Consider the following 57,307-nt stretch of genomic DNA (forward strand, 5'->3'; position numbering starts at 1 on the left):
CCACCACGAGCAGCGATTCCGCAGGCTCGGTCTGCGGAAGAATATCGCAGACGTAACGCGTATTCGCACTCTTGCCGCGCGTCGAACGCTTCATCTGCGCGGACTCGATCAGGCGCACGGGCAGCGTGCCTTTCGCGGGCGCGCTCGCGACGCCCACTTCGGCGTCGCGCGTCGCGCGCACGACGGCTTTCACGCCCGGCGGCACGTAGAGCGCGACCGGCGCGGCGTCCTCGAACACGCTGTCGCGCGAGCCGAGGCTCGAATAGCGCTGTCCATCGGCTTCGATATCCACGGCGCCCGAGAGCACGACGATGCAGCTCTCGCGGTCGACCTCGTGCACGTAGACGAGTTCATCCTTGCCGAGCCGGTACGCGGCGAACCCGACATAGCGCCAGCCCGCGCTGGCGGGCGTGACGCGCGCGATCGTCTGGCCTTCGCGCGCGGCCTTCACGAGCAGGCTCATGCTGCCTCCTTCGTTCGAGAAAGTGTTTCGGTATCCGAATCGACCAGCGAACGCAGCGTGCGATAACCCTTCTGCGCATACGCATACGACGGCGCGATCACGGGGTCCTGTTCGGCCTCCACGACGAGCCAGCCGCGATAGCCATGCTGCTTGAGCTTCGCGATGATCGACGCGAAATCCACGGCGCCGTCGCCCGGCACCGAGAACGCGCCCGCGAGCACCGCATCGAGAAAACTCCAGTTGCGATTGCGCGCGAGCTTCACGACGGCGGGGCGCACGTCCTTGCAATGCACGTGGCACACGCGCGCGATATGCTTGTCGAGTTCCGCGACCGGGTCGCCGCCCGCGAAGGTAATGTGGCCCGCGTCGAACAGCAGGCCCACGGCATCGCTCGTGCGCGCCATCAGCTTGTCGACGTCGGCGGGCGTTTCCACGTACGCGCCCATGTGATGGTGATACGCAAGCCGCACGCCGCGCGAAAGCGTATGTCGAGCGAAGGCGTCGACGCGCTCCGCGTATGCGTCCCACTGCTGCTCGCTGAAAAAACGCGGTCGCTGATAGAGCGGTCGCGGCGCGCCCTGAATCGAGTCGGCGACCTCGCCATAGACCATCACCGTCGCGCCGTTCTGCGCGAGCAGATCGAGATGGCGATCCACGGCGGCGATTTCCTCCTGCACGCTGCGCTTCGCGAGCATGCCCGAGTACCAGCCCGAGACCAGCGACAAATCGTATTGCGCGAGCAGTGTCTTGAGCGCCTGCGGCTCGCGCGGAAACTTGTTGCCGAGTTCGAAACCCTCGTAGCCGATCTCGCGGCCTTCGGTCAGCGCCGTGGAAAGCGGCGTCTCGCCGCCGAGCGAAGGCAGGTCGTCGTTCATCCACGACAGCGGATTGATGCCGATGCGTACTTCAAATGCGCTCATGTGCGTTCCTCGATCTGTGGAGCGTCGGGTGCTTCATGCTTCGTTTTTGGGGGCGTCGCCGTCTGACGCGTGCGAGGCGTGTGCGTGGCGTTCCGCGATCTGCTGCACGTAGCGCTCGCGCGCCTCGCGCACCGCCGCGCGCGGCGACACTTCCGGCACCGCCACTTCCCACCACCAGCCGCCTTCCTCGGTGGTGCGCGCCGGATCGGTGTCGATGCACACGAGATACGTGCGCGTCGCCGCGCGCGCGCGTTGCATCGCGGCGTCCAGTTCGGCCACGTTCGCGACGTGCTCGGCCTCTGCGCCGAGCGCGCGCGCATGCGCGGCGAAGTCGATCTGCGGCGCGCCGAGCGGACCTTGCGCGCAATCGTCGAACAGGTTGTTGAAGGGCGCGCCGCCACACGCCTGTTGCAGACGATTGATGCAGCCATAACCGCGATTGTCGAGCACGACGATGATGAGCTTCGCGCCCAGCATCACCGAGGTGGCGATCTCGCTGTTCATCATCAGATAGCTGCCGTCGCCGACCATCACGATCACTTCGCGCTCGGGTCGCGCGAGCTTCGCGCCGAGGCCGCCCGCGATCTCGTAGCCCATGCACGAATAGCCGTATTCGACGTGATACGCGCCGGGGCGTCCCGCGCGCCAGAGCTTGTGCAGTTCGGCCGGCAGCGTGCCCGCCGCACACACGACGATGTCGTCGGTATCCGAGCGAGGAGACGAGCGCTGCACGGCGCCGATCACATCGGCGTCGTAGGGCAAGGTGTCGGGTTCCTGCTGCGCGTGCGTGAGTGCCGTCACGCTCGCGCGCCACGCATCGGCGAGACGCGTGGCTTGCGCGGTCCACGCGGCGTCGGCGCGCCAGCCGTCGAGATGTGCATTCAGTTGCGCGTCGAGCGCGGCGATTGCAAGCTTCGCGTCGGCTTGCACGGCGATCGCGTCGAGCTTGAGCGTGTCGAAACCGTTCGCGTTGATACTGACGATGCTCGCGTGCGCGAACAGCGTGTTCGAGCCCGTCGTGAAGTCCTGCAGGCGTGTGCCGACGGCGAGGATGCAATCGGCGTCGCGCGCGAGCGCATTGGCGGCGGGCGAGCCGGTCACGCCAATCGCGCCCGCGTTGAGCGGATCGTCCCACGCGAGCGCGCCTTTGCCCGCCTGGGTTTCGGCGACGGGAATGCCGCGTGCGGCGGCGAACGCTCGCAGCGCTTCCGACGCGCGCGCATAAAGCACGCCGCCGCCCGCGACGATCAGCGGCTGGCGCGCGCGGCACAACTGCGCGAGCGCCGCGTCGATTTCGCTCGCGATGGGCGCGGGCGCATGGAAGTTCACGAGACGCGGCGTGAAGAAGCTGGCCGGGTAATCCCACGCGGTGGCCTGCACGTCCTGCGGCAGCGCGAGCGTGACGGGGCCGCACTGCGCGGCGTCGGTCAGCACGCGCAGCGCGCGCGGCAACGCGCTCAGCAATTGCGCCGGATGCACGATGCGATCGAAGTAACGCGAGACCGGCTTCAGCGCGTCGTTCGCGGAGAGCCCGCCGTCCTGCTGATCCTCGATCTGTTGCAGCACCGGATCGGGCTCGCGCGACACGAAGATATCGCCGGGCAGCAGCAGCAGCGGCAGACGGTTCACGTGCGCGAGCGCCGCGGCGGTGACGAGGTTGGTCGCGCCGGGGCCGATCGAGGTCGTCACCGCCATCATGCGGCGGCGGAAATGCGCCTTGGCATAGGCAATCGCGCTGTGCGCCATCGCCTGCTCGTTGTGCGCGCGCAGCGTCGGCAATTCGTGGCGATATTGATAGAGCGCTTCGCCAAGGCCCGCGACGTTGCCGTGGCCGAAGATCGCGAACACGCCGCCGAACAGCGGTTCGGTGCGGCCCGAACCGTCCTCGCAGGCCACCCGTTGCGCCGCGAGCCAGCGCACCACGGCTTGCGCGGCGGTCAGGCGCACGGTGGCGCCTGGCGGATGCTGCGCAACGCTCGTCGAGCTTTCCTGCGCCGCGTGCGAGATCGGAGCGATGCGTTGATTCATGCTGCTTTCTCCTCGCGCGCGGCTTGATGAGTCTGCGCGGTCTGCGTGGTCAGCGCTTCGGCACGCGCCTCGCGCCACGCGGCGATCAGCGTTTCGAACGCCGTGCGCACGCGTGCGATCACCGTCTTGTCGTCGATATCGCCCTTGAGCCACGCGTAGCTCGGCTCGTAGAAGATCGTGCGGCCGACCGTGAAGCCGCGGCAGGTCTGCGAGGCCGCCGCCGCCTTGAAGCCGCTCATCAATTGATCCATCGGCGCGGAGAGCCCGAGCAGCACCACGCCGCGGCAATGCGGATCGCGCTCGGCGATCAGCGCGTCGACCTCGCGCCATTGCGCCGCGTCCAGCGGTTCGAGCTTCCACCACTCGGGATAGAGGCCGATGTTGTAGAGCCGCTTGAGCGCGCGCGCGATCGTGCCGGGCGGATTCGGCTTGCCGTCGAGTTTGGGCGGAATCACTTCGAGCAGCAGTTCGTGGCCGCTCGCCTGCACGGCGTCGTAGAGCGCGCGCAATTGCGCTTCCTGTTCGAGACGCTGCTCGATCGGTTCGTCGGGATGGAATTGCACGAGGCACTTCACGGTATGGCCGATGGGCCAGCTCGCGAGCGTGGTGCCGATCGAGCGGCCATGGTCGAACACGAGCGGCACGGAACCCGGCAACTCGACCGGGCGGCCGATCCACCAGTCGCGGCCCGTGGCGGCGTTGAGCGCGTCCTGACCGTAGCGGTCGTCGATCAGCACGCCGATCTTGCCCTGCAGGCCGAGCGCGCTTTCGGTTTGCGCGACCGCTTCCACATAGAGATTCTTCAGATGCGCGATGCGCGATTCGTCCGCGCCCGTTTGCTGCGCGAGATCGAAGAACTGATTGCGATGATCGAAGGCGAAGCCGAGCACTTCGTCATGACGTTTGCGTGCGGGCGTGACGCGATGCAGGCGCGCGAGCGTCGCGTCGCGGTCGGGGCGGCGCATGCGCACGGGGTCGGCTTGCGCTTCGCTCAGGAAGTAGTCGAGCTCGGCGGGCGTGGGCATGGCGGGCGCGCAGCCGTGACGCGAGACGACCAGCGCGCCGCACGCATTCGCGGCGCGCGCGCAGTCTTCGAGCGGCGCGTCGCGCAGCCAGCCCGAGAGAAAGCCCGAGGCGAACGCGTCGCCCGCGCCGAGCACGTTGAGCACCTCGACTTCCACGCCGCGCTGCATCGGCACGTCGTCGAGCGAATCGGGCACCGCGCCTTCGACGATCTGGCAGCCGAGCGGCCCACGCTTGACCAGCAGCGTCGCGGACGTGACCTCGCGCACGCGCTTGAGCGCATCGACGAGCGCTTCCTTGCCGCCCGCGATACGGAACTCCTCCTCGGTGCCGATCACGAGATCGAAGTTCGGCAGAATGCGCTGCAGATGCTCGCTCACCCCCGCGCTGGCGACGAAGCGCGTCTCGCCGTCGGCCTTGCCCGTGAGACCCCAGAGCACCGGACGATAATCGATGTCGAGCACCGTGCGCACGTTGTTGCGGCGCGCGTAGTCGAGCGCGGCGAGGCTCGTGCGGTTCACCTGTTCGGTGGAGAAGTGCGTGCCGGTGATCAGCAGCGCTTTCGCGGAGGCGATGAACGCTTCGTCGAAGTCGGCGGGATCGACGGCCATGTCGGCGCAGTTCTCGCGGTAGAAGATCAGCGGGAACGTGTCGCGGTCCTTGATGCCCAGCAGCACGAGCGCGGTGAGGCGTTCGGGATCGACGCGAATGTGGCTCGTATCGCAGCCTTCCTTCGCGAGCGTTTCGGTGAGAAAGCGGCCCATGTGGTCGTCGCCGACGCGCGTGAGCATCGCCGACTGCAGGCCGAGGCGCGCGCAGCCGAACGCGATGTTCGCGGACGAGCCGCCCAGATACTTGGCGAACGTGGACACGTCTTCGAGCCGCGCGCCGACCTGCTGCGCGTAGAGATCGACGCCCAGCCGGCCCAGACACACGATGTCGCGGCTGCGGCCCGGCGCAAAACGGCTCGGCGTGGTGCGGGTCGGGTTGGTGGGGATGATAGCCATGAGCATTCCTGATGAGTTCGGTGCGGGACGCGGGCCTGCTCAGATGGTGGCGCCGTCGAGTTCGGCGATCATCTTCTGCATTTCGGCGCCGCCGGCCATCATGTCGAGCACTTCGTTCTTGCTGATCGTGTCTTTCGTGTAGGTGCCGAGCGAGCGGCCGCGATTGAGCAGCGTGAACGAGTCGCCGATGGGGTAGGCGTGATGCACGTTGTGCGTGATGAAGATCACCGAGATGCCTTTCGCGCGCGCCGCGTGAATCAGCTTGAGCACGTTGAAGCTCTGCTTCACGCCGAGTGCGGCGGTCGGTTCGTCGAGAATCAGCACGCGGGCGCCGAAGTGAATGGCGCGCGCGATCGCGAGACACTGGCGTTCGCCGCCCGACATCGTGCCGATGGCCTGATGCGGATCGCGCACGTGGATGCCCATTTCCGAGAGCCGGTCGCGGGCGATCTGCGCGCTCGAATCGAGATCCATCACGTTGATGAAACCGAACAGCTTTTTCTGCGGCTCGCGGCCCATGAAGAAGTTGCGCGCAACGGAAAGCAGCGGCACCAGCGCGAGATCCTGATACACGGTGGCGATGCCGAGGTCGAGCGCGTCTTTCGGCGACTCGAAGCGCACGGGCTTGCCGTCGACAAAGTATTGACCGTCGGTGGGCGCGTGCACGCCGGCGAGCGTCTTGATGAGCGTGGACTTGCCCGCGCCGTTGTCGCCGAGCAGGCAGTGCACTTCGCCGCGCTTCAGGCGCAACGTGACGCCGTTGAGCGCGATGACCTTGCCGAAGTACTTGCTGACGTTTTCGAGCGCGAGAATCGTGTCGCTGCCGGGCGCGGCGGCCTGCGCCGCTTGCGCGCTTTGTGCACCCGGTTGTGCGAAATCTTGTGATTCGGACATGGTGAGCCTCCCGTTACGATTGCGCGACGCGGCGGCGCACGTAGTGATTGAAGAGCACGGCGATCAGCAGCATCATGCCGAGGAACACGCGGAACCAGTCCGAATCGATGTTCGTGTAGGTAATGCCGATCTGCACCACACCGAAGATCAACGCGCCGAACGCCGCGCCGATCACCGAGCCGTAACCGCCCGTGAGCAGCGTGCCGCCGATGACCGCGGCGATGATCGCTTCGAATTCCTTTTGCAGACCGCGGTCGGCGGCGGCCGAACCGATATCGCACACCTGCAGCACCGCGAACAGGCACGAGCAGAACGCGGTCAGCATGAACAGCGAAATCTTGACGCGCTTGACCGGCACGCCCACGTTCTTCGCGGCGTTCGAGTCGCCGCCCACGGCGAGAATCCAGTTGCCGTAACGCGTCTTGGCCAGCACGAATGCGCCGACGATCACGAGCGCGAACCACCAGAGAATGACCTTCGGCACGCCGGGCACGAGCGGCTGGCCGCTGTCGAGCATCTTGCCGATGCCGATATGCGCGAGCGCCACGAACAGGCCTTTGAACGCGGTGCCGTGAAAGAGCAGGTTGGTCACGTAGTCGGCTTTCGCGACGTCGCCCACGCCCGAGACGATGGTGCGATCGGCGAACATGATCGAGAGCGCGAGCGTGAGGCCGCGCAGGATGAACAGGAACGCGAGCGTGACGATGAACGAGGGCAGCCGCGTGCGCATCACGAGGTAGCCGTTGAGCGCGCCGAGCGCGGTGCAGCCCACGAACGCGAAGACGATCGACAGCGCGATGGGCCAGTGGAAATACATGGTGGGAATTGCCACCATCATGCCCGCGAAGCCGATCATCGAGCCGATCGAAAGATCGAACTCGCCCGCGATCATCAGCAGGCACGCGCCAACGGAAAGGATGCCTAAATATGCGGCGACCTGCGACCAGTTCATCACGCCGTCGAGGTCGAACATGCCGGAGCCGCCCGCGCCGATCGCGAACACGGCGAATACGAGCACGGTGCCGGAAATCGCGGCGAATTCGGGGCGGCCGAGCAGATGGCCGAACCACGATTCGCGGCGCACGCGTTCATCGCCATGCGAGGCGCTCGCCTGAGCGGGCTGGGGCGCCCGCGGATCTTGCGCGTCGTCCGGTGCATGCGAGGGAAAGTGTTTGCCGGCTACACCCATGATGTCTCCTGTGTCCCGGACCTATGTGCCGTGATGGCGTGACTGGCCCGGTGAATGACGCGCGGCGAGGCTGGCGAGAGGCGAGTCGGTGTCGCGTGTAGCGAACCGCCGCCGCGCGTGGCTGACGAAATGACGTGACGGATCAGCGGTACTGACCCGCGTACTTCACCACCTTGTCCAGATTCTCTTTGGTGATGAAACCCGGACCCGAGCGGATGTTCTTCGGGCCATAGGACGGTTGCAGTCCGTAGGTTTCGAGGCGCTGCTTGAACTTCGGATTCGCTTCGAGGATCTGGCGGATCTTCGCCGGATCGGTCGTGTGGTCCTTCTTCACGATCGCCAGCACGGCCACGGGAATGTAGCCCTGCAGATACGGCTGCTGGTCGATGGCGAACTGGATCGTGCCCGCGCGGATCGCCTTGGCGATGTCGTCCGAGAAGTCGAAGGTGCAGAAGTAGATCTTGTTCGCGAGGCCCATCTGCTGCACCGCCTTGAGCGTGGCGGCGGCCGGCACCGGGCCGAGCGTGAGGATCGCGCCCGTGTTCGGATGGTTGCGCAGATACGCGCTGACCTTCGACTGGATTTCCGTCGGGTCCTGGCCCGAGTCGATCGTCGAGGTCTTGTAGTCGACGCCGATGGCCTCCGCGAAGCCGCGGCAGCGGTCGAACGACACGGTGTTGGTGGCGATGTGGTTCACGCACAGGAACGACTTCACGCCTGCGGCCTTGGCCTTTTCGCCGGCGGCGTGGCCCGCCACGTATTCGGGCTGGCCCACGTGCATGATCGCGCCCAGTTGCGCGCTTTGTTCCTCGGTGCCGGAATTGATCGTCACGAGCGGAATCTTCTTGGCCGTGACCTTGCCGATGGAGCTTTTGAGCACGTCGAAGTCGGCGATGGTGGTGATGACGCCGTCGTAATTGCGCGCGGCCGCCTGTTCGATCAGGCGCGCCATGTCGGCGATGTCGCCGTTGGGCGGATTGCGGTAGTCGGTCTCGACGTTGAAGTCTTCGTCGGCCTGCTTGATGGCGTTCTTGATCACGTTCCACCACGAGTCCGAATCCGGCGCGTGGCTGATCAGCACGAAGTGCGCGTCGGCGGCCTGCGCCGTCTGCGCACCCAATCCGCTCAAGCCGCCCAGTCCCGCTGCCAGCGCGAGCGCCGCGGCCAACCGTCTGAGCATGGTCTTGCCCTTGCGTTGCGTCATTGTCTCCACCTTTCTCGGTCTGTCGTTCGTTTTTGAGGTGAGCGCGGTGCGCGTTCGCCGTGCACGTCGGCATGCGTGCTTCACGTTGCTCATGGACAAGATTAGGCGATCGTTCGAGCCGTTGCAACAGAAATTTCATTGCAAATAAAAATGGAAAATCTGTTCCATTCATGAGCGCGCGTGCCTATAATCGGCTCCGTCGGCTTGCCCTCAAACGCCCGCCCAGCAAGGGTTTTGCGGCACTGCGGCAAGCCAGGGGAAAAAACGATCATGGCCGACGAGACAAGCGACGCCGTAGCGGGCGTCGACGAATTGATGCAGCGCATCGCACACGACTACGAAGCGCTGCCGCGACAGTTGAAGAACGTCGCGACTTACATCGAACAGAACCGCGCGAGCGTGATGATGGACCGCACGAGCGACATCGCCGCGAGCTGCGGCGTGCATCCCTCGGCGGTGGTGCGCTTCGCGCAGCGCTTCGGCTTTTCGGGTTTCTCCGATCTGCAGGCGGTGTTTCGTCAGGCGTACGCGGGCCAGGGCGGCTCGCCCACGAGCTATCAGCAGCGCATTCGCCAGCTGATCGACGAGAAGGACGGCAAGGCCGATCCGGCGCTCGGCGGCACGGTGGCGCGCGAGTTTATCGGCGCGTGCCGCAGCGGGCTGGACGAACTCGAAGCGGGTCTCGACGACGCGCAGTTCGACGCCGCCGTGCGCATGCTCGAACACGCCGACAACATCTACGTGATCGGCGTGCGCCGTTCGTTCGCGGTGGCGAGCTATATCGTCTACGCGCTGCAGCACACGCGCAAACGCGTGCACCTCGTTTCGGGGCTCGGCGGCATGTATCACGAGCAGATCCGCAGCGTGAAGAAGGGCGACGTGGTGATCGCCATCAGCTTCGCGCCGTACGGCAAGGAAACGCAGTACTGCCTGCGCGTGGCGCAGCAGCATCAGGCGAAGACGCTCGTGATCACCGACAGCCAGCTGTCGCCACTCGCGCGTCACGCGGACGCGCAACTCTATGTGAAGGAGGGGAGCGCGTTCGCGTTCCGCTCGCTGACCAGCACGTTTTGTCTGTGCCAGGCGCTGTTCGTGGCGCTTGCGTACCGGCTCGAACTCAACGTAGAAGAATCGACCGACACCGGAGGATACGATGACTAGTGGAGCAGCAGGCCAGGCGCTGGACGTAGCGGTTTTCGGCGCGGGACGCATCGGCCGCATTCACGCGGCGAATCTCGCGCGCCAGCCCGGCGTGCGCCTGAAGTACGTGATCGACGTGAACCGCGAGGCGGCGCAGGCGCTCGCGGCACAGCACGGCGCGCAGGTGGCCGGGATCGACGAAGCGTTCGGCGATGCGTCGATCGGCGCGACGGTGATCTGCTCGTCGACCGATACGCACTCGGAGCTGATCATGCGGTCGGCGGCGGCGGGCAAGCATATCTTTTGCGAAAAGCCCGTCGATCTCGCGATTGGCCGCGCGCGCGAATGCGCCGACGCCGTGGCGCGCGCGGGCGTGGTCGCGATGATCGGCTTTCAGCGCCGCTACGATCCGACTTTCGCCGCGCTCAAGCAGCGCCTCGACGCGGGCGAAATCGGCACGCCGGAAATGCTGGTGGTGACGAGCCGCGATCCGGGCGCGCCGCCCGTGGAGTACATCAAGCATTCGGGCGGCATCTTCAAGGACATGCTGATTCACGACTTCGACATCTTCCGCTGGATTCTCGACGACGAAGCCGACACCGTGCACGCCACGGGCAGTTGCCTCTCCGATCCGGCCATCGCGGAAGCGGGCGATATCGACGCGACGGCCGTGACGATCCGCACGAAGCGCGGCCGCCTTTGCCAGATCAATACGGCGCGGCGCGCGGCCTACGGCTACGACCAGCGCTTCGAGGTGCTCGGCAGCGCGGGCATGCTGCAGGCCGGCAACATGAAGCCGACCGAAGTGGTGGCGTGGTCGAAGACTTCGGTCGCGCAGGACGTGCCCGAAGCGTTTTTCCTCGAGCGTTATCGCGCCGCGTATGCGAGCGAAATGGCGCACTTCCACGAAGCGGTCACGCAGGGCAAACCGGTGCGCACGACGGTCGCCGACGGCCTCAAGGCGCTGGAACTCGCGGAAGCGGCGGCGCTGTCGTGGCGCGAAGGACGCGTGGTGAAAGTGGGCGCTTGACGCGTTCACGAAGCATCGATGCAGTGTGAGGGGCGTCGCGATTGGTTCGCGGCGTCGCCCAAATAGCTAGGATGACGAAATAGTATTCTGGAGGCGGACTATGCAGGCAAACGAACGTGCCCGGCCGTTGCGCGTGGGCGTGGTGGGACTGGGGCGGCTCGGGCGGCGGCATGCGCTCAATCTCGCGTACCGTGTGCCGGGCGCGGTGCTGGCGGCGGCGTGCAGTCCGCTCGACGACGACCTCGCATGGGCGCGCGACACGCTGCCCGCGACGCGGCTCTACGGCGACTACGCGCAACTGCTCGCCGATAGCGAAATCGACGCGGTCTGGCTGGTCACGCCGTCGTCGCTGCATGCGCAGCAGATCGTCGACGCATTGCGCGCGGGCAAGCACGTATTCTGCGAAAAGCCGCTCTCGCTCGACGTCGCGGAATGCGAGCGCGTGGTCGACGAGGCGCGCCGCCATGCGGGCCAGCAGGTCATGATCGGCTTCATGCGCCGTTTCGACCCGAGCTATCACGATGCCTTCGAGAAGGTGCGCGCGGGCAAGATCGGCAAACCGTTTCTCGTGCGCTCGCAGAACTGCGATCTCAATGATCCCGATGGTTTTTTCGTGCGTTTCGCGCCCACCTCGGGCGGCATCTTTCTCGACTGCACGGTGCACGATATCGACGTCGCGCGCTGGCTGCTCGGCAAGCCGCGCGCCACGCGCGTCTATGCGGCGGGCGCGATCGCGCTGCACGACGGCCTGCGCGATTTCGGCGACGTCGACAACGGCGTCGCGATCTGCGAATTCGAAGGCGGCAAGCTCGCGATGTTCTACGCCTCGCGCACGATGGCGCACGGCAACGACACGTCGAGCGAGGTGATCGGCACGGCGGGCGCGCTGGCGATCGGTCGTGTGCCGCGCAGCAACCGCGTCGAGATCTACGACGCGCTCGGCATGCGCAGCGAATGCACGCCGACGTTCTTCGAGCGTTTCGAGGAAGCGTTTCTGATCGAGGCGCAGGCGTTCGTGGCGTCGGTGCGCGCGCGACTCAACGGCGCCACGGCCGATGCTGGCGAGGGTGCGTCGCTGGAGGACGCGCTGGAGGCGACGCGCATCGGCTGTGCGCTGCGCGAATCGCTGCATACGGGGCAGGCGGTGACGCTCTGACTCGCGCGGGGTGCATCCGCCGTGCGTTCATGGGCGAGCGGGGCAGGGCGCTGCTGCGGTAAAATCGCCGCTATCTGACGTCACGTCAAGCAGAGCACCAGCGCCGCGAGCAGCCTCGGCGGCGCGCCACAGAAGGAAGCACCCCGATGCAGATTCAGGTTCACAAGGAAGTGGATGCACGCGGGCTGAACTGCCCGCTGCCGATCCTGCGCGCCAAGAAGGCGCTCGCCGACATGGAAAGCGGCCAGATTCTCAAGGTGCTCGCGACCGATCCCGGCTCGCAGCGCGATTTCGCCGCGTTCGCGAAGCAGACCGGCAACGAGATCGTGGAGAGCACGCAGCAGGACAAGACGTTCGTGTTCCTGATGCGCCGGCGATAAACTCGCGCGCCGCCGCTCACGCGCATAAAAAAAGCCCGCAATCGCGAGATTGCGGGCTTTTTTCTGTCTGGCGGAAAGCGGATCAGCCTTCCATCAGCCTTCGAGCACCGGGTTGCGCGTGCGCAGGTATTCGGCGAAGTCGTCGCCCACTTCGGGGTGACGCAGCGCGAATTCCACGGTCGCCTTCAGGTAGCCGAGCTTGCTGCCGCAGTCGAAACGCGTGCCGTGATACTTGTACGCCAGCACCTGCTCGTCGGCGAGCAGCGACTGGATGGCGTCGGTCAGTTGCAGTTCGCCGCCCGCGCCCGGCTTGATCGAGCGGAGGTGGTCGAAAATGCGCGGCTTGAGCACGTAGCGGCCCACGACGCCGAGGTTCGACGGCGCGACTTCGGGCGCCGGCTTTTCGACGATGCCCGACAGCTTGACGATCGAGTCTTCCCACTCCTTGCCGTCGACGATGCCGTACGAGCGCGTTTCCGAGGGCGGGATTTCTTCCACGCCCAGCACCGAGCTATGGTAGTGGTCGAACACTTCGACCATCTGCTGCATGACGGGCGGCGTGCCGTACAGCAGGTCGTCCGCGAGAATCACGGCGAACGGGTTGTCGCCCACGAGCTTTTCCGCGCACAGCACGGCGTGACCGAGACCGAGCGCTTCCGGCTGGCGCACGTAGAAGCAGTCGACGTTGTTCGGCTTGATGTTGCGAACCAGTTCGAGCAGCTTTTCCTTGCCGCGCGCTTCGAGTTCGGCTTCGATCTCATACGACTTGTCGAAATGGTCCTCGATCGCGCGCTTGCTGCGCCCGGTCACGAAGATCATTTCGGTGATGCCCGCCGCGACGGCTTCCTCGACCGCGTACTGGATCAGCGGCTTGTCGACGACCGGCAGCATTTCCTTCGGGCTGGCCTTCGTTGCCGGAAGGAAGCGCGTGCCGAGGCCCGCCACCGGGAATACCGCTTTCGTTACTTTTAGCATGTCTATGGTCCTGGTCGTGGTGGGATGACGCCGCCCGCGCGCCGCCATCCGTCACCTTAGCCGAATCAGGCAGGCAGGCGCGCGAGTTGCGCGGTCAGCTTGCCGAGCGTGGCCTGGAATTCTGCCAGTCGTTTCTGCTCCTGTTCAACCACGGCAGGCGGAGCTTTTGCGACAAAACTTTCATTACCGAGCTTCGCGTTGCACTTCGTCACTTCATTGGACAGTCGTGCGATTTCCTTCGAGAGCCGCTCGCGTTCCGCGGCGACGTCGATTTCCACCTTCAGCACGAGCTTGTCCGTTCCTACGATAGCAACCGGCGCGCCCGCCGAAGCGGCGTCGAGCGCGGCCTCGTCGGCGATGATCTGGACCTCCGAAAGCTTCGCGAGCGCCTGCGCGTAAGGCGCAAACGTGGCGAGGCGTTCGGCGTTGCCGGTGGCCAGCAGCGGCACCTTGACCGCGGGCGAGAGGCTCATCTCGCCGCGCAGGTTACGGCAGGCGTCGATCACGGCCTTCAGGTCGGCGGCCCATTGCTCCGCGGCTTCGTCGACCTTCTTCGAATCCGCGAGCGGGTAGCGCTGCATCATGATCGATGCCTCGCCTTCCTTCGCGTCCTTCGGGTACGCGTCGGTCAGCGGCGCAACCTTCTGCCACAGCGCTTCGGTAATGAACGGAATCACCGGATGCGCGAGGCGCAGCACGGTTTCCAGCACGCGCAGCAGCGTGCGGCGCGTGGCGCGCTGCTGCTCGGGCGTACCGGTCTGGATCTGCACTTTCGCCAGTTCCAGATACCAGTCACAGTATTCATCCCAAACGAACTTGTAAATGGCATTGGCCACATTGTCGAAGCGATAGTCGGCGAAACCCTTCGCGACTTCGGCTTCGGTGCGCTGGAGCTGCGAGACGATCCAGCGGTCGGCCTGCGAGAAGTCCGTGTAGCCGCCCGGGCCGCAATCGCCCGGCTGGCAGTCGCCCGGCTTCGAGAAGCCGCAGTCGTGCCCTTCGCAGTTCATCAGCACGAAACGCGTGGCGTTCCAGAGCTTGTTGCAGAAGTTGCGGTAGCCCTCGCAGCGCGCCAGGTCGAAGTTGACGTTGCGGCCGAGCGTGGCCATGGATGCCATCGTGAAGCGCAGCGCGTCGGTGCCGTAGGCGGCGATGCCGTCCGGGAATTCCTTGCGCGTCTTCTTTTCGATGGTGGCGGCCTGCTTCGGGTTCATCAGGCCCGTGGTGCGTTTGGCGACCAGCGTTTCCAGGTCGATGCCGTCGACGATGTCGATCGGGTCGAGCGTGTTGCCCTTGCTCTTCGACATCTTCTGGCCTTCGGCGTCGCGCACGAGACCGTGCACGTAGACCGTCTCGAACGGCACCTGACCGGTGAAGTGCGTGGTCATCATGACCATGCGCGCCACCCAGAAGAAAATGATGTCGAAGCCCGTGACCAGCACCGAAGAGGGCAGGAAAGCCTTCAGTTCGGGCGTTTCTTCAGGCCAGCCGAGCGACGAGAACGGCACCAGCGCCGACGAGAACCACGTGTCGAGCACGTCTTCGTCGCGCTTGAGCGCGCCGGTGTAACCCTTGGCGTCGGCCTGCGCGCGGGCGTCTTCTTCGGTCTTCGCGACGAAGATTTCGCCGTTTTCGCCGTACCACGCCGGGATTTGATGGCCCCACCAGAGCTGACGCGAGATGCACCAGTCCTGGATGTTTTCGAGCCACTGGTTGTACGTGGTCGTCCAGTTTTCCGGCACGAACTTGATCTGGCCGTTGCGCACCACGTCGAGCGCGGTTTCGGTGATCGACTTGCCCGGGTTGAAGGTGCCTTCCGGCGCCGGCTTGGTCATTGCCACGAACCACTGGTCGGTGAGCAGCGGTTCGAGCACGACGCCCGTGCGGTCGCCGCGCGGCACCATCAGCTTGTGCGGCTGCACCGATTCGAGCGCGCCGAGCGCTTCGAGGTCGGCGACGACCTGCTTGCGCGCCTCGAAACGGTCGAGGCCGCGGTATTGTTCCGGCGCGTTCTCGTTGATCTTCGCTTCGAGCGTGAGGATCTCGATCATCGGCAGGCCGTGACGCTGGCCGACCTGATAGTCGTTGAAGTCGTGCGCCGGCGTGACCTTCACGACGCCCGTGCCGAATTCGCGGTCGACGTAGTCGTCGGCGATCACGGGGATTTCGCGGTCGGTCAGCGGCAGCTTGACCATCTTGCCGATCAGGTGCGCATAGCGCTCGTCTTCCGGATGCACCATCACGGCCGTGTCGCCGAGCATGGTTTCCGGACGCGTGGTGGCGACGGTGAGCGTGGCCGAGCCGTCCGCGAGCGGATAGCGGATGTGCCACAGATGACCGTTTTCCTCTTCGCTCGCCACTTCGAGGTCGGAGACGGCGGTGCCCAGCACCGGGTCCCAGTTCACGAGGCGCTTGCCGCGGTAGATCAGGCCCTGGTCGTAAAGGCGCACGAACACGTCGCGCACGGCGGCCGACATCTTGTCGTCCATCGTGAAGTACTCGCGCGACCAGTCGATCGACGCGCCGAGGCGGCGCACCTGGCCGGTGATGGTCGAGCCCGACTGCTGCTTCCATTCCCACACGCGTTCGACGAACTTCTCGCGGCCGAGGTCATGGCGCGAAACTTTCTGCGCGTCGAGCTGGCGCTCGACCACGATCTGCGTGGCGATGCCCGCGTGGTCGGTGCCGGGAACCCACAGCGTGTTTTCGCCGAGCATGCGGTGAAAGCGCGTGAGGCCGTCCATGATCGTCTGGTTGAACGCGTGCCCCATGTGCAGCGTGCCGGTGACGTTGGGCGGCGGCAACTGGATCGAGAAGTTCTTGCGGCCGGGCTCGAAGGTTGCGGCCGCGTAGCCTCGACGCTCCCACTCAGGGCCCCATTGGGCCTCGATGGTCTGGGGCTCGAAGCTTTTCGCTAGCGTGCTGTCGCTCATGGGTGGAATCTGCCGAAAAAGAGATGCGGAAACGGTCAATTATAAGGGGAAGTGCCGCGCGCGCCCCGTCCTGTCGAGAGCTTGCATGGCGCGCACGCGGCGGCGGCGCGGTTGAGCGGGTATTGCGAACACGTTGCGAACACGTTGCGCACATGTTGCGCGCCGCGAAGGACGCCGCGAAGGGCGGCATGACGGACGCGCCTTGACGATTCACCCGGGCACGCCGTTCAGGCCCGGATTCCGACCCGGATGGACGCACCGGTCCACGGACGGCAGCGCAGGCGGGCGGGATTTATAATGTCGTCCGGCTTTCCCGTTGCGCCGCCCCGCGCGCGCCTCACTCCTCGCTATTCCATGCCCGAACTGCTCGCGAATCTGAACCCCGAACAACACGCTGCCGTCACGCTGCCAAACGAACCGGCGCTCATTCTGGCCGGGGCGGGCAGCGGCAAGACGCGCGTGCTCATCACGCGCATCGCGTGGCTGATCCAGCAGGGTCTCGCCTCGCCGATGACCATTCTCGCCGTGACCTTCACGAACAAGGCCGCGCGCGAAATGATGAGCCGTCTGCAGGCCATGATGCCGATCGACACGCGCGGCATGTGGATCGGCACCTTTCACGGTCTCTGCAATCGCATGCTGCGCGCGCATTATCGCGACGCGGGCCTGCCGCAGACCTTCCAGATCCTCGATACGGCAGACCAGCTGTCGGCCATCAAGCGTCTGATGAAGGGCCTGAACATCGACGACGAGAAGTACCCGGCGAAGAACCTCCAGTACTTCATCAACAACGCGAAGGAGCAGGGTCTGCGTCCGAAGGACGTCGACGTCACCGACGACTTCAACCGCAAGTTCGTCGAGCTGTACGAGGCCTACGACCAGCAGTGCCAGCGCGAAGGCGTGGTCGATTTCGCCGAGCTGCTGCTGCGCTGCTACGAACTGCTGTCGTATAACGCGCCGCTGCGCGCGCATTACCAGAGCCGTTTCCGCGACATTCTCGTCGACGAGTTCCAGGACACCAACAAGCTCCAGTACGCGTGGCTCAAGCTGCTCGCGGGCCCGGGCAACGCGATCTTCGCGGTCGGCGACGACGACCAGTCGATCTACGCATTCCGTGGCGCGAACGTCGGCAACATGCGCGACTTCGAAGAGGAATTCCGCGTCAAGCATCTGATCAAGCTGGAGCAGAACTACCGCTCGCACGGCCATATTCTCGATGCGGCGAACCATCTGATCGCGCATAACTCGCGGCGTCTGGGCAAGAATCTGCGCACCGACGCGGGGCACGGCGAGCCGGTGCGCGTCTACGAGGCGGCCACCGATTCGCAGGAAGCAGGCTGGATCGTCGAAGAGATTCGCGCGCTCATCAACCAGGGGCTTGCGCGTCACGAAATCGCGATTCTGTATCGCAGCAACGCGCAGTCGCGCACGATCGAGCACACGCTCGTGAACGCCGGCGTGCCGTACAAGGTGTATGGCGGGCTGCGCTTCTTCGAGCGTCAGGAAGTGAAGCACGCGCTCGCGTATCTGCGCCTGATCGACAATCCGAACGACGACACCGCCTTCGCGCGCGTCGTGAACTTCCCGACGCGCGGCATCGGCGCGCGCTCGATCGAGCAACTGGCCGACGCGGCGCGTCTGTACAACTGCTCGATGGCCGCGGCGATTCCCTACGTCACGGGCAAGGCGGGCACGAGCCTCGGCGCGTTCGCCAATCTGGTCGCGAAGATGCGCGCCGAAACGGCGCAGATGAGCCTGCCGGAAACCGTCGAATACACGGTGCGCATGAGCGGTCTCGCCGAGTTCTATCAGAACGAGCGCGAAGGCCAGGACCGGCTGGAGAACTTGCAGGAACTCGTGACGGCGGCCACGGCCTTCGTCAGCGAAGAGGGCTACGGCATGGACACGCCGGCGCGCTCGATTCCGCTGCGTCCGGGCGCGAGCAAGGCGCCGGAACTGGTCTCGCAGGACGGCGAAATCGAAGTGCTCGACGCGGCCACGATCACCGATCCCGCGCAGAATCCCGACGTCATGACGCCGCTCGCGGGCTTCCTCTCGCACGCGTCGCTCGAAGCGGGCGACAACCAGGCGCAGGCGGGCCAGGATGCCGTTCAGCTGATGACGGTGCACGCGGCGAAGGGCCTGGAATTCACGGCGGTGTTCATCACCGGTCTCGAAGAGGGCCTGTTCCCGCACGAGAACAGCGCGATGGAAGCCGACGGTCTGGAAGAAGAGCGCCGCCTGATGTACGTGGCGATCACGCGCGCGAAGGAGCGGCTGTATATCTCGTTCGCGCAGAGCCGTCTGCTGCACGGCCAGACGCGCTACAACGTGCGCTCGCGCTTCTTCGACGAGCTGCCGCAGGAGTCGCTCAAGTGGCTCACGCCGAAGGTCGAGGCGGGCGCGCGTTGGGGCGGCCGCTCGGATAACGCGGGCTGGGGCCGCGACTGGTTCTCGCGCGGCGGAAATGGGAGCGGCGGCAATGGTGGCGGCTCGCGCGATCGCGACGCCTACGTGGCCGACAAGACGCCGCTGCCGTCCTACGCGAACGAACAGCGCGCCGCCGAGTCGGGTTTCCGCGTCGGTCAGGCCGTGTTCCACACCAAGTTCGGCGAGGGTGCGATCATCGCGCTCGAAGGCAGCGGCACCGATGCCAAGGCGCAAGTCCGCTTCAAGCGCCACGGCGAGAAGTGGCTCGCGCTGGCGGTGGCCAAGCTCCAGGCCGTCGACTGACGCACACGCCAAAGCGTAAAAAACGGGCGTGCCACGGCGCACGCCCATCACGCCTTTTCCGGAAGATTCCGACGATGAACACCACTTCCCGTCCGCTCGGCGTGCTCGCCGCGCTGCCCCAGGAACTCGGCGACCTGATCGCCGCCATGCAGGCCGAATCGGGCGTCGTCACGCGCACCTTCGGCAAGCGCGATTACCACCTCGGCACCGTGCACGGCGCGCCGTGCGTCGTCACGCTGGCGCGCGTCGGCAAGGTGGCGGCGGCGGCCACGACGAGCGCGCTGATCCACGCGTTCGATGTCGATGCGATCGTGTTTACCGGCGTGGCGGGCGGCGTGGGCGAGAACGTGCACGTGGGCGACGTGGTGGTCGGCGAAACGCTGCTCCAGCACGACATGAACGCCGAGCCGCTGTTTCCGCGTCACGAGATTCCGCTGCTCGCGCGCTCGCGTTTCGACGCCGACCGCGCGCTCGCCGATGCGCTGGCCGCCGCGTGCGAGCGCTTCATCGCGGAAGAGGGCGACGCGCTGTCGGCGCAGTTCGGCGCCGCGCTGCCGCGCCTCGCGAACGCGCGGCCGGGCGTGCATCGCGGCCTCGTGATCAGCGGCGATCAGTTCGTGGCGAGCGCCGCCGCCGTGGGCGCGTTGCGCGCGCTGCTGCCCGACGCGCTGGCGGTGGAAATGGAAGGCGCCGCGATCGCCCAGGTCTGCCACGAATACGACGTGCCGTGCGCGATCGTGCGCACCATCTCCGACACCGCCGACGAACACGCGAGCACGTCGTTTTCGTCGTTTCTCGCCGATATCGCCGGCACCTACTCGACCGGCATTCTCAAGCGTTTTCTCGCGGCCTACACCCCGGTCGCGCGCTGATTTTCAGCGACCTTGGCGTTCGCCTGCGGCGTTGACCGCCTCGCGAATCTGCTGGAGCGCCGACGCATCTTCGATCGTCGGCAGATCGCCGGGCTCGCGGCCTTCCGCGAGCGCCGCGATCGCGCGGCGCAGCAGCTTGCCCGAGCGCGTCTTCGGCAGCATCGAGACGAAATGCACGCGCGCGGGCCGGCCGATCGCGCCGAGCTGGCGGTCCACCGTCGTCGCGATGGCCGTGGCGAGCTTGTCCGCAGCTTTCGGGTCGGCCGCCGCCGCGGCGTCGCGCAACACCACGAAGGCGAGCGCGGCCTGGCCCTTCACCGCATCGTTGACGCCGACCACGGCTACTTCAGCCACCGCGGCGTGCGACGAGATCGCTTCTTCGATCTCGCGCGTGCCGAGCCGATGCCCGGCCACGTTGATGACGTCGTCGGTGCGCCCGAGGATCGTCACGTAGCCGTTTTCATCCTGCATGCCCCAGTCGAAGGTCGAATACACCTGCTGGCCGGGCACGCTTTCCCAGTACGTTTTCACGAAGCGCGCGTCGTCGCCCCAGACCGTCTGCATGCAGCCGGGCGGCAGCGGATAACCGAGGGTGATGACGCCTTTTTGGCCGCTCGCGCAGGGCTCGCCGGTGTGCTCGTCGCGCAGCACGAGGTCGTAGCCATAGCAGGGCACGCCCGGCGAACCGAGCTTCTGCGGCAGCGCTTCCACGCCGCCCTGGTTCGCCAGCATCGGCCAGCCGGTTTCGGTCTGCCAGTAGTTGTCGACGACCGGTTTGCCGAGCGCGTCCGAAATCCAGGTGGCGGTCGGTTCGTCGAGCGGTTCGCCCGCGAGAAAGAGCGTGCGCAGGCTCGACAGATCGGCGGCGTGCAGCAGCGCCGGGTCCTGCTTCTTGAGCACGCGGATCGCCGTGGGCGCGGTGAACATCAGGTTGATCTTGTGCTGTTCGACGAGCCGCCACCAGATGCCGCCGTCGGGGCGGATCGGCGTGCCTTCGTACATCACCGTGGTCATGCCCGCGAGCAAGGGCGCGTAGATGATGTAGCTGTGGCCTACGACCCAGCCGATGTCCGAGGCGGTGAACATCGTATCGCCCGGGCGGCCCTCGAAGATGTAGTCCATCGACGCCGCGAGCGCGACCGCGTAGCCGCCCACGTCGCGCTGCACGCCCTTCGGTTTGCCCGTGGTGCCGGAGGTGTAGAGGATGTACGAGGGCTCGTTCGATTCGAGCCATTCACACGGTATGCGGGCGTCGTAAAACTGCTCGCGCAACGGCTCGTAGTGGACCAGATAGGGCGCGTCGAGGCGTTCGGGTGCGAGCTGGCGGTCGATCAGCAACACGTGCGGCGGCGCGTGTGCCGCGCGCGACATCGCTTCGTCGACGAGCGGCGCGTAGTCGATCACCTTGCCGCCGCGCGCGCCGGCGTCGGCGCTCACGAGCAGCATGGGCTTCGCGTCGTCGATGCGGGCGGCGAGACTCGGCGCCGCGAAGCCGCCGAACACGACCGAATGGATCGCGCCCAGCCGCGCGCAGGCCAGCATGGCGAACACGGCCTCGGGAATCATCGGCAGATAGATCAGCACGCGGTCGCCGCGCTTGACGCCCAGCGAGCGCATCACGGCGGCCATGCGGTTCACTTCGGCGTGCAGGTCGGCGTAGGTGTAGCGCCGCTCGATGCCGGTTTCCGTCGAGACGTAGACCAGCGCGTTCTGCTGCGCGCGCGAGGCGAGATGGCGATCGACGGCGTTGAAGCACAGGTTCGTGCGCCCGCCTGTGAACCAGCGCGCGAAGGGCGGATTCGAGCGGTCTAGCACGGCGTCGAAGGGCGTTTCCCAGTGGACGCGCGCGGCTTCGCGGCGCCAGAAGGCGTCGGGCTGTTCGATCGACTCGCGGTGAAAATCGCGGTAACGGCGCATGAGGTGTTTCCTCCCGTGCGATGGGGCGCGGACTGCCGGAACTGGCCCTGGAGTGTCGAGCATAGTGCAGTGCAATGCGAGCGGGCAACGCGGGTTGACCCGTGGGCGCGGCGCGGATCCGGCGGGCGTGGCGGCGATGTGGCGGCGATGTGGCGAAAGCGGCCCGCGCGTTCGCCCGCGTCAGGCGATTTCGTCGGCGCAGCCGGCGCGCTCCGCGCGATGTTCGGTGCGATGTTCGGCGGCCTCGGTCGCCGCGAGCGGCTGGGGGCGCGCATGCCAGCGCCGCAGCCAGCGGCAGGCGGCCGCGACGGCCGGATCGAGCTGGGCGCGCACGGCGTCGTGGAGATCCGCGCCATATTCGGCATGCGCTTGCGGCTGCACGCCGATCAGCACCAGTTCGCGCGGATAGCGGCCCTTGAGCTGCGCGCAGGCGAGCGCATCGGCGAAATCCATCTGGTGCAGATTCACGGCGTGCGTGCGCAGGTGCGCCGTGGCGTCGTCGCCCGCGCGCGCGCACAGCGTGCCGGGCGGCTGGCCAAAATCGGCGGCATTGAACACGATCATGCGCTGCGCCGACTCCACGAGCGGCAGGAGCGCGCGGCCCTGCGTGCCGCCATCGACGCACTCGACATGTGGCGCGCACTGCCACGCCGATCTGAGCCGTTCGAGCGCGCGCACGCCGAAGCCCGCGTCGCCCCATTGCACATTGCCGATTCCGAGCACGACGATGCGCCCCGGCGTGAGCGCGCGCGCCGTCGTTTCCGACAGCGCCGCATGGCCGGACGCAAAGATAAAAGGAAGGTGCTCGGAGAGAAAACCCACGCTGGCAATCCGATCTAGGACGTAAAAATAAGAATAGTCCTAGGTGCAGCCGGTTTTGGGTTTGATGACCGTCAATGACGCGGAGATTTGGACTGTTTCTGAGACAATTTTTTCAAGCCCGAATGGTCGGCCGTCGGCCAATGCCTGGAATCTGGCAAGAACTGTTATGCGAACTTCAGGTGCGCGCGTCCATGCGCACCACGAAAAAGAGCGCCCGAAGGCGCTCTTTTTCGTGTCCCGTGCTCGCGGGCGTCGGCGGACCGGCTGGCCGCGCGACGCTAGCGCGCACGTTCGGCGCTTGCTCAGGCGCCGGGCTTCACGACCACCGTGCAGGTCGTGCCGGCCGCGAGCACCATGCCGTCGGGCACCTTGTCGATGTGGATGCGCACCGGCACGCGCTGCGCAAGGCGCACCCAGTTGAAGGTCGGATTCACGTCGGCGAGCAGTTCGCGGCTTTGCGGATTGTCGCGGTCGTAGATGCCGCGCGAGATGCTTTCCACGTGACCTTCGAGCGTGCCGCCGCTCATCAGTTTGATCTCGGCCTTGTTGCCCACCTTCACGTGCGGCAGCTTGGTTTCCTCGAAGTAGCCGTAGACCCAGAACGAGTGGCTGTCGACCACGGCGAGCTTCGCCTGGCCCGCGATCGCGTAGTCGCCCTTGAACACCTGCAGATTGGTGATGTAGCCGTCGACCGGCGAGATCACGCGCGTGCGTTCGAGGTTGAGCTTGGCGGCGTCGAGGGCGGCGATCGCCTGCTGATACTGCGCCTGCGCCGAATTCGCGGTGTGCGAGGCGTTTTCGCGGTTTTCCTGCGAGACCACGAGGCTGTCCATGTCGGCGCGGCGGCGGGCGTCGTCGAGCTTCATGGTCAGCTCGGCCTTGCGCGCGGCCACGGCGGCCTCGGCCTGCTCGACGGCGATCTGATAGTGCGACGGGTCGATCTGCATCAGCAGGTCGCCCTTGTGCACGAACTGGTTGTCCTTCACGGGCAGCTCGACCACCGCGCCTGAGACGTCGGGCGCGATGTTCACCACTTCGGCGCGCACGCGGCCGTCGCGCGTCCAGGGTTCGTCCATGTAGTGGACCCACAGCGCGCGGCCCACGAGGATGGCGATGACGAAGATGATCGCCGTCGCGATAAAGCCAATGATATTTCTGATAGTCATGATTCTACGTAGCCGGTTCAACGATAGACGGCGAGTCCGAGCACGCAGCACACGACTACGAGCAGACTCACGCGAAACAGGGACGGGTGCCACACGAGACGGTAGAGGCCGGTGCGGGCCAGCACGGAATCGAGCACCCAGGTGATCGCCGCGCCCAGGATGAAGAGCAGGACGATCGCCGGAATGTAGGCGTCGAGAAACGCAACGTCACGAGGCATGATGGGCTCCTTGCGCATTGCCGGAAGTGGGGGCCGCGCCGTTCTGGCTGAACGGCGCGAGCGGCGATTGCGGATCGATCAGCGCGGTGCGGATGAAATGCAGATGGCTGAGGATGCGCTGCACCGGATGGCGTTCCTCGCGCGGCGCTTCGTCGTTGAGCACGCGTTCGAGCAGATCGCGGCAGGCGGCGATGGCGCCTTCGTTCGCGGCGAGCGCGGCGGCGTAACGCTGCGCGCCCGGCTGGTCGAACAGCGCGCTCAGGTTCTTGAGCGTCGCGTCGACGTGGCCGCGCCAGGCCGTGTCCTTCGCGAAGCGCGGATGCGCGGGCAGCGCGGCCAGATCCTCGCGCAGATCGATCGCGGCGTTGCCGGTTTCGAGCGTCGCGAACATCCAGCGCAGCGTCTCCTGGCGGAACGCCTGATCGTTGCCCGCGAGCGCGCTGAGCTGGAACATCAGGTCGCGCGTGCCGCTTTCGAAGCGGTTGCGCAGACCCGCAAGGCCGGTCAGCCGCGCGCGGCACGCATGCACCACCTGGCCGCGCAGATTCGCGAGCAGACGGTTGCGCAGCCACGGCGTCGACGGCGGCAGCAGCACCGCGAACGCGGCGGCCGAGACGACCATCGAAAGACACAGCGCGAGCGCATCGTTGATATAGCCGGTCGGGTTGTACTGCACCACGTTGTCCGGGCCCGCGAGGAAGCACAGGAAGATGCAGTAGCCCATGCCGTAGCCCGCGTAGGCCGGACGCGTCGTCAGGAACACGCCGAAGGCGAGCGCGGGCGCGAGCGCGACGCACAGCATCGGAAAGCCGTCGATGTGCGGGAACACGCCGAAGGTCAGGATCATGCCGACGAGCGACGCGAGCATCGTGCCGCCCGCCATCTGGCTCGCCATGCGCGCGGGCTGCGGCGAGGCCGAGGCGAGCGCGCAGGTGGCGGCGGCGTTGAGCACGAGGTTCGTGCCGCTCGGCCAGGCCGTGGCGATCCAGAACGCGCCCAGCAGACCCATCACGATCGCGGCGCGCACGCCGTGCACGCCCGCCGCGACGAGGTTGGTCTTGGGCACGTAGCGCGCGATCCACTTTTCGCGTGCGTGAGTGTCGACGGCGAGCGAGGCGTAGGTCGCCGTGTACTCGTTCATCTCGTGCACGAAGCGGTAGAACAGCTCGGTGGCCGTGTCGAAGTCGAGCAGATCGGACGGCGCGTGCACCTCGCCGATGGCGCGCGCCGCGGCTTGCGCGGCTTCGAGCTGCGCGCGCGTGTCGCGCACGCGTTTGGGCAGCGTCGCGCGATACGCTTCGAGCTGCGCGGCCACATGCACCGCGTCGGCGGCCTTGAGCACGGGCTCGCCCGCCTTGTCGAACAGCGGCGCGATCTCGCGGAAATACGGTTCGAGCGCCTCGACGGTCGCGAGCTTGCCTTCGTCGCGCAGACGGTTCATCAGCTGATGCAGCGCGTGAAAGCGCGTCGAGGCCGACATGAACTCGGTGTTCATGCGCGCGAGACGTCCGGCGCGCATGCGCGAATCGGGCGATTCGAACACGGCGGTGCTGCGGCTCGCCTCGAAGCCGACGATGTCGGCCACGAAGCGCGCGTTGGTCGCCTCGATCTGCGAACGGTCCACGCGGCCGCCCAGCGACGCCGACACGTAATCGACGAACGACGAGAAGCGGCGGCGCACCGTCGAGCGCAGCAGCTCGCCGGTGTAGCGCGGGAACACCACGGCGCTCACGAAGCCCGAGGCGAGAATGCCGAGCGAGATCTCGGCCACGCGCGTCATCGCCGACATGAAGGCGCCGTCGGGATGCTGCGAGGCCGGAATGCCGATCAGCGCGGCCGTGTAACCCGCGAGCACGAAGCCGTACGAGCGGAAGTTGCGGTTGCGCGCCGCGCCCGCCGTGCAGATGCCGACCCACAGCGCCGTGCTGGCGATGAAGAGTTCGGGCTGCTGCGCGAACAGGCCGATCAGCGCGAGCATCACGACGAGGCCGACCAGCGTGCCGCAGATCCGGTAGAAGCTCTTGGCGAACACCGCGCCGCTTTGCGGCTGCATGACGATGAAGACCGTCGTCATGGCCGTGCGCGGCGAGGGCAGGTCGAGCTTCATCGCGATGCCGAGCGCGAGCAGCGCCGCGGCGATCGCCTTGAACAGATAGAGCCAGACGAGGCCGTCGGTGTTCGCCCAGTCGGCGAACGCCTTCACGACGCTCTGGCCGTCCCGCGCGGAAGTGGGTGAGGAGGCTTGCATGGACGTGCGCCTCAGTTCGCCGGGCTTGCCGCCGGGTTCGCCGCCGGGGTCGCCGACGTGGCCGCGCCCGCGGTGCTATCCGCGCTGTCGGCATTCTCGCCGCCGGACTTCGGCGCGAGCAGCGCGGCCGGCATCAGCGGGATCGAGCGCGTCTTCTTGCCGTGCGCGGGCAATTGCTCGGCCTGCGTCGGGCCCTTCGCGGAAGGATCGTTCGATGCGTCGACCACGCCGCCGCCCAGCGCCGTCACGAGCGTCGCGTGCGCGCCCAGACGTTCGGCCTGAATGCGCGCCACGCCTTCCTGCGCACGCAGCAGCTGCGATTGCGCGATCAGCACGTTCAGATAGTCGGTCAGACCGCGGCGATAGCCTTCCTGCGAGAGGTCGTAGTTGCGCTGCGCGGCCGCGACCGAGCGATGCGCGTCTTCTTCCTGGGTCGCCAGCGAGCGCATGCGCACGACCTGGTCGGCGATTTCCTTGAGCGCGGTGACGATCGTCTGGTTGTACTGATCGACCGCAAAGTCGTATTCCGCCGACTGCGCGCCGAGTTGCGCGCGCAGGCGTCCGCCGTCGAAAATCGGCAGTGACAACGCGGGACCGGCCGCGTAGCTGCCGCTCATCGACTTGAGGAACTGGAATAGCGGGCCGGCGGCGGCATAGCCGCCCATCGACACCAGCAGGTTCACGTTCGGATAGAAGTCCGCCTTCGCCACGTCGATGCCGCGCGCCTGGGCGGCGACGGTCCAGCGCGCCGCCACGACATCCGGGCGATGGCCGATCAGCTCCGCCGGCAGCGCCGAGGGCAGGCCGGCCGGCGCCGACAGCACGAGCGCCGGACGCGTGATGGATTCGCCCGCGCCCGGACCCTTGCCCGCGAGCGCCGCGAGCTGGTTCTTGCCGAGCGCGATCGATTCTTCCAGCGCGTCGATCTGGCGTTCGTACTCGGGCAGCGGCGTTTCGGCCTGGCTCACTTCGAGCTGGGTGCCGATACCGCCCTTCAGGCGGCGCTGCGCGAGCGCGAGAATTTTCTGCTGTTCGCCGAGCGTCTGCTTCGCGATGTCGAGCAGCGCGTAGTTCATCGACATTTCGATGTAGGCGCGCGTGACGTTCGCTTCGAGTTCGAGCTGTGCGGCGCGCGCGTCGGCGGCCGTGGCGTGCGCCATGTCGAGCGCGCGCTCGGCGTTGTTCTTGTCCTGACCCCAGAGATCGAGGTGATAGGACAGGCCGAGCGAGGCCGTGTTGTTCCACGTATTCGAGTTCGCGAGCGAGCCGGGACCGTAGTAGATATTGTCCGACCAGTGCTGGCGCTGCACCGACATACTGCCGTTGATTTGCGGCAGCAGGCCGGCCTGGGCGACGCCCGCCATCGCGCGCGCTTCGCGAACGCGTGCCTGCGCGCCCGAGAGCGTCGGATTGCCCGCGATCGAGGCTTCGATCCAGGCATTGAGCTGCGGGTCGTTATAGGCGCGCCACCAGTCGCTGGCGGGCCATTGCGCGTCGGTATTGGCGGCGCGGATAGCCGTGCCCGCGTCCAGATCGGCCGCTTCCACGTGTTTCGCTTGCGGTGCGATTCCCCCGGTACTGGCGCAGCCCGCGATTATCAACGAGAACGTAAGAACCGTGAGTGCGGCGAGTCCTTTCGGTACCGGTGACTGCACGTTTTACTCCTTAACTTGGCTATAGATCACTGTGCGTCATTATATTTTTTGCTCGATTGGCGAATAACTGGTAAGGATGCAAGGCATTTTTACGGGATGTGAGATAATAGATTTTACGAAACGTGTAACAATTCGTCCGTCAGATAGAGGATTGGTATGGATACGCTTCAAAACATGCGGGTATTCGTGCGGGTGGTCGAAGCCGGCAGCTTCACCGGCGCGGCTCAGCACCTGAATACGACGACGGCGTACGCGTCGCGCGCGGTCTCCGATCTGGAGGCGCATCTGCGCACGCGTCTGCTGAACCGCACGACGCGCCGCATCGCGCTCACCGAGGCTGGCGAGCGTTATCTGCAACGTTGCGAGCAGATCCTGGCGTACGTCGATCAGGCGGAAGCCGAGGCCGGCGACGCGCATGCGCGTCCGTCGGGCAAGCTCAAGGTCCATGCCATGACGAGCTTCGGCCAGCACTATGTGGTGCCGGCGGTGGGGCAGTATCAACAGATGTATCCGGACGTGCAGGTGGAGCTGACGCTCGCGCAGCGCATGCCGGACCTGCTCGACGAGGGCTACGACGTCGCGCTCGTGCTGGCGACCGATCTGCCCGATTCGGGTTTCGTCTCGCAGCGGCTGACGAGCGCGTTCAGCATTGCGTGCGCATCGCCCGCCTATCTGGAGCGGCGCGGCGTGCCGCAAAAGCCCGCCGATCTCGTCAACCATACCTGTCTGCAACTCGTGACGCCGGTGTTTCCGGTGTCGCAATGGCAGTTCAGCGGCCCGAACGGCAACGAGACGATCGATCTGGGCGCGGCGCCCACGTTCCAGGTGAACGTGGCCGAGGCGCTGGCCGTGGCGGTGAGCGAGGGCATGGGCGTGGGGCTGCTGCCGATTTATTCGGCGATCAGCGGTCTGCGCAGCGGCGAACTCGTCTGGATCCTGCCCGAGTACACCTCGCAGGAGATGAACGTCTACGCGATGTATCCGTCGCGCCAGTATCTCGATGCGAAGATCCGCACATGGGTCGAGCTGCTGCGCGAAAAGCTGCCGACGACGCTCGCCGAGGATCAGGCCGAACTGCGTCGTTTCGCGCGCACCTGAGTGAATACCTGAACGCGCAGGGCGCCGGCCCGGCCGTTTTTGGGGCGGACCGTGACACGCTGTTACAGGATCGGGTTCTCGCAACACTTGCTTACGCACGGCCGCGGGGCGGCTTGGTAAGGTAGCGGGACTGAAACGTCAATTCGCCAGAACCCGAGGATTTCCATGGATACGCATCTGATGATCGGCATCGCCGTGATGATGGGCCTGATCGGCATCGCCGCATCGCGCGACCTGCTGCGCATGCGCCGCGCGCAGCTCCAGCCCGTCGCCCTGCGCGTGCAGCGCCCGGTTGATCGTTCGCGGCCGCTGCGCTGATTGTCGCGATCAAGCGCGATTTAGCGCGATCGAGCCCAATTTAGCGCGCGCCAGCTTTCCTTGCCTCACCGAGCCGGCTCCGTTCGCGAGCCGGCTGCCATGAAGCGGCAACGCTTCGTCTGACTTAAATTTCCACGACCTTGTCCCACGCGAAGGCCGGATTCTCCGGCAGGCCCGTGCGCCGGTCGCGATAACCGCGCGGATTGCACACCACGCGCGTGCCGCCGACCGTGTAGTCGAAGCACGTATGCGTGTGGCCGTGCACCCAGAGTGCGGCGGGCGCACCCACCAGCGCGCCGAGATCGCTCACGAATCCCGCCGACACCGGATCGGTCGCATAACGCGCCGCCAGGCTCTGCCGATGCGGCGCGTGGTGCGTCACCACGATCGTCTTGCCCGCAAACGGCTTCGCCAGTTCCGCCTCCAGCCACGCGCGCGAGCGAGCATGCAGCGCGAGCGAATCCGCGGGCGTGAAATCGCGCGCGCCCGCTTGCGGACTGTCCGGCCAGGACACCTGAATCAAACCCTTGAAATCGAGCATCACGCGCAGCGCCGCCGCGATGGCGGCCTCGCGCGCAGCGTCGCTCGCGCCGAACAGCGCGAAGTCGGCCCACAGCGTCGTGCCGAGCACGCGATAGCGGCCCTGCGGATCGACATAGACGCCGTTGTTCAGGAAGTGGACGTTGTCGAGCGTCGCGGCGGCGTCGCGCATCGCCGCTTCGAGCGCGCCGAGTTCGCCGTCGTAATACTCGTGATTGCCCGGCACGTAGATCACCGGCACGTCCGCGTCGAAGGTCTCGGCGGCCCAGCGCAGCCCGAGCCCGTGATTGTGGATGTCGCCCGCGAGCACGACGAGGTCGGCGTCGGCGTGCGGGATCAGGTCCGGCTCGTCGTTTTCCAGATGCAGATCGGACAGCACGCGAACTTTCACATCGGCTCCTTGCGCGTTCAGCGACGGGTTCAGCGACGTCTTCAGCGAATCACTTTGCCCGGATTCATCAGATCGAGCGGATCGAGCGCGTGCTTGATCGCGCGCATCATCGCCATTTCGACTTCGCTCTTGTAGTGCGCGTTTTCGTCGACTTTCAACTGGCCGAGGCCGTGTTCCGCGCTGATCGTGCCGCGATGACGCGCGACGCTGTCGTAGACGATGCGGTTCAGCGTTTTCTCGTTTTCCGCAAGAAAGCGCTTCGGGTCGCCGCCCTCGGGCGCCTGCACGTTGTAGTGCAGATTGCCGTCGCCGAGATGGCCGAACGTGACCATGCGCGCGCCGGGCACCGTGCGGGCGATTTCGGCGTCGGTTTCCTCGATGAAGTGGCCGATGCGCGAAATCGGCACGCCGATATCGTGCTTCACGTTCAGCCCTTCCTGCGCCTGCGCGAGCGGAATGTGCTCGCGGATATTCCAGAACGCCTGCGACTGCGTGAGGTTTTCGGCGACCACGGCGTCGTCGACGAGACCTTGTTCGAGCGCCGCTTCCATCAGCTTCTCGAACAGCGCGCGGCCGTGTTCCTCGCTTTCGTTATCCGAGAGTTCGAGCAGCACGACCTGCGCGTGGCGCGCCTGGAACGGATAGCGCAGTTGCGGGAAGTGACGATTGACGAGCTGCATGCAGAAGTCCGACATCAGCTCGAAGCCGGTCAGCAGCGGGCCCGCGTAGCGCTGCGCGAGCGAGAGAAAGTCGAGCGCGGCGTGGGCCGAGCCGAGCGCCGCGAGCGCGGTGACGCGCGCCGCCGGTTGCGGATGCAGCTTCATGACCGCCGCCGTGATGATGCCGAGCGTGCCTTCCGCGCCGATGAACAGATCGCGCAGATCGTAGCCCGTGTTGTCCTTGCGCAGTCCGCGCAGGCCGTCCCAGAGTTCGCCTTGCGGCGTGACCACTTCGAGACCGAGACACAGCTCGCGCGTGTTGCCGTAGCGCAGCACGCCGGTGCCGCCTGCGTTGGTCGACAGATTGCCGCCGATCGTACAGCTGCCTTCCGCGGCGAGCGAGAGCGGGAACAGACGACCCGCGTCGGCGGCGCGCGCCTGCACTTCGGCGAGGATCACGCCCGCTTCGACGGTGATGGTGTTGTTGTGCGCGTCGATCTCGCGCACGCGATTCAGGCGGCGCAGGCTCAGGACCGCTTGCGCGCCGCTCGTGTCGGGCGTCGCGCCGCCTGCCAGGCCCGTGTTGCCGCCCTGCGGCACGATCGCGACGCGATGGGCGTGCGCGAGTTTCACGATGGCGGCGACTTCATCGGCGTTGGCCGGGCAGAGCACCGCGAACGCCGCGCCCTGATAGCGCTTGCGCCAGTCGGCGAGGTAGGGCGCGGTGTCGTGGGCGTCGGTGAGCACATGCTGCGCGCCGATGGCGGCAGCGCAGGCGTCGAGGAAGGCGGGCTGGGCGGAGGCGTGGGTGTCGGTCATGGTGAGTCGGGTGTCTCGGGCGGGCGCGTCGGCGGTGGCGGCGTGCGGGCGCTGTTGTTCGATGTCGGTTGGGCTTGTTCGGTGCGGATCGGTGCTGTTCGGGGCGGGTGCTTGCTGCGCGTGGCGTGATGTCGGCGCGGCGTGTCGGGACGGCCAAAAGGCTAGTTTGACACGTCGGACGCGCTGCCGGGCGCGGCGCGGGCAGTGTGCTTATCGAGGCTGCTTTGAGACTTTGTTGACGGCGCGCCAGATGTCGTCCCCAGTTGTCGCACCCAACTGTCGTACCCAGACGCGCAGCCTTATTGTGCCCCGCGTTTCGCGCGCCGCGCTGCCCGCTTGTAAGGCGCGACGTAAGCCAGCGCGCAGGCAAAGAAGCCGGTCGACAGCGCCACCTCGACCCAGCCGAGCAGATTGCCCGGCGCGGGATCGGTCATGCCGCGCACGATGCCTTCGGCGAAGTAGAGCAGCACCAGCATCGACGCCCATTGCAGCGTATAAAGCCGTCGCCGCAGCACGCCGGGCAGCGCGCAGGCGAGCGGCAGCGCTTTGAGCACGAGCGCGCTGCCGCCGGGGCGCAGCGGCGCGAGCCGCCATTCCCAGGCAAGGCAGAGCAGCGTGAGCGCGGCCAGCATCGCAAAGGCGCCGAGCGCGGCAAAGCGTCGGCCGGCGACGCGGCCCGGCGCGCCGATTGCTGCGAGATCGCTGGCAAAGGTTGATGTCGATTCCGGTCCGATGTCGCGCATCGGCACATCGTCGCGACGCGAATTGCCCGATGACGGTAAAGTGCGCGGCTCCGTGGCGGACGAGGCGGTGGAAGCAGCCTTGGCCGCATGGTCAGCGTTCGCTGGTTTGTCCGCTTCGTCCGCGCGATTCACGGCCGTTCGCCTTGAGCGAGCGCCAGCGCCGAACGTGCGAGCCGCACGCCCAGCGCGACCGCGAGCGCTTTTTCGTCGGCGCTCAGGCCGTGGTTGCGTCCGTCCGGGCGCGCGTGATGCGAGGCGCCGTAAGGCGTGCCGCCGCCTTCGGTCGAGGCGAGCGCGCTTTCGGTGTAGGGAATGCCCACCAGCAGCATGCCGTGATGCAGCAGCGGCAGCATCATCGAGAGCAGCGTGCTTTCCTGGCCGCCGTGCAGGCTGCCGGTGGAGGTGAACACGCAGCCAGGCTTGCCCGCGAGCGCGCCCGCGAGCCACTGCGGCGTGGTGCCGTCGAGAAAATACTTGAGCGGCGCGGCCATGTTGCCGAAGCGCGTGGGCGAGCCGAGCGCGAGGCCGGCGCATTCCTCGAGGTCGCGCAGCTCCGCGTAGGGCGGGCCGTCGTCGGGAATGTCGGGCGCAGTGGCTTCGCAGACCGTGGACACGGGCGGGACCGTGCGCACGCGCGACTCGGCGCCCGGCACGCTGTCGATGCCCTGGGCGATGGCGCGCGCGAGTTCGCGCGTGGCGCCATGGCGGCTGTAGTAGAGCACAAGAATCGGTTTCATCGGACCTCGTCGGTGGACGGGATATTATAGGGGTTGGGTTCGCCGCCGATGCGGCCCAACGGTTGATGCTTTCTCGTCAGACGCACCTCGTTAGACGCATCGTTTCAGCAGGGCAGGCCAATGGATGTGTTGTCGAAAGTCCGGATCGATCTCGATATCGTGAAGCGTCTCGCGCGCTTCGCGGCGCGGCGTAGTCGCGAGGATCGCATTCCCCAGGTTGCGGGCAGCCTCACGTTCACGACGATGCTCTCGCTCGTGCCGCTCGCCACCGTGGCGTTCGCGCTGTTTACGGCGTTTCCCATCTTCGCGTCGTTCCAGAATTCCCTTCAGGGTTTTCTCGCCGACCACCTGATGCCGGCGCAGATCAATAGTCAGATCTTCAAATACCTGAACCAGTTCGCGTCGAAGGCCAAGGGCCTCACGACCATGGGCATGATCGTGCTATTCGTGACCTCCGTCATGACGATGATGACGGTCGAATCGGCCTTCAATCTGATCTGGCGCGTGCGCAAGGCGCGCCCGTTCGCGCAGCGCGTGCTGGTGTACTGGGCGATTCTCACGCTCGGGCCGATCCTGATTGGCGTGAGTCTGTCGATTTCGTCGTATCTGTTCACGCGCTCGCTCGCGATTGCCACCGAGCAGCATGTCTCGATGGTGTTCGACTGGCTGCTGATCAGCGCCTCGCTGCCGCTGACGGCGCTCGCGTTCACGATGCTCTATGTCTATCTGCCGAATTGCCGCGTGCAGTGGCGCGACGCGTTGGTGGGCGGCGTGGCGGCGGCGATTGCGTTCGAGCTGGCCAAGCGCGGCTTCGGTTATTACGTGCGCCGCATTCCCACTTATACGGCGGTGTACGGCGCGTTCGCGGCGGCGCCGATGTTCCTGCTCTGGATGTATCTGAGCTGGTTCATCACGCTGGTGGGCGCGATGATTACCTCGGCGTTGCCGGAAATCCGCACCGGGCGCTTCAACCGTCCGCGCTTTCCGGGTAGCGATCTGCTCGACGCGCTCGAATTGCTGGCGGGCCTCGCGGAAACGCGCGACGCCGGCCGTCCCGGCATGACCGGCGAGCAACTCGCGCAACTGCTGCGCCGCGACCTCGCGACGGTGACACGGCTTATAGCCGGTCTCGAAGACGACGAACTGATCGCCCGGCTGGAAATGGACGGCGCGAAGCCGCATTACGTGCTGATCGCGAATCCCGCGCGCATTTCCGTGGAGCGGATTTTCGGGCGTTTCGTGATCGACCGCGAGGAACTGGCGTATCAGCTCAAGTCGAGCGATATCGATTCGCATACGCTGCTGGCCGCGCTGGAAAACGACAAGCTGTCGATCTCGCTGGCTTCCTTGCTGGCCGCGCGCCGCGAACTCGCGCGGCTGGCGGAGGCGGGCGACTCCCCCCTGCGCTGCCGCATCCTGCGGGTTGAGGCGGGCAAGCGGCGCGAACGGCCGCTTGCATTGGGCACTGGCCGCGTCGGCTAGAGCGAAATCTTTCCGCGGCAGATATCCGAAAACATGACCCAATCGCCCATCAGGCTATAGATGGGATGGCGGAACGTGGCGGGGCGGTTCTTCTCGAACACGAAATGCCCGACCCACGCGAAGCCGTAACCGCACACGACGGCGGCGGGCAGCCAGAGCCAGTTACCGGTGGCGATGGCCATGGCGACGCAGCCGATCACCCCCAGCGAGCCGACGAAATGCAGGCGCCGCGACATGAGGTTGCTGTGCTCGCTCAGGTAAAACGGATAGAACTGCGCGAAATTCGCGAAGTGTTGCTCGGTGTGGGTGGCGTGGCTCATTGTCTCCTCCGTTGCGCTTCCGGCTTGACCGGCGAGCGCTTGAGGGCCGAGGCGCAAGGTGCGCGCCCGAAAGCCGCCTCGCTGTGCGGCCAGAAACCATTCTGCGGCGAATCGAACGACCGTGCAACCCGGACAAACGGCAGGTGATGCGTGGCGGGTTGGCGCGCGTCCGGCGGCAGCGTTTCACATGCTTGTATGCCCGCTGCTCAGCCGTTTCCGACCCTTGGCGCGGCGAAGCGATAGAGTGCGTCGAGCGTGGCGTCGGGCTGCTCCGTCATCAGCGCGTGTCCGGCGTCGAGCGCGACGGTGTCCACTTCACGCGCCTGAGTCAACGCGTCAGCGATGGCGCGGGCGGCACGCGGCGGCGTCATGGCGTCGCGCTGTCCAACGATCAGCCGCACCGGGCAGCGCACTTCGGCGGCGCTGGTCAGGCCGTTTGCGTACGCGTTGCAGGCAGCGAAGTCGGAGTGAAAAAGCTGCGGCTCGCCGTGCGCGGACACACGCTCCATCAGCCGCTGGTTCATGCCGCGCAGCCATGCGCCCGGGCCGGGGCTCGACGGCTTGGCCGCGAGCGTGGAATGCGACCACGCGTTGACGAGCGCAATGGCTTCGTCCTCGCGCTCGCGGGCCGCTTCCAGCAGCGCGGGCGATACCGCCATCGGGAAGGCCGTGGCGAGCAGCGCGATGCACGCGGCCCGGGCCGGATAACGCGCCGCGAATTCGAGCGTGACGAGCGAACCCATGCTGTGGCCCGCGACGAAAATATCTTGCTTGTCGGCCGGGCACACCGCGTCGAGCAGCGCGGCCAGCCAGTCGGCCAGCGCGCCGATGCTCTTGAGCGCCGGACCCGCGCTGCGCATATGGCCGGGCAGATCGACGGCCAGCACGCTGAAGCTGTGATGCGCGAAATAGCGCGATTGCAGCGCCCAGACGCTGTGATCGTGCTGCGCGCCGTGCACGAAAACGGCGATGGGCCGTTGGGGATCGAACGCCCGCCCGCCCGTGTAGGCGTAAGCCGCTTTGCCCGCGACATCGACGATCATGACACCTCCTTGCGCGCGGCCGCGCCGGTTTTGGCCGGCGCTTTCTGCGAAATCTTGAGCGCTCGCTTGAGGTCGTCGATCAGATCGTCGGGGTCTTCCAGACCGATCGACAGACGGATCGTGCCCGCGCCGATGCCCGCCGCGGCAAGCGCCGCCTCGTCCATGCGGAAATGCGTGGTGGAGGCGGGATGGATCACGAGCGAGCGCGCGTCGCCGACATTCGCGAGGTGCGAGAACAGCGCGAGCGATTCGATGAACCGCTTGCCCGCGTCGCGGCCGCCCGCGAGGTCGAAGCTGAACACCGCGCCCGCGCCGCGCGGCAGCAGCCGCCGGGCGAGCGCGTGGTCGGGATGGTCCGGCAGTTCCGGATAGGCGACCGTCTCCACCGCGTCGTGCGAGTCGAGAAACTCGACCACGCGCCGTGCGTTGGCCACATGCCGTTCCATGCGCAGCGGCAGCGTTTCGATCCCTTGCAGCAACTGCCACGCAGCTTGCGGATGCAGACAGGCGCCGAAGTCGCGCAAGCCTTCGCGGCGCGCGCGCAGCAACAAGGGCGCGACGCTGCTTTCCTCGCTGAACACCATGCCGTGAAAGCCCGCGTAGGGTTCCGTGAATTCGGGAAAGCGCCCCGACGCCTCGAAGTCGAAGGTGCCGCCGTCCACCAGCACGCCGCCGATGGTCGTGCCGTGGCCGCCGAGAAACTTGGTGGCCGAGTGATAGACGAAATCCGCGCCATGATCGAACGGGCGCAGCAGATACGGCGTGGTGAAGGTGGAGTCGACGAGCAGCGGCACGCGATGGTCATGTGCGATCTGCGCGACGGCGGCGATGTCGAGCACATCGAGGCCGGGATTACCAAGCGTTTCGCCAAACAGCAGACGCGTGTTGGGCCGCAACGCCGCGCGCCAGGCGTCGAGATCGCCCGGTTTCACGAAGGTGGTCTCGATGCCGAAGCGGCGCAGCGTGTAGTCGAGCAGGTTGTGCGAGCCGCCATAGAGCGCCGCCGACGCGACAATATGCGCACCCGCGCCCATCAGCGTGGCGATCGCCAGATGCAGCGCCGCCTGGCCACTGGCGGTGCCAATCGCGCCGGCGCCGCCTTCGAGCGCCGCGACGCGTTCCTCGAACACGGCGACCGTGGGATTCGAGATGCGCGAGTACACATGGCCCGCGCGCTCCATGTTGAAGAGCGCGGCGGCGTGGTCGGTATCGCGGAACGAAAACGACGTGGTCTGATAAATCGGCGTGGCGCGCGCGCCGGTGACGGGGTCGGGGGCGGCGCCGGCATGCAGCGCGAGCGTGTCGAAGCGGGGATCGGACATTCTGGCAGCACGGCCGGCGCGAACCGGCGACGGGTGAAAGGTGAGGGCATCGTATCACCGGCCCGGGCGTGCGGGGACGCATCGGAAACCCGCGTCGGCGACTGTGAGAACGCCTGAAAGCGCCGCCAGACGGGCCCTGCGCGCCGCTGCCTCCTGGCCGGACGGCATACGGCGAACAGACGATGGCAAGGCGCGAAAAGCCCGGCCTCATCGGCAAAAATACGTCGGCGAAAAGCATTTCAGGGCCGATTCATAGGGGTTTCGGGCCGATCGGCGCGCCGTCCCGCGACTTTTCTTTTGCCTCCCTTTCCGCTAGGATCGAAAACAGGTAGGTATCTTTTCAGCATCTCCCCCACGATTTGACGGTTTTTCCGTCGACCTTTTTGCCAGGGACCCGAGTCGGACGCGCCCGGGCCCGCACAGGAGACACATCATGCGTGTGAGCGATATTCTCAAGGTCAAGGGCAATACGCTCTACACCGTCACGCCCGACACGTCGCTGCACGAAGCAGTGAACACCATGGCCGAACACGACATCGGCTCGCTCGTCGTCATGGAGTACGGCGATCTGGTCGGCATGCTCACGTTCCGCGAGATCATCATGACGCTGCGTACGAATGGCGGCAGCGTCGGCACCAGCACGATCCGCAAGGTCATGGACGACCATCCCATTACCTGCACGCCTGAAACCGAAGTGGACGAAGTGCGCCGCATGATGCTCGAGCATCACGTGCGTTACCTGCCGGTCATGGAAAGCCGTTCGCTGATGGGCGTGATTTCGTTCTACGACGTGGCGAAGGCGGTGGTCGAGGCCCAAGGCTTCGAAAACAAGCTGCTCAAGGCCTATATTCGCGACTGGCCGGAAGAGGAACGTCAGCCGGCGCGTTGAAACGCGCGAGCCCGTCCGAACCAGCATCAAAAAGCGCGCGTCAAGCGCGCTTTTTCACGTCTGGCGCTCGACTCTGACAGCATAAATCCCACTCAATGAACGAACGTTCCTTGCCTGCGACGGAAACCACCGACCGCGCGGCGACCGCCCACGCTTCGCAGTTCGCGCTGCTGCGCCAGCGCCGTTTCGCACCGTTTTTCTGGACGCAATTCCTCGGCGCGATGAACGACAACGTGTTCAAGATCGGCTTCACGTCGCTCGTCACGTATCAGGCGGCGCGCTTTTCCGGCGTCGATCCGAAGACCGTCGCGTTCCTGATTTCGGCGATTTTCATCGTGCCGTTCGTGCTGTTTTCCGCGACATCGGGCCAGATCGCCGACAAGTACGACAAGGCCGTGCTCACGCGCTGGGTCAAGACTTTCGAGATCGCGGTGATGCTGGTCGGCGCGGCGGGTTTCTGGATGCACAGCGCGCCGCTGCTGTATGTCTGCACGTTTCTGATGGGCGTGCATTCGACCGTGTTCGGGCCGGTCAAGTACGCGTATCTGCCGCAGAATCTGGGCGACGACGAACTCGTTGGCGGCAATGGGCTCGTCGAAATGGGCACGTTCGTGGCGATTCTGATCGGTACGATCATGGGCGGAATTGCCGCGGGCATCGGCGCGAGCGATGCGCCTCGCGCCGCCGTCACGGTTACGCAAGCCGCCATGCAGAGCGCCACGCCCGCGGGCGCCTGGTGGCTGGGCGGCATGTGCATCGCGATTGCGCTGATCGGGCGCGTGGCCTCGTCGTTCGTGCCGCCGTGCGCGCCGTCGCAGCCCGGGCTGCGTATCAACTGGAATCCGTTCTCGGAAACCTGGCGCAATCTGCGGCTCGCGCACGGCAATCGCACGGTTTTCCTGAGCCTGCTCGGCATTTCGTGGCTGTGGTTCGTGGGCGCGACCTTTCTGGCGTCGTTCTTCAATTTCGCGAAGGACGTGCTGTTCGCCGATGCCGATGTCGTCACCGTGCTGCTCGCGATGTTCTCGCTGGGGATCGGTTTCGGCTCGCTGCTGTGCGAAAAGCTGTCGCGGCGACGCATCGAGATCGGGCTCGTGCCGCTCGGCTCGATCGGCATGAGCGTGTTCGGCATCGACCTGTTCTTTGCGAGTCACGCGCTGCCCGCCGCGCCGCATTTGCTGTCGGTCGGCGAATTCCTCAGTCTGCCCGCGCACTGGCGCGTGCTCGCGGACCTGTTCCTGCTCGCCATGTTCGGCGGTTTCTATAGCGTGCCGCTCTACGCGCTGATCCAGAGCCGCAGCGAACCGAGCCACCGCGCACGCATCATCGCCGCGAACAACATCCTGAACTCGCTGTTCATGATCGTTTCGGCGCTGATGGCGATGGGGCTCACGGCAGCGGGCGTCGGCATTCCGGGCATTTTTCTGACGACGGCGCTGCTCAATATCGTCGTCGCCGCATACATCTACGGGCTGGTGCCCGAGTTTCTGCTGCGTTTTGTCGCGTGGGTGCTCGTGCACACGATCTATCGCGTGCGCCTCGTGCATGCGGAGCGTATTCCCGCAGAAGGTCCGGCGGTACTGGTCTGCAATCACGTGAGCTATGTCGATGCGGTCGTGATCATGGCCGAAAGTCCGCGTCCGATCCGTTTCGTGATGGATCACCGGATTTTCCGTTCGCCGCTGCTCGGTTGGCTGTTCCGTCACGCGAGGGCAATTCCGATCGCGCCGGCGCACGAAGACGCGACGCTGCTTGCGAAAGCGTACGACACCTGCGCTCAGGCGCTCGCCGAGGGCGATCTGGTCTGCATTTTCCCCGAAGGCAAGCTGACGAAAACCGGCGACATGAATCCGTTCCGCCACGGTGTGACGGAAATCCTCAAGCGCACACCCGCGCCCGTGGTGCCGATGGCGCTGCGCGGCCTGTGGGGCAGCGCGTTTTCGCGGCATGCGGCGTCGGGCCAGGAGCGGCCGGTACGGCGCGGGCTGACGAGCCGGCTCACGCTGGCGGTGGGCGAGCCGATCGCGCCCGCCGACGTGACTGTCGACGGTTTGCAGGAGATCGTGGCGGAGTTGCGCGGCGCGCGCCGCTAGCGGGTTGTGCGCGCGGCGTGTGCGCGTGGGGCGAGGCAAGCCGGGCGGCCCGCCGCGCGGACTGGCATAATGTCGGATTCCCCGATTCACTTTGGACGACCGCCATGTCCGGCAACACGCTCGGTACGCTTTTCACCGTCACCACCTTCGGCGAATCCCACGGCCCGGCCATCGGCTGCGTCATTGACGGCTGCCCGCCCGGCATGGCGCTCACCGAAGCCGACATCCAGATCGATCTGGACCGCCGCCGTCCCGGCACGTCGCGTCACGTCACGCAGCGCCAGGAAGCCGATCAGGTCGAAATTCTCTCCGGCGTGTTCGAAGGCCGCACGACGGGCACGCCCATCGCGCTGCTGATCCGCAACACGGACCAGCGCAGCAAGGACTACGGCAATATCGTCGAGACCTTCCGGCCGGGCCACGCCGACTACACCTACTGGCAGAAGTACGGCATTCGCGACTATCGCGGCGGCGGCCGTTCGTCGGCGCGTCTGACGGCGCCGACGGTCGCGGCGGGCGCGGTCGCGAAGAAGTGGCTGCGCGAGCGATTCGGCGTGGAAGTGCGCGGCTACATGAGCGCGCTCGGCGAGATCGCGGTGCCGTTCGTCGACTGGCAGCATGTGCACGAGAATCCGTTCTTCGCGCCGAACGCCGACGTCGTGCCGCAGCTTGAGGACTACATGGACGCGCTGCGCAAGGACGGCGACTCGATCGGCGCGCGCATCAACGTGGTGGCGAGCGGCGTGCCGGTGGGCTGGGGCGAACCGCTGTTCGACCGCCTCGACGCCGACATCGCGCACGCCATGATGGGCATCAACGCGGTGAAGGGCGTGGAGATCGGCGCGGGCTTCGCGAGCGTCGCGCAACGCGGCTCGACGCACGGCGACGAACTCACGCCGAACGGTTTCCACGGCAATCACGCGGGCGGCGTGCTCGGCGGCATTTCGACCGGCCAGGACATCACCGTGTCGATCGCCATCAAGCCGACGTCGAGCATCCGCACGCCGCGCCGTTCGATCGACAAAGCCGGCGAGCCCGCGGTCGTCGAAACCTTCGGCCGCCACGATCCGTGCGTGGGCATTCGCGCGACGCCGATCGCCGAAGCCATGCTCGCGCTCGTGCTGATCGACCACGCGATGCGTCATCGCGCCCAGAACGGCGACGTCGTGGTGACGACGCCGAAGATCGCGGCCAGCGACGAGTGATTCGTTGCGTGCGCATGCAGTGCGCCGGGTGCTTTCGGCGCCGCAATAAAAAAAACCGCTCCGAGGAGCGGTTTTTTTATGCCTGTGATCGGGCTTACATATTCGGATAATTCGGCCCGCCGCCACCTTCCGGCGTGACCCAGACGATGTTCTGCGTCGGGTCCTTGATATCGCAGGTCTTGCAGTGCACGCAGTTCTGCGCGTTGATCTGCAGACGGTCGCTGCCGTCGTCGTTCTTCACGAACTCGTAGACCGCCGCCGGACAGAAGCGCGCTTCCGGACCCGCATACGTGCGCAGATTCACATCGACCGGCACCTTCGCATCTTTGAGCGTCAGATGCGCGGGCTGATTCTCTTCGTGATTCGTGTTCGAAATAAACACAGAAGAAAGACGATCGAACGTGAGCTTGCCATCCGGTTTCGGATACTCGATCGGCTTGCACTGCGACGCCGGACGCAGCATCTCGTTGTCGCGATGCTGATGATGCAGCGTCCACGGCACATTGCCGCCCATCAGCTTCTGCTCGAGCCCGACCATCAGCGTGCCGAGGTAGAGGCCCTTGCTCATCCACTGCTTGAAATTGCGCGCCTTGTACAGTTCCGTGTAGAGCCACGACTGCTTGAACGCTTCCGGATACGCCGTCAGTTCATCGCTCGTGCGACCGGCCTGCACCGCGTCGAACGCCGCTTCCGCCGCGAGCATGCCGGTCTTGATCGCCGCGTGACTGCCCTTGATGCGCGCCGCGTTCAAAAAGCCCGCGTCGTCGCCGACGAGCGCGCCGCCCGGAAACACGAGCTTCGGCAGCGACATCAAACCGCCTGCGGTCATGGCGCGCGCGCCATACGAAACACGCTTGCCGCCTTCGAGATATTTGCGGATCGCCGGATGCGTCTTGTAACGCTGGAATTCCTCGAACGGCGACAGATACGGATTCGTATAAGCGAGGCCGACGACGAAACCCACCATCACCTGGTTGTTGTCGATGTGATAGAGGAACGAGCCGCCGTACGTATCGTTTTCGAGCGGCCAGCCGGCGGTGTGAATCACGAGACCCGGCTGATGCTTCGCGGGATCGATTTCCCACAGTTCCTTGATGCCGATGCCGTAGACCTGCGGATCGGCGTCCTTGCCCAGCTTGAGTTTCTCGTTCAGTTGACGGCCCAGATGCCCGCGCGCGCCTTCGCAAAACAGCGTGTATTTCGCGTGCAGTTCCATGCCGAGCTGGAAATTCTCGGTGGGCTCGCCATCCTTGCCGATGCCCATGTTGCCCGTCGCGACGCCCTTGACCGAACCGTCCTCGTTGTAGAGCACTTCGGCGGCCGGGAAACCCGGGAAAATCTCGACGCCCAGCGCCTCGGCCTGCTGACCCAGCCAGCGCGTCACGTTCGCGAGGCTGATGACGTAATTGCCGTGATTCTTGAAGTTGTCCGGCAGCGCCCAGTTCGGCACAGCCTTAGCCCCGGTTTCGGAAAGAAAAAGGAACTTGTCCTCGGTCACGGGCACGTTCAGCGGCGCGCCCTGGGCTTTCCAGTCGGGAAAGAGTTCGTCGATTGCGCGCGGATCCATGACCGCGCCCGAGAGGATATGCGCCCCGATTTCCGAGCCTTTTTCCAGGACGCATACGCCGATTTCGACGCCTTTTTCCGCTGCGAGCTGCTTCAGGCGGATGGCCGCGGACAGCCCGGCCGGGCCGCCGCCGACGACCACGACGTCGTATTCCATCGACTCGCGTGGGCCGTATTGCTCCAAAAGACTTGCGGGGGTCATTAAAGCTCCTCTTGCCATTAGAATGCTTTTTTCGGGTTCGTATTGTCGGGGAACGCTCCGCGAGCCGCAACCCAATCAGCCTACATTAGCACGACCGTTCTATTTTATGCCAGAATGCCCGGCTCGCTGCCGCAGCGGCATTCCGGCACTTATTCACCCCTGAACAGGAAGCGAAAATGGGCCGTTCGATCAATCTGGAAGGCAAGGTGGCGATGATCACCGGCGCGTCGAGCGGACTCGGCAAGCGCTTCGCGCAGGTGCTCTCGCAGGCAGGGGCGAAAGTCGTGCTGGCGAGCCGCAGGGTGGAGCGGCTCAAGGAACTGCGCGCGGAAATCGAAGCCGACGGCGGTGCCGCCCATGTGGTTTCGCTCGATGTGACGGACTACCAGAGCATTCGATCGGCGGTCGCGCACGCGGAAACCGAAGCCGGAACCATCGACATCCTCGTCAACAACTCGGGCGTTTCCACCACGCAAAAGCTCGTCGACGTCACGCCCGCCGATTTCGAGTACGTGTTCGACACCAACACGCGCGGCGCCTTCTTCGTGGCGCAGGAAGTCGCCAAACGCATGATCATGCGCGGCAACGGCGGCGGTTCGAAACCGGCGTACCGCATCATCAACATTGCTTCGGTGGCGGGGCTGAGCGTGCTGCCGCAAATCGGCCTGTATTCCATCAGCAAGGCCGCCGTCGTGCACATGACGAAGGCGATGGCGCTCGAATGGGGTCGCCACGGCATCAACGTCAATGCGATCTGTCCCGGTTATATCGACACCGAAATCAACCATCACCACTGGTCGACGGAGCAGGGGCAAAAGTTGATTTCGATGCTGCCGCGCCATCGCGTGGGCACGCCCGCCGACCTCGACGGCTTGCTGCTGCTGCTCGCAGCCGACGAGTCCGCGTTCATGAACGGCTCGATCATTACCGCCGACGACGGCTTCGGCCTGACCTGAGCGCTTTCCCATTTTCCGCGCGGGTGGCGATGTCGCTGCGCTGATGCGTCGCGGATCGTACACTCGCGTTTTTGCGTAACCCGAAGTCGAAGTGCAATGAGCGATTACCACCCCGTATTTGAAATGACCATGCCGATCCGTTGGGGCGACATGGATGCTTTCGGCCATGTGAACAACACGGTCTACTTCCGCTACATGGAACAGGTGCGGATTTCCTGGTTCGAACAGCTCGGCGTTGCCGGCGAGAGCCGCGAGGGCGGCAACCGTCAGGGGCCGGTCATCGTCAACGCCTCGATGGAATTCCTGAAGCAGCTCCACTATCCCGGCGACATTGTCTGCACGATGACCGTGGGCCAGCCAGGACGCAGCAGCTTCGACACCGGTTTCGAACTGCGCCGCGTGGACGAGCCCGACACGCTCTACGCGCGCGGCAACGCGCGCTGCGTGTGGATCGACTACGAAGCGGGCAAGTCGGTGCCGATTCCCGACCATCTGCGTGCCACCATCGAGAACGCGCCGCTCGTCAAGGCGCGCTGACGCGTTGCGTTGATACGCTCCGCCGCGCGGGCGCGTCTCCTGCGTCCGCCGCCGTTTCTCCGCTGCCCCCTCCGCTCAATGCCCGAGCAGCCGCTGCAGCAGTTCCGTGGCGTTGCCGGTGTCGTACTTGCGCATCAGCCGCGCGCGATAAACATCCACCGTGCGCGAGCTGATGTCGAGAATTCTCCCGATCTGCTTGCTCGTCTTGCCCGTGACCAGTTGCGCCGCGATTTCGCGCTCGCGCGGCGTAAGCTCGACGGCGACACGGCGCGTGGCGCTCAAATCCTCGAATGTCCAGACGCCGGCCGCGTGCGGCGCCTGCCGGTCGAGCGAGCGGCCCGTGACGTGGCACCAGAACAGTTCGCCATTGGCGCGTTTCATGATGCGGTCGTCGGCATAGCTGCCTTGCGCGGTCATGATGGGCGGGATGCGCTCGCCGATGCGCTCGAACTCGTCCGCCGACGGATACAGCACCAGGAACGACTGGCCGACGAGCGCCTCGCGCGGACAGCGAAAGATCGCGCAAAGCGCCTCGTTGCAGTCTTCGATGATGCGCTCGCGCGCGAGCACGAGCCCGATGGGCGCGAGGTGAAACGCGGTCCGGTAATCGATCGCGGCGGGGGCTGCGGAGGGGGACGTGGCAGGTTCGGGCATGGCGTGCGATACGGGAATGGCTTTATGTAGTTTTGCGTATTGTGCCGCAACGCCCGCCCAGCGTACGCTTCACAACCATCGGAGGGCCGGGTGGCAAGGCTGTCGGATTCACGGCAACGCCACTCGCGGATGACTAGAATGGGGCATCCGGGCGCGCATTGCGCCCGCGTGCCGGGCAGAACGAACAGAAACAACGCAAAACGTAGCGACGAATTTCCATTCGAGGAAGGGACACACTGATGAACAAGGTCTATGGAAGCGCGACTGCCGCGCTCGAAGGCATCGTCAAGGACGGCCAGACGTTTGCGGTCGGCGGCTTCGGGCTGTGCGGCATTCCCGAGGCGCTGATCGGCGCGCTGCGCGATTCGGGCGTGAAGGGCATCACCTGCATCAGCAACAATGCGGGCGTGGACGGCTTCGGCCTGGGTCTGCTGCTGGAAACGCGCCAGATCAAGAAGATGATCTCGTCGTACGTGGGCGAGAACAAGGAATTCGAGCGCCAGTATCTGTCGGGCGAACTCGAACTCGAATTCACGCCGCAGGGCACGCTGGCCGAAAAGTTGCGCGCGGGCGGCGCGGGCATCCCGGCTTTCTTCACGAACACGGGCTACGGCACGCTGATCGCCGAGGGCAAGGAAACGCGCCAGTTCGGCGAGAACCACTACGTGCTCGAACATTCGCTGACGGCGGACGTCGCGCTTGTGAAGGCCTGGAAGGCCGACAAGTCGGGCAACCTCATTTATCGCCGCACGGCGCGCAACTTCAACCCGATGTGCGCGATGGCGGGCAAGATCACGGTCGTGGAAGTGGAAGAGATCGTCGAGAACGGCGAACTCGATCCGGACGCGATCCACACGCCGGGCATTTTCGTGCAGCGCCTCGTGCTCAACGCGAGCCCCGAAAAACGCATCGAACAACGCACCGTGCGCGCCGCGGCGAGCGCCTGAGGAGGGAGACGGATCATGGCATGGAATCGTGACGAAATGGCCGCGCGCGCGGCGAAGGAACTGCAGGACGGCTTCTACGTGAACCTCGGCATCGGCCTGCCGACGCTCGTGGCCAATCACGTGCCGGAAGGCGTGGAAGTGTGGTTGCAATCGGAAAACGGCCTGCTCGGCATCGGCCCGTTCCCGACCGAAGAACAGGTGGACGCCGACATGATCAACGCGGGCAAGCAGACGGTCACGACGCTGCCCGGGTCGTCGATTTTCTCGTCGGCGGACTCGTTCGCGATGATTCGCGGCGGCCACATCAATCTCGCGATCCTCGGCGCGATGCAGGTGAGCGAGAAGGGCGACCTGGCCAACTGGATGATCCCCGGCAAGATGATCAAGGGCATGGGCGGCGCAATGGACCTCGTGGCGGGCGTCAAGCGCGTGGTCGTGCTGATGGAGCACGTGGCCAAGGGCGACCAGCACAAGATTCTGGACAAATGCACGTTGCCGCTCACGGGTGTGGGCGTGGTCGACATCATCATTACCGACCTCGGCGTGATCGAGGTGACCGACGCCGGCCTGAAGGTGACGGAACTCGCCCCGGGCGTGACGGTGGACGAGATCAAGACCAAGACCGGCGCGCCGCTCGACGTGAGCGCGGTGGGTTGATCGCGGCGCGGTTTTCTCAGCGGAACTTTGCATGACGGTGGCGGGCGGGACTTCGGTCTCGCCCGTTTTCGTTTTGGACGATTCCATTCTTGCGCTTTTGCGCGTGCCTGAAACCTCGTCCGGATGGCATAGGCCGTTCGGCATGCGCGTCAGGCCGGCGACACACCGTCGGACGGAGCATCCGTCCGGGCGCGTGGAGGCAGCACGCCGGGGTGCGGCTCGTCGCGGCCGTCCATGCCGCCTGGCAAAGCCGTTTAGAATTCGTCCTGAGCCTTCGGGCACTTCCAGCGAGGACCCAGCGATGACCGAATCGTCAGCCGTGCCACGTCAGCAGTACGTTCAGTGCCTCAGCCCCTCGGGGCTGCACCGCGTCGCGTACACCGAGTGGGGCGATCCAGCGAATCCGCGCGTGCTTGTGTGCGTGCACGGCCTCACGCGTTCCAGCCGCGATTTCGATCGTCTCGCGGCGGCGCTATGCGGTACGTATCGCGTCGTGTGTCCGGACGTGGTGGGGCGCGGGTTGTCGTCGTGGCTCGTCGATCCGCGCGGCTATGGCGTCGCGCAGTATGTGGCCGACATGGTGACGCTGATCGCGCGCACGGGCGTGGAACAGGTCGACTGGTTCGGCACGTCGATGGGCGGTCTCATCGGGATGGCGCTCGCAGGCCTGCCCGACGCGCCCATCGGGCGCCTGCTGCTGAACGACATCGGCCCGCATATCGAACCGGCGTCGCTCGAGCGCATCGGCGAGTATGTCGGGCGCGACTCGCGCTTCGCAACGCTGCAGGAAGGGATCGACAACGCCGCGCTGCTGGCGTCGTCGTTCGGACCGCTCACGGCCGAGGAGTGGCGCGAGATCAACACGCCGCTGTTGCACGAAGTGGACGGTGGATGGCGCTATCGCTACGACCCGCGCATTTCCGAGGCGTTCAAGGGCGTGACGCCCGAGCAGAACGAGCAGGGCGAGCAGTTCCTGTGGCGCTCGCTGGCAGCGTTCAAGGGGCCGGTACTGAGCGTGCGCGGTGAACTGTCCGATCTGCTGTCGCGCGAAACGGTCGCGAAAATGGTCGAAAAGGGTCAGCACGTCGAGAGCGTCGAAATCGCGGGTGTCGGCCATGCGCCGGCCTTCCTCTCGCCCGACCAGATCGGCATCGCGCGCCGTTTCTTCGCCGGGGAGCCGGTCAGCGCGTCATAATATGAGATAGCCGTGCGCCGCCCGGAGCCGATCCGGCGCGCCCGGCACGTTCAACTTCAACAGGAATTTACATGGCAGTCATTCGTCACCACGTGGGTCCGCGCCTTTCGGAAACCGCTGTTTACAACGGTACGGTCTATCTCGCGGGTCAGATCGCCGAGGACACGAAGCAGGACATCGCTGGCCAGACGCGCGAAGTGCTGGGCCATATCGACCGCCTGCTGGGCGAAGCGAACAGCGACAAGACGCTGTTGCTGTCGGTGCAGATCTATATCGCCGACATGAAGGATTTCGCGGGCATGAACGCCGAGTGGGACAAGTGGGTTCCGCAGGGTGCCACGCCGCCGCGCGCGACGGTCGAAGCGAAGCTCGCCAATCCGGAATGCCTGATTGAAATCGTCGTGGTGGCCGCGCAGCGCGACTGAGTGCGCCGCGATCATCGCTTCGAAGATCGCTTCGCCAGGTGATTCCTCGCGTTTCGTATCGTCCGATTGACCGTATTACCGTAGTCATAAGCCCGTTCGGTACGCCGGCGGGCCCAGCCTCATGAGCAGCGACACCATCCCTACTGTCCCCGCCGATCCAGCCGGCTCTGCGGCGCAAGCCGCGCTGCCGTCGCTCGACGACGCGCTCGCGTTCGTGCGCGAGCACGCGGGCGACGCGCGCCTCTCGACGGGCGAACCCCTGATCGAGCACGCGCAGGGGACGGCGTCGATCCTCAGCCGCTTGAACGTCGATCCGCCGGCGGTGCTGGCTGCGGCGCTCTTCAACCTCGCGCCGCATCTCGACGACCCGGAACGCACGCTCGAAGCGCGCTTCGGCGCCGAAGTCGCCAAGTTGACTTTCGATGTGCGCAAGCTCCTGCGTCTGGGCTCGGTGAGTCAGCGTGCGGCCGCGCAGAATGCCGCGCCCGAGTCGGGCCGCGAAAGCCGCGACGCGCAGGCCGCGCGGCGCGCGCAGGTCGAGTCGTTGCGCAAGATGCTGCTGGCGTTCGCGCAGGACATCCGCGTGGTGCTGATCCGTCTCGCGTCGCGGCTGCAGTCGCTGCGCTACTACGCGGCGGCGAAGATCCAGCCCGCGCCCGAGGTGTCGCACGAAACGCTCGAGATCTACGCGCCGCTCGCCAACCGCCTCGGCATCTGGCAACTCAAGTGGGAACTCGAAGACCTCGCGTTCCGCTTCAAGGAGCCGGTCACGTACAAGCGCATTGCGAAGCTGCTCGACGAGAAGCGCGTCGAGCGCGAAAGCTATGTGTCCGAGGCGATCGCCCGGCTGGAACACGAACTGGCCGCCGCGCATATCGACGCCGAGGTGAGCGGGCGGCCCAAGCACATCTACAGCATCTGGAAGAAGATGCGTGGCAAGGAGATCGACTTCTCCGAGCTTTACGATGTGCGCGCTTTCCGTGTGATCGTGCGCGACATCAAGGATTGCTACACGGTGCTGGGCATCGTGCACAACCTCTGGCAGCCGGTGCCGCGCGAGTTTGACGACTACATCTCGCGTCCCAAGCCTAATGGGTATCGCTCGCTGCATACGGTTGTGGTCGGCGACGACGGGCGCGCCTTCGAAGTGCAGATCCGCACCCAGGAAATGCATCAGTTCGCGGAATACGGCGTGGCCGCGCACTGGCGCTACAAGGAAGCGGGCACGAAGGGCTACGGCGGCCAGTTCAGCGCGAGCAGCAGCTACGACGAGAAGATCGCCTGGCTGCGTCAGTTGCTCGCCTGGAAGGACGACGTCTCCGACGATCGCCAGCCGTGGGAAGAACTGCGTCAGGCCACGCTCGACGACGATCACATCTACGTGATGACGCCTCAGGCGCGCGTGATCGCGCTGCCGCAAGGCGCCACGCCGCTCGACTTCGCGTATCACCTGCATAGCGAGCTGGGCCATCGCTGCCGCGGCGCGCGCGTCGACGGCGCGATGGTGCCGCTCAACACGCAGTTGCAGAACGGCCAGACCGTCGAGATCGTGTCGGTGAAGGAGGGCGGCCCGTCGCGCGACTGGCTCAATCCTCAACTTGGCTATCTGCACAGCAACCGCGCGCGCCAGAAGGTGCGCGCGTGGTTCAACGCGATCGAGGCGCAGGAAAACATCGCGAATGGCCGCGCGATGGTCGAAAAAACGCTGCAGCGCGAAGGGCGCACGTCGGTCAATCTGGACCAGCTCGCCGCGAAGCTCGGCTTCAAGTCGACCGACGAATTCTTCAGCGTGGTCGGCAAGGAAGAGTTCAGCCTGCGCCACGTCGAGCATGCGCTGAGCGACGCGCCGGTCGCGGAGCCCGAAGAGGAAACGCCCGAACAGCTCACCAAGCGCGCAAGCGGCGCGAACGTCGCGCACGGCGGATCGTCGGGCGTGCTGGTCGTGGGCGTGGATGCGCTGCTCACGCAGCTCGCGCGCTGCTGCCGTCCCGCGCCGCCCGACGAAATCAGCGGTTTCGTCACGCGCGGCAAGGGCATGTCGATTCACCGCAGCGACTGCCCGACGTTCATCCGCATGGCGCGCCGTGCGCCCGAGCGCGTGCTGCAAACCACGTGGTCCGCCGACGTGATGGGCGGGCGCGGCCAGTCGGTCTATCCGGTCGACATCTCGATCGAGGCCACCGACCGGCAAGGCTTGCTGCGCGACATCTCCGAAGTGTTCGCGCGCGAGAAGATGAACGTGATCGGCGTGAAGACGCAGTCGCGTCGTAACGCGGCGTATATGCAGTTCACGGTCGAGGTGTCGAATTCGGCGCAGATCCAGCGCGCCTGCGTGGTGCTGGGCGAGGTGGCCGGTGTGGTGCGGGCGTCGCGGCGGAGTTGATCGGGGAGTTGATCCGCATTTGATCAATGGTTTTCACTGATTGCCCCGAGCGTGCCCGCTAATGCCGCAACGCAAAAAAAGCCCTTGCCAGCTCCGTGAAAACGTTATATAGTCTTGCTTCTTCAGGCTCGTAGCTCAGCTGGTTAGAGCACCACCTTGACATGGTGGGGGTCGTTGGTTCGAGTCCAATCGAGCCTACCAACGAAATCGAAGTTGCGGCAGGTGGTAGTTGCCGGGGCTTCAAGGCAGTACAAGCGCTCTGCGCTCAAGGCGAATACGGTTATGACATCGCGAACGTTTACCGAAACTACTTCGGAGCGACGCTAGTCGAGGACCTCTTTCGCCCTGCAATCTGGTTTGAAAAGTGAATGCGGCCCCTCGAAAGCGGGGCCGCATTTTTTTTCGCCGCGAGATTTGCGCGGGTCTGTTCCCACGAATACGATGTGCCGTCGAGGCACAGCTGGAGAAAAACATGGTTGCGATACGTCTGCCCGACGGTTCGGTTCGACAGTACGATCATCCCGTCACGGTCGCCGAAGTGGCGGCTTCGATTGGCGCCGGCCTCGCCAAAGCGGCGCTCGGCGGCAAGCTCGACGGTGAACTGGTCGACACGTCGACGCTGATCGATCACGACGCATCGCTGTCCATCGTCACCGACAAGGATGCCGACGGCCTCGACATCATCCGTCACTCCACCGCGCACTTGCTGGCGTATGCGGTCAAGGAGCTGTTCCCGGAAGCGCAGGTCACGATCGGACCGGTGATCGACAACGGTTTCTACTACGACTTCGCCTACAGCCGTCCCTTCACGCCCGAAGATCTGGAGAAGATCGAAAAGCGCATGCAGGAACTCGCGAAAAAGGACGAGCAGGTCACGCGCCGCGTCGTCTCGCGTGGCGACGCGGTCGATTACTTCAAGAGCATCGGCGAGAAGTACAAGGCCGAGATCATCGAGTCGATCCCGGGCGACCAGGACATCAAGCTGTATTCGCACGGCGGTTTCACCGACCTGTGCCGCGGTCCGCACGTGCCGTCGACGGGCAAGCTCAAGGTCTTCAAGCTCATGAAGGTTGCCGGCGCGTACTGGCGCGGCGACGCGAAGAACGAGCAACTGCAGCGCATCTACGGCACGGCCTGGACGAAGAAGGAAGATCAGGAACTCTATCTTCACAATCTCGAAGAGGCCGAAAAGCGCGACCACCGCAAGCTCGGCAAGCAGCTCGACCTGTTCCACATGCAGGACGAGTCGCCGGGCATGGTGTTCTGGCATCCGAAGGGCTGGACGCTCTGGCAGCAGGTCGAGCAGTACATGCGCGGCCGCCTGCGCGTGGCGGGCTACGACGAAATCAAGACGCCGATGATCATGGACCGCTCGCTGTGGGAAGCGTCGGGTCACTGGCAGAACTATCGTGAAAACATGTTCACGACGGAGTCGGAAAAGCGCGACTACGCGATCAAGCCGATGAACTGCCCGGGCCACGTCCAGGTGTTCAATCATGGTTTGCGTTCGTACCGCGATCTGCCGCTGCGTTACGCGGAATTCGGCTCGTGCCACCGCAACGAGGCGTCGGGCGCGCTGCACGGCCTGATGCGCGTGCGCGGTTTCGTCCAGGACGATGCGCACATCTTCTGTACGGAAGACCAGATCATCGCCGAGTCGATCGCCTTCAACACGCTCGCGATGAGCGTCTACAAGGATTTCGGGTTCGATCACATCGACATCAAGCTGTCGCTGCGCCCCGAGTCGCGCGCGGGCACGGATGAAATCTGGGATCGCGCCGAGCAAGGCCTGCGCGAAGCGCTGACGGCGTGCGGTCTGACGTGGGAAGAGCTGCCGGGCGAGGGCGCGTTCTACGGTCCGAAGGTCGAGTACCACATCAAGGATGCGCTTGGCCGTTCGTGGCAGTGCGGCACGCTGCAGCTCGACATGGTGCTGCCGGAGCGCCTCGGCGCCGAGTACGTGGCGGAAGACAACAGCCGCCGTCGCCCGATCATGTTGCACCGCGCCATCCTCGGTTCGATGGAGCGTTTCCTCGGTATTTTGATCGAGCACCATGCTGGTGCAATGCCGTCCTGGCTGGCTCCAATGCAGGTCGTTGTGATGAATATCGCGGAAAGTCAGGCCGAATATGCAGCAAATCTAGCCCAATCGTTGCAAAAACAAGGGGTTAGAGTGCAGGCGGATTTGCGCAATGAGAAAATTAGCTATAAAATACGCGAGCACACGCTTGAGAAGGTCCCGTACCTCCTGGTTGTCGGCGACAAAGAGCGTGAAGCACAAACGGTAGCCGTGCGTGCCCGTGGCGGTGTCGACCTGGGTGTCATGCCTGTCGACGCATTCGCTGAACGTCTGGCGCAGGACGTCAAGTCGTTCAAGTGAGCCACCTGGCAGCGCGGCTCGTTTTTTTCAATTTTTAGAGGAAACGTAACATCGCTACGGATAAGTCGCATCGCATCAACGGTGAAATCTCTGCACCCGAGGTGCGTCTCGTCGGAGTCGACAACGAGCCGCTCGGCATCGTAAAGCTGGCCGAAGCGTTCCGTATGTCGGAACAACAGGACGTCGATCTGGTTGAAATTGCCCCGCAGGCCGTGCCCCCCGTGTGCCGCCTGATGGACTACGGCAAGTTCAAATACCAGGAGGCGAAAAAGCAACACGAGGCCAAGCTCAAGCAGAAGGTTATCCAGGTCAAGGAAGTCAAATTCCGTCCGGGTACCGATGACGGCGATTACAACGTCAAGCTGCGCAATCTCGTCCGCTTCCTCGAAGACGGCGACAAGACGAAGATCACGTTGCGTTTCCGCGGCCGCGAAATGGCCCACCAGGAAATCGGCATGCGCGTGCTCGAGCGTCTGCGCACGGACCTCGAAGAAGTTGGCCAGGTCGAGCAGATGCCTAAGATGGAGGGGCGCCAGATGATCATGGTGCTCTCGCCGAAGAAGAAGAAGTAAGGTGTTGTCGCGTGTCGGTCGTGTTACGGCAGGGCGCGGCGGCCCGAAGAGTTTGGTAGGACGTGCAGTGCGCCAAGTGGCGTGAAGCACGGGAAGCAGGTTCCGGAATGGCGCCCGCGCGCCGCGCGAAAGTGCGGTAAACGGGCGTTTTTCCTGAAAGCGGCGGCGAGCTTGTTTGTTGAAAGCCGGCCAGCTGCCAAAACAAGTGGAGTGGGTTTCGAAGGGCGGTATAAGGGCGAAACGCGAGGTGTTCGAAATATTCGAAGCGCGCGTGGGAGCCAGCCGCACACCCATGTCCATCAAATAAATGGAGTTTTTCATGCCCAAGATGAAGACCAAGAAGAGCGCCGCAAAGCGCTTCGTGGTTCGTCCGGGTGGTACCGTCAAGCGCGGTCAAGCCTTCAAGCGTCACATCCTGACCAAGAAGACCACCAAGAACAAGCGTCATCTGCGTGGTGCAACGGCCGTTCATGATTCCGATCTGAAGTCCGTGCGCGCAATGCTGCCGTTCGCGTAATCCTCAACCGACAACTCAAAGGAGCTACTCATGCCTCGAGTCAAACGTGGGGTTACCGCACGGGCCCGCCACAAGAAGATCATCAACCTGGCCAAGGGTTACCGCGGCCGTCGCAATAACGTCTATCGCATCGCCAAGCAGGCGGTCATGCGCGCAGGCCAGTACGCCTATCGCGATCGCCGCAACAAGAAGCGTGTGTTCCGCGCACTGTGGATCACGCGTATCAATGCAGCGGTGCGTCAACACGACATGACCTACAGCGTGTTCATCAACGGCCTGAAGAAGGCTTCGATCGAACTCGACCGTAAGGTCCTGGCTGACATGGCTGTGTTCGACAAGGCTGCATTTGCTGCGATCGTCAAGCAGGTGAAGGCCGCCGTCGCTGCCTAAGTCGGGTATTGCGCAGGTTCGTTGCAGCAGCGTCCGGTCGTTTCGGTGATGCTGCAACAAAAACGGGGCTCCTCACCGAGCCCCGTTTTTGTTGGTGAAGCGCTTCCTGCGCGCTTCAAGTGCTGTGCTTTACGTGCTGTTCAAGTGCCGGGTACGGCGCCGCTTCTGGCAGTGTCGTCATGTCGTCGTTCGCGTGGGTCATCATGGCGGACGGCAACGTGCCACGCTGCTCCAAGTCTCAAACACTGACGCTGAAAAGATGGGATCAATGGATCTGGACCAGATTGTCGCCGACGCGCAACGCGCCTTCGCTTCCGCCCCGACGTCAACACGCTTGAAAACGAAAAGGCTCGCTTTCTCGGCAAGTCGGGCGCGCTGACCGAACTGCTCAAGGGCCTCGGCAAGCTCGACCCGGAAACGCGCAAGACCGAGGGCGCGCGCATCAACGCCGTCAAGCAGCAGGTCGAGGCGGCGCTCAACGCCCGCCGCCAGGCGCTCGCCGACGCGCTGCTCAACCAGCGTCTCGCCGCCGAGGCGATCGACGTCACGCTGCCGGGCCGCGGCGCCGGCACGGGCAGCCTGCATCCGGTCATGCAGACGTGGGAACGCGTCGAGCAGATCTTCGGCTCGATCGGCTTCGATGTGGCCGACGGTCCCGAGATCGAGACCGACTGGTACAACTTCACGTCGCTCAACAGCCCGGAAAACCATCCGGCGCGTTCGATGCAGGACACGTTCTACGTGGACGGCAAGGACGCCGATGGCCGTCAACTACTGCTGCGCACGCACACGAGCCCGATGCAGGTGCGCTACGCGCGCACGCACACGCCGCCGATCAAGGTGATCGTGCCGGGCCGCACGTATCGCGTGGACAGCGACGCCACGCACTCGCCGATGTTCAACCAGGTCGAAGGCCTGTGGATCGAAGAGAACATCAGCTTCGCGGACCTGAAGGGCGTCTACAGCGACTTCCTCAAGAAGTTCTTCGAGCGTGACGACATTCAGGTGCGTTTCCGCCCGTCGTACTTCCCGTTCACCGAGCCGTCGGCGGAAATCGACATGATGTTCGAGCACGGCAAGAACGCGGGCAAGTGGCTCGAAATTTCCGGCTCGGGCCAGGTGCATCCGACCGTGATCCGCAACATGGGTCTCGACCCGGAGCGCTACATCGGCTTCGCGTTCGGCAGCGGCCTCGAACGCCTGACGATGCTGCGTTACGGCGTGCAGGATCTGCGTCTGTTCTTCGAAGGCGATCTGCGCTTCCTGCGCCAGTTCGCCTGAGTACGCGCAAGCACGCAGAAGCACGCATTAGCAGCGCGCGAAGCGGACGCGGCACCGCAAAAGGTGCGCGAGAACCCGCTTCGCAGTGGTCACAATCTGTCTGGAACGTAAAACCCCATGCTATTTCCCGAATCCTGGCTGAGAAGCTTTGTCGATCCGAAGCTCACGACCGATGAACTCGCCCACGCGCTCACGATGGCGGGCCTCGAAGTCGAAGGCCTGAGCCCGGCCGCGCCGCCCACCACGAAGATCGTCGTGGGTCGCGTGCTCGAAGTCGTGAAGCACCCGGACGCGGACAAGCTCAACGTCTGTCAGGTCGACGCCGGCACCGGCGCGACGCTGCAGATCGTCTGTGGCGCGCCCAACGTGGCGCCCGGCATCAAGGTGCCCGTGGCGCTCGTCGGCGCGGAACTGCCGCCCGCCGAAGAAGGCGGCAAGCCGTTCGCGATCAAGCTCTCGAAGCTGCGCGGCGTGGAAAGCCAGGGCATGTTGTGCTCGGCGCGCGAGCTCAAGCTCTCGGAAGACCACAGCGGCCTGATGATCCTGCCGGAAGCCACGCCGGTCGGCCAGGACATCCGCGAAGCGCTCAATCTCGACGACATCATCTTCGAAATCAAGCTCACGCCGAACAAGGCCGATTGCCTCTCGGTGTACGGCGTCGCGCGCGAAACCGCCGCGATTACCGGCGCGCCGCTGCAAGCGCCCGTGTATCCGAAGGTCGAAGTCAAACTCAACGAAACGCTGCCCGTGAAGATCTCGGCGCCCGATCTGTGCGGCCGCTTCTCGGGCCGCGTGATTCGCGGCGTGAATGCGCGCGCGCAGACGCCCGCATGGATGGTCGCGCGCCTCGAACGCTCGGGTCAGCGCAGCATCTCGGCGCTCGTCGACATCTCGAACTACGTGATGCTCGAACTCGGCCGCCCGTCGCACGTGTTCGATCTCGAGAAGATCCACGGCTCGATGGACGTGCGCTGGGGCAAGAAGGGCGAGTCGCTCAAGCTGCTCAACGGCAA

Annotated in this window: 48 protein-coding genes, 1 tRNA gene and 1 pseudogene (2 of these 50 only partly in view); 26 read left to right on the plus strand and 24 right to left on the minus strand. The window is 65.4% G+C overall.

The window, feature by feature from the left end:
- The 7 genes from iolB to G5S35_RS05230 form a co-directional block, all read right to left on the minus strand.
- Positions 1-463 carry the 5' portion of a 5-deoxy-glucuronate isomerase gene (gene iolB / locus G5S35_RS05200; RefSeq protein WP_065065880.1) on the minus strand. The gene continues 341 nt to the left of window position 1, outside the view, so 463 of the gene's 804 nt are visible here — the first part of the coding sequence; the start codon lies at positions 461-463; the stop codon falls past the left edge of the window.
- On the minus strand, positions 460-1,383 hold the full coding sequence (iolE, locus tag G5S35_RS05205; RefSeq protein ID WP_065065879.1) for a myo-inosose-2 dehydratase: 924 nt from the start codon (positions 1,381-1,383) through the stop codon (positions 460-462). The genes iolB and iolE overlap by 4 nt, the downstream gene beginning before the upstream one ends.
- A 33-nt stretch (positions 1,384-1,416) precedes the next feature.
- Complete coding sequence (gene iolD, locus G5S35_RS05210; protein WP_183038705.1) at positions 1,417-3,411, minus strand: 3D-(3,5/4)-trihydroxycyclohexane-1,2-dione acylhydrolase (decyclizing); 1,995 nt, start codon at positions 3,409-3,411, stop codon at positions 1,417-1,419.
- The gene (locus G5S35_RS05215) at positions 3,408-5,441 is read right to left on the minus strand and encodes a bifunctional 5-dehydro-2-deoxygluconokinase/5-dehydro-2-deoxyphosphogluconate aldolase (RefSeq protein WP_065065901.1); all 2,034 of its coding nucleotides are present in this window, start codon (positions 5,439-5,441) and stop codon (positions 3,408-3,410) included. The genes iolD and G5S35_RS05215 overlap by 4 nt, the downstream gene beginning before the upstream one ends.
- Before the next feature lie 39 nt (positions 5,442-5,480).
- Complete coding sequence (locus G5S35_RS05220) at positions 5,481-6,335, minus strand: ATP-binding cassette domain-containing protein (protein ID WP_221489721.1); 855 nt, start codon at positions 6,333-6,335, stop codon at positions 5,481-5,483.
- Between the two features lie 13 nt (positions 6,336-6,348).
- Positions 6,349-7,524 (minus strand): ABC transporter permease, encoded by a 1,176-nt coding sequence (locus G5S35_RS05225; RefSeq protein WP_065065876.1) that lies wholly within the window; start codon positions 7,522-7,524, stop codon positions 6,349-6,351.
- 142 nt (positions 7,525-7,666) lie between these two features.
- The gene (locus tag G5S35_RS05230; protein WP_074987446.1) at positions 7,667-8,728 is read right to left on the minus strand and encodes a sugar ABC transporter substrate-binding protein; all 1,062 of its coding nucleotides are present in this window, start codon (positions 8,726-8,728) and stop codon (positions 7,667-7,669) included.
- 270 nt (positions 8,729-8,998) lie between these two features.
- On the opposite strand from G5S35_RS05230, the gene G5S35_RS05235 reads away from it, so the two are divergent.
- The 4 genes from G5S35_RS05235 to G5S35_RS05250 all read left to right on the plus strand — a co-directional run bounded on the left by G5S35_RS05235 (position 8,999) and on the right by G5S35_RS05250 (position 12,434).
- Positions 8,999-9,889 carry a MurR/RpiR family transcriptional regulator gene (locus G5S35_RS05235; RefSeq protein WP_074987445.1) on the plus strand — a complete coding sequence of 297 codons (891 nt, stop codon included), beginning with the start codon at positions 8,999-9,001 and terminating at the stop codon, positions 9,887-9,889.
- Positions 9,882-10,898, plus strand: coding sequence for an inositol 2-dehydrogenase (iolG, locus tag G5S35_RS05240; protein WP_065065873.1), 1,017 nt, complete (start codon positions 9,882-9,884; stop codon positions 10,896-10,898). Before G5S35_RS05235 ends, iolG begins: the two co-directional genes overlap by 8 nt.
- 100 nt (positions 10,899-10,998) lie before the next feature.
- On the plus strand, positions 10,999-12,054 hold the full coding sequence (locus G5S35_RS05245) for a Gfo/Idh/MocA family oxidoreductase (protein ID WP_074987443.1): 1,056 nt from the start codon (positions 10,999-11,001) through the stop codon (positions 12,052-12,054).
- A 152-nt stretch (positions 12,055-12,206) separates the two neighbouring features.
- The gene (locus G5S35_RS05250; protein WP_027815106.1) at positions 12,207-12,434 is read left to right on the plus strand and encodes a sulfurtransferase TusA family protein; all 228 of its coding nucleotides are present in this window, start codon (positions 12,207-12,209) and stop codon (positions 12,432-12,434) included.
- Between the two features lie 93 nt (positions 12,435-12,527).
- Here the strand turns inward: G5S35_RS05250 and galU are convergent, their stop codons facing one another.
- Together galU and G5S35_RS05260 are read right to left on the minus strand one after the other, a co-directional pair.
- On the minus strand, positions 12,528-13,409 hold the full coding sequence (gene galU / locus G5S35_RS05255) for a UTP--glucose-1-phosphate uridylyltransferase GalU (protein WP_065065871.1): 882 nt from the start codon (positions 13,407-13,409) through the stop codon (positions 12,528-12,530).
- A 65-nt stretch (positions 13,410-13,474) separates the two neighbouring features.
- Positions 13,475-16,342: a valine--tRNA ligase gene (locus G5S35_RS05260; protein ID WP_065065870.1), complete on the minus strand. Its 2,868-nt coding sequence runs from the start codon at positions 16,340-16,342 to the stop codon at positions 13,475-13,477.
- A gap of 354 nt (positions 16,343-16,696) precedes the next feature.
- On the opposite strand from G5S35_RS05260, the gene G5S35_RS05265 reads away from it, so the two are divergent.
- Together G5S35_RS05265 and G5S35_RS05270 are read left to right on the plus strand one after the other, a co-directional pair.
- Entirely contained in the window at positions 16,697-19,075 is a 2,379-nt protein-coding gene (locus G5S35_RS05265) for a UvrD-helicase domain-containing protein (protein ID WP_074987441.1), read from the plus strand.
- Positions 19,076-19,149: 74 nt separating this feature from the next.
- Positions 19,150-19,947 carry a 5'-methylthioadenosine/adenosylhomocysteine nucleosidase gene (locus tag G5S35_RS05270; RefSeq protein WP_074987440.1) on the plus strand — a complete coding sequence of 266 codons (798 nt, stop codon included), beginning with the start codon at positions 19,150-19,152 and terminating at the stop codon, positions 19,945-19,947.
- Between the two features lie 3 nt (positions 19,948-19,950).
- On the opposite strand, the gene G5S35_RS05275 is transcribed toward G5S35_RS05270, so the two are convergent.
- The 6 genes from G5S35_RS05275 to G5S35_RS05300 all read right to left on the minus strand — a co-directional run bounded on the left by G5S35_RS05275 (position 19,951) and on the right by G5S35_RS05300 (position 27,973).
- Positions 19,951-21,864, minus strand: coding sequence for a propionate--CoA ligase (locus G5S35_RS05275; RefSeq protein WP_110329542.1), 1,914 nt, complete (start codon positions 21,862-21,864; stop codon positions 19,951-19,953).
- A gap of 180 nt (positions 21,865-22,044) precedes the next feature.
- Complete coding sequence (locus tag G5S35_RS05280) at positions 22,045-22,686, minus strand: HyaD/HybD family hydrogenase maturation endopeptidase (RefSeq protein ID WP_231957815.1); 642 nt, start codon at positions 22,684-22,686, stop codon at positions 22,045-22,047.
- 302 nt (positions 22,687-22,988) lie between these two features.
- Complete coding sequence (locus G5S35_RS05285) at positions 22,989-23,852, minus strand: efflux RND transporter periplasmic adaptor subunit (protein ID WP_065065866.1); 864 nt, start codon at positions 23,850-23,852, stop codon at positions 22,989-22,991.
- A gap of 17 nt (positions 23,853-23,869) precedes the next feature.
- Positions 23,870-24,073 (minus strand): DUF1656 domain-containing protein, encoded by a 204-nt coding sequence (locus G5S35_RS05290; protein WP_173816805.1) that lies wholly within the window; start codon positions 24,071-24,073, stop codon positions 23,870-23,872.
- Entirely contained in the window at positions 24,060-26,318 is a 2,259-nt protein-coding gene (locus tag G5S35_RS05295; protein ID WP_176081964.1) for an FUSC family protein, read from the minus strand. Before G5S35_RS05295 ends, G5S35_RS05290 begins: the two co-directional genes overlap by 14 nt.
- 11 nt (positions 26,319-26,329) lie before the next feature.
- Positions 26,330-27,973 (minus strand): efflux transporter outer membrane subunit, encoded by a 1,644-nt coding sequence (locus G5S35_RS05300; RefSeq protein WP_110329540.1) that lies wholly within the window; start codon positions 27,971-27,973, stop codon positions 26,330-26,332.
- A 156-nt stretch (positions 27,974-28,129) separates the two neighbouring features.
- Here G5S35_RS05300 and G5S35_RS05305 point away from each other — a divergent pair, with 156 nt between their 5' ends.
- Both G5S35_RS05305 and G5S35_RS05310 read left to right on the plus strand, forming a co-directional pair.
- Positions 28,130-29,071: a LysR family transcriptional regulator gene (locus tag G5S35_RS05305; RefSeq protein ID WP_065065862.1), complete on the plus strand. Its 942-nt coding sequence runs from the start codon at positions 28,130-28,132 to the stop codon at positions 29,069-29,071.
- A 165-nt stretch (positions 29,072-29,236) separates the two neighbouring features.
- Complete coding sequence (locus tag G5S35_RS05310) at positions 29,237-29,389, plus strand: hypothetical protein (RefSeq protein WP_167371430.1); 153 nt, start codon at positions 29,237-29,239, stop codon at positions 29,387-29,389.
- A gap of 124 nt (positions 29,390-29,513) precedes the next feature.
- Here G5S35_RS05310 and G5S35_RS05315 read toward each other — a convergent pair whose 3' ends face one another.
- The 4 genes from G5S35_RS05315 to wrbA form a co-directional block, all read right to left on the minus strand.
- Positions 29,514-30,320 carry a metallophosphoesterase gene (locus tag G5S35_RS05315; protein WP_110329539.1) on the minus strand — a complete coding sequence of 269 codons (807 nt, stop codon included), beginning with the start codon at positions 30,318-30,320 and terminating at the stop codon, positions 29,514-29,516.
- Between the two features lie 41 nt (positions 30,321-30,361).
- Positions 30,362-31,798: an FAD-binding oxidoreductase gene (locus G5S35_RS05320; RefSeq protein WP_183038706.1), complete on the minus strand. Its 1,437-nt coding sequence runs from the start codon at positions 31,796-31,798 to the stop codon at positions 30,362-30,364.
- Positions 31,799-32,097: 299 nt separating this feature from the next.
- Positions 32,098-32,430, minus strand: coding sequence for a DUF2069 domain-containing protein (locus tag G5S35_RS05325; RefSeq protein ID WP_231957816.1), 333 nt, complete (start codon positions 32,428-32,430; stop codon positions 32,098-32,100).
- 239 nt (positions 32,431-32,669) lie between these two features.
- A complete protein-coding gene (gene wrbA, locus G5S35_RS05330) occupies positions 32,670-33,278 on the minus strand; it encodes an NAD(P)H:quinone oxidoreductase (protein WP_065065858.1) in 609 nt (202 codons plus the stop codon).
- Between the two features lie 120 nt (positions 33,279-33,398).
- On the opposite strand from wrbA, the gene G5S35_RS05335 reads away from it, so the two are divergent.
- Positions 33,399-34,760, plus strand: coding sequence for a YihY family inner membrane protein (locus tag G5S35_RS05335; RefSeq protein WP_183038707.1), 1,362 nt, complete (start codon positions 33,399-33,401; stop codon positions 34,758-34,760).
- Here the strand turns inward: G5S35_RS05335 and G5S35_RS05340 are convergent.
- The 3 genes from G5S35_RS05340 to G5S35_RS05350 form a co-directional block, all read right to left on the minus strand.
- The gene (locus tag G5S35_RS05340) at positions 34,757-35,080 is read right to left on the minus strand and encodes an Mpo1-like protein (RefSeq protein ID WP_065065857.1); all 324 of its coding nucleotides are present in this window, start codon (positions 35,078-35,080) and stop codon (positions 34,757-34,759) included. The genes G5S35_RS05335 and G5S35_RS05340 overlap by 4 nt on opposite strands.
- A 206-nt stretch (positions 35,081-35,286) precedes the next feature.
- Positions 35,287-36,123 (minus strand): alpha/beta fold hydrolase, encoded by an 837-nt coding sequence (locus G5S35_RS05345; protein ID WP_183038708.1) that lies wholly within the window; start codon positions 36,121-36,123, stop codon positions 35,287-35,289.
- The gene (locus G5S35_RS05350; RefSeq protein WP_065065855.1) at positions 36,120-37,445 is read right to left on the minus strand and encodes an O-acetylhomoserine aminocarboxypropyltransferase; all 1,326 of its coding nucleotides are present in this window, start codon (positions 37,443-37,445) and stop codon (positions 36,120-36,122) included. Before G5S35_RS05350 ends, G5S35_RS05345 begins: the two co-directional genes overlap by 4 nt.
- A 433-nt stretch (positions 37,446-37,878) precedes the next feature.
- On the opposite strand from G5S35_RS05350, the gene G5S35_RS05355 reads away from it, so the two are divergent.
- The 3 genes from G5S35_RS05355 to aroC all read left to right on the plus strand — a co-directional run bounded on the left by G5S35_RS05355 (position 37,879) and on the right by aroC (position 41,632).
- Positions 37,879-38,334 (plus strand): CBS domain-containing protein, encoded by a 456-nt coding sequence (locus tag G5S35_RS05355; protein ID WP_065065854.1) that lies wholly within the window; start codon positions 37,879-37,881, stop codon positions 38,332-38,334.
- A 95-nt stretch (positions 38,335-38,429) separates the two neighbouring features.
- The gene (locus tag G5S35_RS05360; RefSeq protein ID WP_065065853.1) at positions 38,430-40,427 is read left to right on the plus strand and encodes an MFS transporter; all 1,998 of its coding nucleotides are present in this window, start codon (positions 38,430-38,432) and stop codon (positions 40,425-40,427) included.
- A gap of 104 nt (positions 40,428-40,531) precedes the next feature.
- Positions 40,532-41,632 (plus strand): chorismate synthase, encoded by a 1,101-nt coding sequence (aroC, locus tag G5S35_RS05365; RefSeq protein ID WP_065065852.1) that lies wholly within the window; start codon positions 40,532-40,534, stop codon positions 41,630-41,632.
- A gap of 94 nt (positions 41,633-41,726) precedes the next feature.
- On the opposite strand, the gene G5S35_RS05370 is transcribed toward aroC, so the two are convergent.
- Positions 41,727-43,400, minus strand: coding sequence for an electron transfer flavoprotein-ubiquinone oxidoreductase (locus G5S35_RS05370; protein ID WP_183038709.1), 1,674 nt, complete (start codon positions 43,398-43,400; stop codon positions 41,727-41,729).
- A 176-nt stretch (positions 43,401-43,576) separates the two neighbouring features.
- On the opposite strand from G5S35_RS05370, the gene G5S35_RS05375 reads away from it, so the two are divergent.
- Positions 43,577-44,356 (plus strand): SDR family oxidoreductase, encoded by a 780-nt coding sequence (locus G5S35_RS05375; protein WP_065060352.1) that lies wholly within the window; start codon positions 43,577-43,579, stop codon positions 44,354-44,356.
- Positions 44,357-44,452: 96 nt separating this feature from the next.
- A complete protein-coding gene (locus G5S35_RS05380) occupies positions 44,453-44,893 on the plus strand; it encodes an acyl-CoA thioesterase (protein ID WP_065060351.1) in 441 nt (146 codons plus the stop codon).
- A 75-nt stretch (positions 44,894-44,968) separates the two neighbouring features.
- Here the strand turns inward: G5S35_RS05380 and G5S35_RS05385 are convergent, their stop codons facing one another.
- Entirely contained in the window at positions 44,969-45,547 is a 579-nt protein-coding gene (locus G5S35_RS05385; protein WP_183038710.1) for a LuxR C-terminal-related transcriptional regulator, read from the minus strand.
- 239 nt (positions 45,548-45,786) lie between these two features.
- Here G5S35_RS05385 and G5S35_RS05390 point away from each other — a divergent pair, with 239 nt between their 5' ends.
- The 12 genes and pseudogenes from G5S35_RS05390 to pheT all read left to right on the plus strand — a co-directional run.
- Positions 45,787-46,494, plus strand: a complete 708-nt coding sequence (locus tag G5S35_RS05390) for a CoA transferase subunit A (RefSeq protein WP_183038711.1) — start codon at positions 45,787-45,789, stop codon at positions 46,492-46,494.
- 15 nt (positions 46,495-46,509) lie between these two features.
- Positions 46,510-47,151, plus strand: a complete 642-nt coding sequence (locus G5S35_RS05395) for a CoA transferase subunit B (RefSeq protein WP_074987826.1) — start codon at positions 46,510-46,512, stop codon at positions 47,149-47,151.
- Positions 47,152-47,452: 301 nt separating this feature from the next.
- On the plus strand, positions 47,453-48,346 hold the full coding sequence (locus tag G5S35_RS05400) for an alpha/beta fold hydrolase (protein WP_124261169.1): 894 nt from the start codon (positions 47,453-47,455) through the stop codon (positions 48,344-48,346).
- A gap of 71 nt (positions 48,347-48,417) precedes the next feature.
- Entirely contained in the window at positions 48,418-48,771 is a 354-nt protein-coding gene (locus G5S35_RS05405; RefSeq protein ID WP_065060346.1) for a RidA family protein, read from the plus strand.
- A 121-nt stretch (positions 48,772-48,892) separates the two neighbouring features.
- Positions 48,893-51,154 (plus strand): RelA/SpoT family protein, encoded by a 2,262-nt coding sequence (locus G5S35_RS05410; protein WP_074987824.1) that lies wholly within the window; start codon positions 48,893-48,895, stop codon positions 51,152-51,154.
- 124 nt (positions 51,155-51,278) lie between these two features.
- Positions 51,279-51,355 (plus strand) — tRNA-Val (locus G5S35_RS05415).
- 271 nt (positions 51,356-51,626) lie between these two features.
- Entirely contained in the window at positions 51,627-53,534 is a 1,908-nt protein-coding gene (thrS, locus tag G5S35_RS05420) for a threonine--tRNA ligase (RefSeq protein WP_065060344.1), read from the plus strand.
- Positions 53,535-53,584: 50 nt separating this feature from the next.
- Positions 53,585-54,106 (plus strand): translation initiation factor IF-3, encoded by a 522-nt coding sequence (gene infC, locus G5S35_RS05425; RefSeq protein ID WP_074987823.1) that lies wholly within the window; start codon positions 53,585-53,587, stop codon positions 54,104-54,106.
- Between the two features lie 319 nt (positions 54,107-54,425).
- Positions 54,426-54,623 (plus strand): 50S ribosomal protein L35, encoded by a 198-nt coding sequence (gene rpmI, locus G5S35_RS05430; RefSeq protein ID WP_027793434.1) that lies wholly within the window; start codon positions 54,426-54,428, stop codon positions 54,621-54,623.
- A gap of 30 nt (positions 54,624-54,653) precedes the next feature.
- A complete protein-coding gene (rplT, locus tag G5S35_RS05435) occupies positions 54,654-55,013 on the plus strand; it encodes a 50S ribosomal protein L20 (protein WP_004192938.1) in 360 nt (119 codons plus the stop codon).
- A 268-nt stretch (positions 55,014-55,281) separates the two neighbouring features.
- Positions 55,282-56,294 (plus strand): annotated as a pseudogene (gene pheS, locus G5S35_RS05440) (phenylalanine--tRNA ligase subunit alpha).
- A gap of 117 nt (positions 56,295-56,411) precedes the next feature.
- Positions 56,412-57,307: the beginning of a phenylalanine--tRNA ligase subunit beta gene (gene pheT / locus G5S35_RS05445; protein ID WP_183038712.1), read on the plus strand. The gene runs 1,561 nt beyond the window's last position; 896 of the gene's 2,457 nt are visible here — the first part of the coding sequence; the start codon lies at positions 56,412-56,414; the stop codon falls past the right edge of the window.

Origin of the sequence: Paraburkholderia tropica, from assembly GCF_014171495.1 — a bacterium.
Classification (GTDB): domain Bacteria; phylum Pseudomonadota; class Gammaproteobacteria; order Burkholderiales; family Burkholderiaceae; genus Paraburkholderia; species Paraburkholderia tropica.

What these genes read in the sequence shown, in the direction of transcription:
- iolE (WP_065065879.1), bottom strand. Translation starts at nt 1,383, where the DNA reads ATGAGCGCATTTGAAGTACGCATCGGCATCAATCCGCTGTCGTGGATG.
- iolD (WP_183038705.1), bottom strand. Translation starts at nt 3,411, where the DNA reads ATGAATCAACGCATCGCTCCGATCTCGCACGCGGCGCAGGAAAGCTCG.
- G5S35_RS05215 (WP_065065901.1), bottom strand. Translation starts at nt 5,441, where the DNA reads ATGGCTATCATCCCCACCAACCCGACCCGCACCACGCCGAGCCGTTTT.
- G5S35_RS05220 (WP_221489721.1), bottom strand. Translation starts at nt 6,335, where the DNA reads ATGTCCGAATCACAAGATTTCGCACAACCGGGTGCACAAAGCGCGCAA.
- G5S35_RS05225 (WP_065065876.1), bottom strand. Translation starts at nt 7,524, where the DNA reads ATGGGTGTAGCCGGCAAACACTTTCCCTCGCATGCACCGGACGACGCG.
- G5S35_RS05230 (WP_074987446.1), bottom strand. Translation starts at nt 8,728, where the DNA reads ATGACGCAACGCAAGGGCAAGACCATGCTCAGACGGTTGGCCGCGGCG.
- G5S35_RS05235 (WP_074987445.1), top strand. Translation starts at nt 8,999, where the DNA reads ATGGCCGACGAGACAAGCGACGCCGTAGCGGGCGTCGACGAATTGATG.
- iolG (WP_065065873.1), top strand. Translation starts at nt 9,882, where the DNA reads ATGACTAGTGGAGCAGCAGGCCAGGCGCTGGACGTAGCGGTTTTCGGC.
- G5S35_RS05245 (WP_074987443.1), top strand. Translation starts at nt 10,999, where the DNA reads ATGCAGGCAAACGAACGTGCCCGGCCGTTGCGCGTGGGCGTGGTGGGA.
- galU (WP_065065871.1), bottom strand. Translation starts at nt 13,409, where the DNA reads ATGCTAAAAGTAACGAAAGCGGTATTCCCGGTGGCGGGCCTCGGCACG.
- G5S35_RS05260 (WP_065065870.1), bottom strand. Translation starts at nt 16,342, where the DNA reads ATGAGCGACAGCACGCTAGCGAAAAGCTTCGAGCCCCAGACCATCGAG.
- G5S35_RS05265 (WP_074987441.1), top strand. Translation starts at nt 16,697, where the DNA reads ATGCCCGAACTGCTCGCGAATCTGAACCCCGAACAACACGCTGCCGTC.
- G5S35_RS05270 (WP_074987440.1), top strand. Translation starts at nt 19,150, where the DNA reads ATGAACACCACTTCCCGTCCGCTCGGCGTGCTCGCCGCGCTGCCCCAG.
- G5S35_RS05275 (WP_110329542.1), bottom strand. Translation starts at nt 21,864, where the DNA reads ATGCGCCGTTACCGCGATTTTCACCGCGAGTCGATCGAACAGCCCGAC.
- G5S35_RS05285 (WP_065065866.1), bottom strand. Translation starts at nt 23,852, where the DNA reads ATGACTATCAGAAATATCATTGGCTTTATCGCGACGGCGATCATCTTC.
- G5S35_RS05295 (WP_176081964.1), bottom strand. Translation starts at nt 26,318, where the DNA reads ATGCAAGCCTCCTCACCCACTTCCGCGCGGGACGGCCAGAGCGTCGTG.
- G5S35_RS05305 (WP_065065862.1), top strand. Translation starts at nt 28,130, where the DNA reads ATGGATACGCTTCAAAACATGCGGGTATTCGTGCGGGTGGTCGAAGCC.
- G5S35_RS05310 (WP_167371430.1), top strand. Translation starts at nt 29,237, where the DNA reads ATGGATACGCATCTGATGATCGGCATCGCCGTGATGATGGGCCTGATC.
- G5S35_RS05320 (WP_183038706.1), bottom strand. Translation starts at nt 31,798, where the DNA reads ATGACCGACACCCACGCCTCCGCCCAGCCCGCCTTCCTCGACGCCTGC.
- G5S35_RS05325 (WP_231957816.1), bottom strand. Translation starts at nt 32,430, where the DNA reads ATGCTGGCCGCGCTCACGCTGCTCTGCCTTGCCTGGGAATGGCGGCTC.
- wrbA (WP_065065858.1), bottom strand. Translation starts at nt 33,278, where the DNA reads ATGAAACCGATTCTTGTGCTCTACTACAGCCGCCATGGCGCCACGCGC.
- G5S35_RS05335 (WP_183038707.1), top strand. Translation starts at nt 33,399, where the DNA reads ATGGATGTGTTGTCGAAAGTCCGGATCGATCTCGATATCGTGAAGCGT.
- G5S35_RS05340 (WP_065065857.1), bottom strand. Translation starts at nt 35,080, where the DNA reads ATGAGCCACGCCACCCACACCGAGCAACACTTCGCGAATTTCGCGCAG.
- G5S35_RS05345 (WP_183038708.1), bottom strand. Translation starts at nt 36,123, where the DNA reads ATGATCGTCGATGTCGCGGGCAAAGCGGCTTACGCCTACACGGGCGGG.
- G5S35_RS05350 (WP_065065855.1), bottom strand. Translation starts at nt 37,445, where the DNA reads ATGTCCGATCCCCGCTTCGACACGCTCGCGCTGCATGCCGGCGCCGCC.
- G5S35_RS05355 (WP_065065854.1), top strand. Translation starts at nt 37,879, where the DNA reads ATGCGTGTGAGCGATATTCTCAAGGTCAAGGGCAATACGCTCTACACC.
- G5S35_RS05360 (WP_065065853.1), top strand. Translation starts at nt 38,430, where the DNA reads ATGAACGAACGTTCCTTGCCTGCGACGGAAACCACCGACCGCGCGGCG.
- aroC (WP_065065852.1), top strand. Translation starts at nt 40,532, where the DNA reads ATGTCCGGCAACACGCTCGGTACGCTTTTCACCGTCACCACCTTCGGC.
- G5S35_RS05370 (WP_183038709.1), bottom strand. Translation starts at nt 43,400, where the DNA reads ATGACCCCCGCAAGTCTTTTGGAGCAATACGGCCCACGCGAGTCGATG.
- G5S35_RS05375 (WP_065060352.1), top strand. Translation starts at nt 43,577, where the DNA reads ATGGGCCGTTCGATCAATCTGGAAGGCAAGGTGGCGATGATCACCGGC.
- G5S35_RS05380 (WP_065060351.1), top strand. Translation starts at nt 44,453, where the DNA reads ATGAGCGATTACCACCCCGTATTTGAAATGACCATGCCGATCCGTTGG.
- G5S35_RS05385 (WP_183038710.1), bottom strand. Translation starts at nt 45,547, where the DNA reads ATGCCCGAACCTGCCACGTCCCCCTCCGCAGCCCCCGCCGCGATCGAT.
- G5S35_RS05390 (WP_183038711.1), top strand. Translation starts at nt 45,787, where the DNA reads ATGAACAAGGTCTATGGAAGCGCGACTGCCGCGCTCGAAGGCATCGTC.
- G5S35_RS05395 (WP_074987826.1), top strand. Translation starts at nt 46,510, where the DNA reads ATGGCATGGAATCGTGACGAAATGGCCGCGCGCGCGGCGAAGGAACTG.
- G5S35_RS05400 (WP_124261169.1), top strand. Translation starts at nt 47,453, where the DNA reads ATGACCGAATCGTCAGCCGTGCCACGTCAGCAGTACGTTCAGTGCCTC.
- G5S35_RS05405 (WP_065060346.1), top strand. Translation starts at nt 48,418, where the DNA reads ATGGCAGTCATTCGTCACCACGTGGGTCCGCGCCTTTCGGAAACCGCT.
- G5S35_RS05410 (WP_074987824.1), top strand. Translation starts at nt 48,893, where the DNA reads ATGAGCAGCGACACCATCCCTACTGTCCCCGCCGATCCAGCCGGCTCT.
- thrS (WP_065060344.1), top strand. Translation starts at nt 51,627, where the DNA reads ATGGTTGCGATACGTCTGCCCGACGGTTCGGTTCGACAGTACGATCAT.
- rpmI (WP_027793434.1), top strand. Translation starts at nt 54,426, where the DNA reads ATGCCCAAGATGAAGACCAAGAAGAGCGCCGCAAAGCGCTTCGTGGTT.
- rplT (WP_004192938.1), top strand. Translation starts at nt 54,654, where the DNA reads ATGCCTCGAGTCAAACGTGGGGTTACCGCACGGGCCCGCCACAAGAAG.